A 46,674-nucleotide genomic window follows, 5' to 3' on the forward strand; every position below is an offset into this window, starting at 1 on the left:
GGCTGTCATGCAGTCGCTGCTCAACATCCGCTCGGAACGCCGCTGGATCCGTTATCTGGGCAAGAACCTGCGTCCGTTGTTCCCGGTCCAGCTCTGCCAATCGGGCTACAACAAGCGGCTACGTGCAGCACTGCCGCTGATCAAGCACTTCATCCGCGCGCTGGCCTTCGACACCGACTTCTGGTTCGACAACCACTGGATCCTGGACTCCACCCCGGTCGAGTGCGGCCGGTCCCGCCCGACCGTGCAACGCTCCGACGCCGCCGGCTGGGCCACCTACGGCTACTGCGCGTCACACTCCCGATTCTTCTGGGGACTACGGCTCTACCTGATCTGCACCCCGACCGGCATGCCGATCCTCTGGGCCCTGGCCGACGCGAAGATCGGCGAACGTGAGGTCGTCGAGGCCATGCTCGACCGTGAACCCGGCATGCTGGCCCAGCGTCCCGGCCTGCTCCTGATCGCTGATAAGGGCTTCGCCGCGAAACGCTTCGAGCGTGACCTCGCCGACCGCGGCGTCACCCTGCTCCGGCCGAACCGCAAGAACGAGAAACAGCGACCGGGCCAGAGCCTACTGAAGGCCGTCCGCCAGCTGATCGAATCGGTCAACGACACCCTGAAAGGCCAGCTCGACCTCGAACTACACGGCGCACGCACCTTCCAGGGCATCGCCGCCCGCGTCGCTCAACGCATCCTCGCGATGACCGCCGCGATTTGGCACAACCACAAAACCGGCCAACCGGTCACCCGCAGCCTGATCGCCTACGACCACTGAACGAGCAGCTAACACCCGTCATCACTCGTCTAGCGCGCTCGCCGGAAAGACGCGATGTCGTCCATCACGTCGGCGGCGTCCCCGGAACCGTTCCGCCCGGTCCCGTGAGGCGGCCGCGTGATGTTGGCACAGTGTGGGGTATCCGCGGAGTGCTCGCGTGCGTAATACTCGTCGGCGAGTATCCGGCGACGGGGCGGGCGATCGAGACGGGCGATCGAGACGGGAGGGTGGCGTGGCGAAGCGGCGGAAGGTCAACAACCTGCTCGGGCTGCACATCCTCGCGACGCTGACCATTCGGCCGCTGCATCCGTACGAGATGGCCGCGCAGCTGAAGGCGTTCGGCAAGGACGAGGACATCAAGATCCAGTGGGGTTCGCTCTACACGGTCGTGCAGAACCTGGAGAAGCACGGGTTCATCGAGGAGGCGGAGACGGTCCGGGAAGGCCGTCGGCCCGAGCGCACCGTGTACCGGATCACCGAGGCCGGGCGGCAGGAGGCGGCCGACTGGATACGGGACCTGATCGCGTACCCGGAGCGGGAGTACCCGCGGCTTCAGGCCGCGCTCTCCGTCCTCGGCGTGCTCCCGCCGGACGAGGTGGTCGACCTGCTCCAGCAGCGGCTCGACATCCTGCGGCTGGAGATCGACTCCAGACGGCAGATGATGCGGGCGACCGTGCACGAGGTTCCGCGGCTCTTCCTGGTCGAACAGGAGTACTCCCTGGCGATCCGGGAGGCCGAGGCGACCTGGATCGCCGGGCTGATCAAGGAATTCCGGGACGGCAGCATGCCGGGCCTCGAGGCCTGGCGGCGGATGCACCGCACCGGTGAGCTCCCCGAGGACCTTTCCGAGTTCATGGGGGAGGAGTAGGGAACGGCAGAAAGAAGTCCTGGCCGGTGCGGGAACACCGGCCAGGACGGCCCCGACAAACCGGCCGCGGGAACGGCCCGGCACATCCGAGGCGTGTAGCAGCACCAGGATAGCCGGGACACGGACCGTGGCGATTCGCGAAGGATCACCATGAGCGATGCCGTGACGGCAGAAGACCTGCACAAGAGCTACCCGGGTGGGGTGCGGGCCCTCGACGGGCTCTCCCTCACCGTCCGCGCCGGGGAGGTGTTCGGCCTGCTCGGGCCGAACGGCGCCGGCAAGTCCACCACTGTCAAGATCCTCACCACGCTGGCCCGGCCCGGCTCCGGGCGGGCCACCGTGGCCGGCCACGACGTGCTCCGGCACCCGGACCAGGTGCGGCGGGAGATCGGCGTGGTCGCCCAGCGCTCCGCGCTGGATCCGACGGCGAGCGGCCGTGACAACCTCACCCTTCAGGCCCGGCTCTTCGGGGTACGGGGTCCGGCCCTCCGCCGCCGCGTGACCGGCCTGCTCGACCGCTTCGACCTCGCGCCGGCCGCCGAACGGGCGGTGCGCGGCTGGTCGGGCGGCATGCAGCGGCGTCTCGACGTGGCGCTGGCCCTGGTCCACCGGCCCGGCGTGCTCTTCCTCGACGAACCGACCACCGGGCTGGACCCGGAGGGCCGGGCGGCGATGTGGCGCGAGATCGACCGGCTCGCCGCCGACGAGTCGATCGCCATCCTGCTCACCACGCACTATCTGGACGAGGCGGACCGGCTCGCCGCCCGGCTCGCCATCGTGGACGCGGGGCGGGTCGTCGCGCAGGGCACACCCGAGCACCTCAAGGGGGAGCTGCGCGGGGATGCCGTACATCTGGAACTGGAGGAACCACCGGAGGAGCCGCGGGCGCGGCAGGCGATGGAGAGGGTCGACGGCCTGCGTGACGTCGCCCTGGAGGGGCGGCGGCTGAGCGCACGATCCGACGACGGAGCCGCGGCCGTCCCGGCGGCGCTGGCGGCCCTGGACGCGGCCGGGATCGGCGTGACGACCGTGACCGTGGCGCGGCCGTCACTGGACGACGTCTACCTGCGGCACGTCGGACGGAGGTTCGCGGCATGACGACCCTGGCGGCACACACCTGGTGGATGACCACGCGGCGGCTGAAGGTGCTGGTCAAACAGCCCGCGTTCGTGGTCATCCTGCTCATCCAGCCGGCCGTCTGGCTGTTCCTGTTCGGGAACCTGTTCCGCCGCGTGGTGGAGCTGCCCGGCTTCGGCGGCGTCTCCTACCTCGACTACATCGTCCCCGGGGTGGTGGTGATGACCGCGATCTCGTCGAACATGTGGGCCGGGATGGGCGTGCTCGAGGAGATCGAGCGCGGCACGATGAACCGGCTGCTCACCACGCCGGTGGCGCGCGGCGCGATCCTCAACGCGGTGGTCCTGGAACAGGCGCTGAGCACCGCCGTCCAGGTCGCGGCGATCATCCTGCTCGGCCTGGCCGCCGGGGCCGCCTACCCGGGCGGCGCCGCGGGGCTGGCCGTGCTGATGGTCGCGGCCCTGCTGCTCGGGACGATCTTCAGCGCCCTCTCCAACACGGTCGGCATGCTGGCCCGGCAGCGCGAGACGATCATCGGCATCAACACGCTGCTGCTCCTGCCGCTGACCTTCCTCTCCTCCGCGTTCATGGCGGCGTCGCTGATGCCGTCCTGGATGCGCCGGATCGCCGACGGCAACCCGGTGAACTGGGCACTCGACGCGGCCCGCGCCGCGATGTCCGACACCCCGGCGTGGGGGACCGTGCTGACCCGGGGCGGCTGGCTGCTGCTGGCGGCGGCGCTGATGCTGGTGCTCTCGACCCGCACGTTCAGGGCGTACCAGAAATCGGTCTGACGGGACTCCTCAAGGGGGCGCGGCGCCACCCGATGTGCATCGCGCCCCCGGCCCGGAAGGAAGCACCATGACCACGCCCGCACAGCCCGCCGGATGGTACGCCGACCCGAGCGGCCTGCCCGCGACCCGCTGGTGGGACGGCCGCGCCTGGACCGATCACGTGCAGCCGGGCGGCGCGGTCCGTCCCCCGGCCGGCGGCCTCTACGGCTATTACCCGACGGCCGCGCCGAGCGGCCCGGCCACGCCGGGACCGCATACGGTTCCGGTCACCGACCCTGAGTCGGCGGAGATCTTCGCCGCGCGGGCGTCGGGGGCGCGCTCCCCGGGGGTGGTCAGCCGGGGCGGTGCGCTGCCGGCGCCGCCGGAGGAGCATTTCACGTACGCCATGCCACCGGTCGACGCCGTCGCGCCGGTTGTCGCGGACTCGGCGGTCACGGAGCAGCCGCCGCCGGCACGGGGCCTGCTGCGGAGTCCGTTGCTGCTGAGCTCGGTGGCGGTGATCGTTCTCGCTGTGATCGCCGCCGTCATGCTGCTGCGCTGAGCGACTGATTCCGCCGGAGCGGCGCATCCGCCCTGACATCCCGTGTGCGTCATGCCCCGCATGTCGTCTTCGGCCATGTCGTTTGCCGGTCCCGCCCCGATCCGGCTGGCAGCCGGGGTGCCTCAACCTCCGGGGAAGCCCTCGGCGAGCCAGCCGAGCTGTTCCGGCTGGCTTTCCGGGGTGTGTCGCGGCACCTCAGACACCCCTGAAGGCCGGCCGGGATGATCCACTCTTCGTTGTTGCGCCGGGTCGACACTTCGTCCGCATCGCGCGAATGTCGATCGCTCGAACGGGCGTCGCCGTCACCTGGAAACGCTCGATGTCGCGACGTCGCGTCCCGATGCATCCACCCCGATACTTCTGTTCTGATGCATCACAGTTGATGCATCTAACATGATGCATCTAACATGATGCATCGTGAGTGATGCATCACGGTCGATGCATCGGAAGTGACCATCGAGCGGCATCGCGGCGGCGATCGGAGGGGGCATCTCTTCGCACACGAACGGCGCGGGCGGGCGCCGCGCGAATACGAGTGCCGGGACGCGGGCGGCCCGCGCACACGGTCTGCGGAATGTGGGCGGCCCGCGCACCCGGACGGCTCGGGGTGGGCGGCCCATGCACGCGATCAGCCCGGAACCGGGGCGGTGGGTGTACGCGTTGTGCGATCGTGTGCGGGGGAAGCCCTCATAGCGTCGCCAGAAGCACTCAGTCAGCGATCGTGGCTTCCCGCCGCCCCGCCAAACCATGATCGTGAACCCGGACCGTCCCCGCGGCGAGACCGTCCCCGCGGCGAGACCGCCCCCGCGATCAGACCGCCCCCGCGGCGAGGCCGCCCCGCCGCCCGGCCGGCCTGATCGCGATCAGAGGCGAGCAGGCAACCTGATCAGGACTGGCCGATCGTCCACACCGCGTAGGCGATCGCGTCGGTGTTGCGGTCCAAGGCGGTGGCGTCGATGTTCGCCGTGGTGTCGCACGATGCGTGGTAGCAGGGGTCGAACGTGGTCGCCGTGCCGCCCCAGAGTGCCACCTGTGCACTCGTCTTGCGTTCCTCGGCGCCGGTGAAGATGCCGCCGGCCGGGATGTCCGCGTCGATGAACGGCCCGTAGTCGCTGCGCCCGTCGAAGTCGGTGCCCTGGACCGGTACCCCGATCCCCGTGTAGAAGTCCTCCAGCACCTGTTCGATCTCGGCGGACCCGTCCGGCCCCGGCCCCGAGCCCGTGTCGTCGGAGTCGTCGCCGTCGTACAGGAAATAGCCGGGGTTGGGGGAGGCGACCATGTCGAAGTTCAGGTACCCGCTGATCTGGGCGAGCTGCGCGCTGGTCAGCGAGTCCACGTAGTGGGTGGAGCCGATCAGCCCGCGCTCCTCCGCGCCCCACCAGGCGAAACGCAGGTGCTTGGTGGGTGTGAAGCCGGAGCGGGCGACGGCCAGGGCGACCTCGAGGTTCGCGGCCGAGCCGGAGCCGTTGTCGTTGATGCCGGGGCCGGCCACCACGCTGTCCAGGTGGCCGCCGATCACCAGGGTGTCGCTGGTGTCGCCGCCGGGCCAGTCCGCGATCAGGTTGTAGCCGGTGCGCAGCCCGTACGTGAAGCTCTGCTGGGTGGTGGTGAAACCGGCCGCGTCCAGCAGCCCCTTCACATAGGTGATCGAGGCGAGGAAGCCGGGGCGTCCGTGCGCCCGGTTGCCGCCGTTCGCGGTCGCGATGGCCTGGAGCTGGGTGAGGTGGGCCGAGACGTTCGCCACCGGGATGTCCGGAGCGGCGACGGCGGCGGCCTGCGCGGGACCAACGGCGAGGCCGGCGGCCTGCGCGGGACCAGCGGCAAGGCCGGCGGCCTGCGCGGGACCAGCGGCAAGGCCGGCGGCCTGCGCGGGACCAGCGGCGAGGTCGGCGGCTTGGGCGGGACTCGCGGCGAGGCCGGCGATCAGCACGGCCGCGCTGAGCAGGGGGATTGCTCGCACAGGGATCTCCCTTCGTCGATGAATCATCGACGAGCCTGCCAGAGCCGGCCGGTCACCCCCTCATATCAATCGATACCTATCGTTGTCCCGGGCCTTCGTGGGAGGCCCGGGACAACGACGGATCAGCGTGCCGCGGCCGCCTTCTTGGCGAGCTGGATCTGCTCGTAGACGCGGGTCCGCAGCTCCACGAACCGCGGGTCGGCCCGGGTGTGCAGCTGGTCCCGCTCGGCGGGCAGGTCCACGGTCAGCTCGTCCTGCACCACGGTCGGCGAGGAGGAGAGCATGACCACGCGCCGGCCCAGGTAGACCGCCTCGTCGATGTCGTGCGTGACGAAGAGGACGGTCACCTTGAGGCGCTGCCAGAGCGAGCGGACCAGGTCCTCCAGGTCCGCCCGGGTCTGGGCGTCGACGGCCGCGAACGGCTCGTCCATCAGCAGCGTCTGCGGCTCGTACGCCACCGCGCGGGCGATCGCCACCCGCTGCTGCATGCCGCCGGAGAGCTGCCACGGGTACGCCGACGCGGTGCCGGTCAGGCCGACCGCGTCGAGAGCGCCCTCGACCAGCTCCTTGCGGCGGGCCCGGGGCACCCGCTTCTGCTTGAGCGGGAGCTCCACGTTCTCCCGCACGCTCGCCCAGGGGAACAGGCTGCGCCCGTACTCCTGGAAGACCACCGCCATGCCGGGCGGCGGACCGGTGACCTGCTTGCCGTCGACACTGACCTCACCGGAGGTCGGGCCGAGCAGGCCGGAGATGCACCGGAGCAGTGTGGTCTTGCCGCAGCCGGACGGGCCGACCAGGCAGACCAGGTCACCGTTGTCCACGGTGAAGGTGAGGTCGCGCAGCGCCTCCACCTCACGGCTGCCGGAACTGTAGACCTTCCGCAGGCCCTTCACTTCGAGCATGGTCGACCTCCTAGCCGGCCTGGCGCCGCGCCGCGCGCAGCCCCTCGTACCACCGCAGGGCCCGCCGCTCGGCGAGCCGGAAGAGCAGCGAGAGCGCGAAGCCGAGCAGGCCGAGCAGGATGATCCCGCTCCACATCTCGGGGATCGCGAAGCTGCGCTGGAACTGGACGATCGTGAAGCCGAGGCCGTTGGTGGCCGCGAACATCTCGCTGATCACCATGAGGATGATCGCGATCGAGAGCGCCTGGCGCAGCCCGGCCGCGATCTGGGGTGACGCGGACGGGAGCACCACCTTGGTGATCCGGGCGGGTCCGGTGAACCCGTACGAGCGGGCGGTGTCCAGCACCACGCTGTCCACCGCGCGCACCCCCTCCACCGTGTTCAGCAGGATCGGCCAGATGCAGCCGAAGACGATCACGGTGACCTTCATGCCGTCGTCGATGCCGGCGAACAGCATGATCACCGGCACCAGCACCGGCGGCGGGATGGCCCGGAAGAACTCCAGCACCGGTTCGAGGACCGCGCGTAGCGTCCGGTTGAGGCCGATCGCCACGCCCAGGGCCACGCCGATCACCGCGGCGATCAGGTACCCGGTGATCAGCCGCAGCAGGCTGGGCGCCACGTCGGCGCGCAACTGCTCGACCGTCCAGGTGTTCTTGAACGCGATCAGGGTGGTCCGCAGCGGCGGCGAGTAGAAGTTCTCGCTCCCCTCGGTCATGAAGAACCAGGTCGCGAAGAGCACGACCGGAAGAGCGACGGCATAGAAGATCTTCTTGAGTACGCCCATCAGACGATCACCTCGCCCCGGATGGACTGGTGCCAGGCGAGCAGGCGGCGCTCGCCGGTACGAGCCAGCAGGTTGATGATGACGCCGAGCAGGCCGGTGACCACGATCAGCGCGTACATGATCGCCTCGGCGCCCGGGGACGCCTGGGCCACGCCGATCTCCTTGCCCAGTCCGGGCGCGCCGATCACCAGTTCGGCGGTGATCGCCAGGACCAGGGCGACCGAGGCGGCGAGCCGGATCCCGGTGAAGACGTAGGGCAGTGCGGTCGGCCAGAGCACGTGCCGGACCCGGCCCCAGGTGGAGAAGCGGTAGCTGCGGGCGGTCTCCTCGGCGACCGGGTCCACGTCGGTGACGCCGTAGAGGACCTGGACCAGGATCTGCCAGAACGCCGCGTAGCAGATGAGCAGCAGGCTGGACCCGATCTCGGTGCCGTAGAGCAGCACCGCGAGCGGGATCAGCGCGACCGACGGGATCGGCCGCAGGAACTCCACCGTGGACGCGGTCAGCTCGCGCAGCACCGGCACCGAGCCGATCACCAGACCGGCCACCACCCCGGCGACCACCGCGATGGTGAGCCCGGTGATCCAGGCGGTCAGCGTGTCGCCGAGCGCCTGCCAGAACGTGGCCGTCTTGGCCTCGTCGACCAGCGCCACCGCGATCTTGCTGGTGGGTGGCAGGTAGGCCGGGTTGACGAGCCCCAGTCGCGGGAGAAGTTCGATAACGACGAGCAACCCGGCCAGCCCGGCGAAGCCGAGCATGACCGGGTTGCCACCACGACGTGAGGTCGTCACGGCAGGAGCTTGTCCAGGTCCGGCGTACCGGAGAAGATGCCGTCGCCCTCGCCGAGCTTGACCAGGGTCTCGACCGAGGTCCGGTTGATCTCGGTGGGCCACTTCGGCAGCACGACCGCGGCACGGCCGGCCTCGTCGATCTTGGTGTACTCGGCCAGGATCGCCCGGACGTCGTCCGGGTGGCTGTCGGCGTACGTCAGCGACTCGTTGATCGCCTCGGTGAAGCGCTTGACCAGGTCCGCGTTGTCGGCGATCAGCTTCTGCGAGGTGAAGTACGCCGCGATGGTCAGGTTCGGCGCCGCGTCCACGAAGGTCGAGGCGACCTCGCGGCCACCGGCGGCCTTGATCTGGGAGAGCTGCGGCTCGACGACCCACGCCGCGTCGATCTGCCCGGCCTCCAGGGCGGCCGGCATGGTCGGGAAGGTCATCTCGACGAACTGGATGCCGGACGGGTCGCCGCCGTCCTTGCGCACCGACTGCCGGGTCACGGTGTCACCGATGTTCTTCAGGGTGTTCACCGAGATCTTCTTGCCGGCCAGGTCCTTGGCGCTCTTGATCGGGCTGTCCGCCTTGACCACCACGGCGCCGAAGTCCTTGCCCTGCACGCCGGTCGACGAGACGCCGGCCGCGATCGCCTTGATCGGCACGCTCTTGGTCTGCGCGATCATCAGCGAGGTCAGGTTGCTGAAGCCGAACTGGAACTGGTCGCTGACCACGCCGGGGACGATCGCCGCGCCACCCTGGCCGGCCTCGAGGGTGAGCTCGATGTTCCGGCTCTTGAAGAAGCCCTGCTTGTTGCCGAGGTAGATCGGCGCCACGTCGATGATCGGGATGACACCGACCTTGACCTTGTCGACGCCACCGGCCGAGTCGCTGCTGGTGCTCTTGTCGTCGTCTGAAGTACACGCAGCGGTGAGGGCACTGGCAGCCACTGCCAGCACCATCCCACCGAACATACGCCGCCGCATATTCAAATCCTCCGGTTAAATGTGTGCGCATCACGAACAAGAGTTCTCAATGAGAACGCTATGATGTGCCCCGTGTCACGTCAACGATTCGTGTCGATCATCTGATGGCGCGGGAACCTTACTACGTTCAGTCGCTGGAGCGGGGGCTGGCGGTGATCCGTGCATTTGATGCCGAACGCCGCGAACTCACATTGAGCGAAGTGGCCCGTATATGCGGTTTGACCCGGGCCGCAGCGCGCCGATTCCTGCTTACTTTGACCGATTTGGGATATGTGCGGACCGACGGGCGGCTCTTCTCCCTGACCCCTCGGGTATTGGAGCTCGGGTACGCGTTCCTCGGCGGCCTCTCGTTACCCGAGGTGGCCGAGCCGCACATGGAAAGACTGGTCGCCGAGGTCCGCGAGACCTGCTCGATGTCGGTGCTCGACGGCGACGACATCGTCTACGTGGCACGGGTCCCGACCAGCCGGATCATGCGCGTGGCGATCAACGTGGGCACCCGCTTCCCGGCGTACGCCACCTCGATGGGCCGGGTCCTGCTGGCCGCGCTGCCGGAGCGGGACCTGGACGCGTACCTGACCCGCGCCAAGCTGGAGCCGCTCACCGACCGGACCATCTGCACGCCCGGCGCGCTCCGGGCCGAGCTGGACCGGGTGCGCGAGGCCGGTCACTCCATGGTCGACCAGGAGCTGGAGGAGGGGCTGCGGGCGATCGCCACCCCGATCCGGGACCGCTCCGGGGCGGCCGCCGGCGCGGTGAACATCTCGGTGCACGCCGCCCGGGCGACGGTCGACGCGATCCGGGAGGCCATCCTGCCGCCGCTGCTGGTGGCGACCGCCGCGATCGAGGCCGACCTGCGGATCGGCGCGCCCTCGCGGAGCGTCAGCTAAGGAAGTTCACGGCCGTTCCAAAGACTGTCCTAATGAGATTCACAGGTGTGCTTTGAGTCACCCGGGTTCAGTCCGTGGGAGCCGGCGGCCAGCCTCCGGTGGCGACCTGGTTCCGGCCGTCCCGCTTCGCGTGGTACAGCGCGTCGTCGGCGATCCGGATCAGGTCGCCGGGCGTGGCGTCCGGCTCCGGTGCCGTCGCGGCCACCCCGACGCTGACCGTGACCACGCCCGAGTCGGCGAACTCGTGCGGCTCACGCAGGCGCGACACCGCCCGGCAGGCCCGCTCGGCCACCACCCGGGCCCCGGCCGCCGTGGTGTCCGGCATGATCACGCAGAACTCCTCGCCGCCGTACCGGGCGACCACGTCGGTCACCCGGACGCTGTCCCGTAGCGCGCTCGCCACCAGCGCCAGGCAGCGGTCGCCGGCCTGATGGCCGTAGTGGTCGTTGTACCTCTTGAAATGATCGACGTCGATCATCGCGAGCCCGATCGGCTCACCGGAGCGCAGCCCGCGCAGCCACTCCGCCTCCAGCACGCCGGTCAGCCGGCGCCGGTTCGCCAGCCCGGTCAGCGGGTCGGTCAGGGTGAGCAGCTCCAGCTGCCGGTTCGCGGCGGCGAGTTCCTCGGTACGCTCGGCGACCTTCCGCTCCAGCGAGGCGTAGAGCAGCGCGTTGTCCAGCGAGACGGTCAGCTGGCCGGCGATCAGCTGGACCGCGTCCAGCCGGGTCGCCGAGAACGCCCGCCGGGCCAGCCGGTTCTCCAGCACCAGCATCGCCCGCGGCGCACCCTGGCTCAGCACCGGCACGACCAGCAGCGAACAGTGGTCCAGCCCGGCGAAGTACGCGTCCCGGGCCACCCTGTCGTCCCGCGCCGCGTCGTCGATCAGCATCGGCTCGCGGGTGCGCTCGGCGTACCGGAGCGCGGTCAGCGGCAGCAGTCCCTGCCCGGCGGCCTCGGCGAGGGTCAGCGGCGGGCGGCCCACGGCGAGGTCGGCGGGGAGGAGCCACCCGCCGGTGTCGTCGGCGAGCACCAGGCGTACCGAGGTCGCCCCGGTCATCGCGCTCAGCACCTCCTCGACCCGGGCGCGCAGCCGCTCCAGATCGGTGTCCGCGCTCAGCGCGCGGGCGGCGGCCAGCACCGCGAGCAGGTCGATCGACTCGGTGGAGAGGTTCAGGCTGTGCGTGGTCGTGGTGGCGGGCGCCGCGGGTGCGGTGCCGGCGTGCAGGTCCAGCCACCGGGCCTTGGCGGTGGCGCCCCAGGCGGCGTACCCACGGACCGCCTCGGCGAGCGCGTGCCGGGCCGCGTGCTCCATGCCGCTCGCCATCAGGAACCACCCGGTCCGCTCGGCGATCAGCGCGGCCTGCCACGGCCGCCCCGCCCCGGCGGCGCACCGGGCGGCCTCGTCGAAGGCGAGCGCGGCGGCCGGGAAGTCGCCGTTGATCCGGGCCGACTCCGCCGCGGCGAGCAGCACCAGGTGCCGGTACCCGGCGGGGCGGTCGGCGGCGCGCGCGACGAAGAAGGCCCAGCAGCGGTCGATCTCCGGCTGCGCGTTCTCCGGGCGGGCGCCGGGATGGACCGCGTCGAGGAGGCGTACCAGATGGATCAGGGTCTCGCCGTTGGTGCCGGCCAGCCGGTACGCGACCGGCTCCAGCAGCCGGACGTGCCGTTCGAGGTCGGCGTACGCCCCGAAGAGCGCCGCGGCGAGCGCCCGGAACGCGTGGTAGTTGGCCCGCATGCCCAGGTCGCGGGTGTTCAGTTCGGCCTCGAACGCGCTCTCGTCGAAGTCCGCGTCGCCGAACGAGCCCGGCCCGTCGGTCTCGCCCCGCATCGCCCGGACGTACTGCCGGTAGATCATCAGCCCGGAGGCGGTACGGGCGAACCCGGTCCGCGCGGCGAGCGCCATCCCCGCCTCGGCCTCGATGGCGCACGCGTCGACGCCGAGGCACTCCAGCCGCAGCGGCACCGAGAGCAGGTAGCTGGCCGCCGCCATCTGCAGTTCACCGCCGCGCAGCAGGCCGTCCCGGGCCCGGCGGGCCAGGATCAGCCCGCTCTCGATCGGCTCGAACCAGATCTGCCCGGCGACCGCGAGCTGGAGCTTGGCGTGCGACGCGGCGGGCTCGTAGCCGCGGTCGTCGGCGACGGTGAGGACGCGGCGCAGGACGTCGTACCCGAGCCGGTAGTCGCCCTCGGTGGCGACCGCGACGAAGGAGAGGTGGCTGATCGGCGCGACCAGGGGAGCGGCGGTGCCCTGCCCGGCCCACATCCGGCAGGCGGTCACGGTCAGCCAGCCCAGCACGTCCCGGTCGGCGAAGAACGCCGACGGCATCAGCCGGTTGATCACCTGGGCCGCCGCGATCAGCGCCGGGTCGCGCAGCTCCGGCCAGTCCGGGCGCTCCGGCCAGGAGCGCAACTCGGCCAGTCCGGCGATCACGCTCGCGGTCATCTCGGCCCGGTCCGGTACGCCCACGCCCAGCCGCCCGAGCATCCCGAGGCCGAGCTCCAGCGCCTCGGCGAGCCGGGCCCGGCTGGTCAGGCCGACCAGCTGCTGGCAGACGGCGGCACCGCTGACCTCGGTGAGCGCCGCGAAGACCGCGTCCGCCTCGTCGAACCGGGCCAGGTCGCAGAGCGCCCGGTGCCACTCGGTCCGCAGCTCGGGATCGTCCGAGGCGTCCAGCCGGACCGCCGCGGCGAGGAAGGTCTCGGCCGCCGCGTGGTTGGCCACCAGCCGGGCACCGGCGGCGGCCGACCGCAGCAGCCGGAGGACCGTCCGGCGTTCGCCCTCCTCGGTGATCCGGCCGGCCACCGGCAGGTACTGCTCCGCCGCGATCGCCGCGTGTTCGGGGTGCCCGGCGAGCCGCCTGGCGAGTTCCAGATGCGGAAAGAGATCAATGCTCTGGTGTACGGCCTGGCGTACGCGATCGTGCCGGAACCGCGCCACGTCGGCCTCGACGACGACCAGCCCGTCCTCCACCGCCGGTTGCAGCGACAGGCCGGGCGCCGCGATCTGGAGCAGCGGCAGGGACGCGTCGCCGCCGAGGCACGCCATCACCTCCAGCGCGGACCGCGTCTCCGGGGGCAGCGCGGCGACCCGGGCGCCGAGCAGGTCGACCACGTCGCCGCGCCCGACGAAGCGCCGCAGCTCGGTCGCGTCCCAGCGCCACCCGGCGCCCTCGGGGACCAGCGCACCCTCCCGGCGCAGCGCGTTCACCAGCTCGACCGTGTCGAACGGGTTGCCCGCCGTCCGCGCCGTCAGCACCTCGGCCAGCGGCGCCGCCTCCGCCGCGGGCAGCCGCAGCATCTCGCCGAGCAGCGTGCCCACGTCCTCCTGCGGCAGGTTCTCCAGCTGGACCACCCCGGACCCGCCCAGCCGGTGCAGCAGCCCGGTCAGCGGATGCGCCGCGTCCACGTCCCGTTCCCGGTACGCCCCGAGCACCAGCACGCCGGGCAGGTCCGACTCGTCCAGCACCGCGTCGAGGAAGCCGAACACCACCGGACCGGCCCACTGCAGGTCGTCCAGGAAGAAGACGACCGGGCGCGCGCCGGACGCCACGGACCGCAGCACCGCCATCCCGACCCGGCGGATCCGGATCCCGGCCGTGGGATCGCCCTCGCCCGGCTCCGGGGCCACCCCGAGCAGGGTCGCGAACGGCGGGATCACCGCCGCGGCCAGTCCGGCGTCCGGACCGAGCTCCTCCGTGAGACGTACCCGAAGAAGGGCCATCTCCTGATCGCTCTCGGCCAGAAGCTGGGCGCCCAGCGCGCCGAAGGCCTGCCCGACCGCGTTCGCGCCCATGTCCCGCCGGTACGGGTCGCTCCTGCCGGTGAGGAAGTAGCCGCCGGCGGCCGCCACGGTCGGGCGCAGCCGGTCCACCAGCGAGGTCTTGCCCACCCCGGGCGGGCCGGTGACCAGCACGACGCTGCGGTTCCCGGTGACCGCGCCGGTGAAGAGGCCGCGCAGGGTGGCGAGCGCCCCGTCCCGCCCGACCAGCCGGTCCGGCGGCGCCAGCCGCATCGGGAAGTCCCGCTCGCCGAGCACGGCGGGCTCGCCGTCGCCGACCAGGGACAGGTCGTACGCCAGCCCCTCGGCGCTCTGGTAGCGCAGCTCCGGCTCCTTGGCCAGCAGCCGCATGACGATCGCGGCGAGCGGGCCCGACCCGGGCGGCTCCGGCACCCGGGCCAGGTGGTCGTGGACCAGGCGCAGCGGGTCGCCGTCCCGGCCGAACGGCGGCTCTCCGGTGATCAGCTCGTAGAGCACGGCGCCGAGCGCGTAGAGGTCGGCGCGGTGGTCCACCGGCCGCCCGGTCCGCCCGGTCTGCTCCGGCGCCAGGTAGGGGAGTGACCCGGCCAGCCCGGAGTCCTCCAGGTCGGTGGCCGCGGCCAGCTCGAAGTCGATCAGAACCGGTCCCGGTATCAGGATGTTCCCCGGGCTGACGTCGCGGTGCACCACGCCGTGGCGGTGGATCGCGGCGAGGACGGCCGCGAGCGACCGGGCGAGCTCCACCAGCGGCCCGGTCTCCCACGGACCGGGCGTCTCGCTGAGCGGCCGTCCCCGGTCGTCGAGGAAGCAGAGCGTCTCCTCGTCGCTCTCCACGGTCAGCCTCGGGATCCCCCGGATCCCGGCGAGACGCGCCAGGACCTCCCGCTCCCCGCGTACCCGTTCGGCCGCGCGGGGCCCGCGCGGCGTCTTGCGGACGACGGCCGGCCCGTCCGCGGGGGTCACCCGTTCCACCAGGGTGCGCTCGCTGTCGTGGAGCAGAGACCTCACATGTCACCCATCGACCGCTACACCCGGTATCTGAGCGTCTGCGGTTATCCGATCGACGCTTGCGCAGTTGATCGAATTCGTTCGATGATGTGCGCGGGAGGTGGCTCATGTCACTTTTGTCCGTCCTTGACCGTCGGCACACCATCGCCCCACCGGGCTTCAACCGCTGGCTCATCCCGCCCGCCGCCCTGGCCGTGCACCTCTGCATCGGCCAGGTCTACGCCACCAGCGTCTACAAGAACTCCTTCATCGCCCACTTCGGCACCGGTCAGACCGCGATCGGTGTCATCTTCAGCATCGCGATCGTGATGCTCGGCCTCTCCGCCGCCGTCGGCGGCACCTGGGTCGAGAAGAACGGCCCGCGCAAGGCCATGTTCGTCTCCGCGAGCTTCTGGGCCACCGGCTTCGGAGTCGGCGCGCTCGGCATCGCCACCACGCAGCTGTGGCTCGTCTACCTCGGGTACGGCGTGCTCGGCGGCATCGGGCTCGGCATCGGCTACATCTCGCCGGTCTCCACGCTCATCAAATGGTTCCCGGACCGCCCCGGCCTCGCCACCGGCCTGGCCATCATGGGCTTCGGCGGCGGCGCGCTGATCGCCAGCCCGGCGTCCCGGCAGCTGCTCTCCTTCTACGACTCCGGGTACGACCCCAGCGTCTCCACGTCGGTCGCCGACGGCCACGCCCTGGTACTGCTCTTCCTCACCCTCGGCGTCGTCTACTTCCTGATCATGATGTTCGGCGTCGCCAACATCCGGGTACCCGCCGACGACTGGCGCCCGGACGGCTGGGATCCCGCCGCCGTCGCCACCAGGCCGCTGGTCACCACGGCACACGTGTCGGCCGCCAACGCCATCAAGACCCGCTCGTTCTGGCTGCTCTGGGTCGTGCTCTTCTGCAACGTGACCGCGGGCATCGGCATCCTGGAGCAGGCCAGCCCGATGATCCAGGACTTCTTCCGCGGGGCCGACGGCAAGTCCGCGGTCAGCGTGGTCACCGCCGCCGGTTTCGTCGGCGTCCTCTCCCTCTTCAACATGGCCGGCCGTTTCGCCTGGTCCTCCACGTCGGACCTGATCGGCCGCCGCCCCATCTACATGGTGTACCTGGGCGCCGGCATGCTGATGTACCTGCTCCTGGCGACGGTCGGCGACACCACGATCCCGCTCTTCGTCCTGCTGGCCGGCATCATCCTCTCCTTCTACGGCGGCGGCTTCGCCACGGTCCCGGCCTACCTGCGCGACCTCTTCGGCACCTTCCAGGTCGGCGCCATCCACGGCCGCCTGCTGACCGCCTGGTCGGCCGCCGGCATCGCGGGCCCGCTGATCATCAACGGCTTCCTGGACGCCGAGGGCAAGCCCGGCACCCTGACGTCGTCGGCGTACCAGCCCGCCCTCTTCACCATGGTCGGCATCCTCGCCGTCGGCTTCCTGGCCAACCTGCTGATCCGCCCGGTCCCGGTCCACCACCACGAGCCCTCCGTGTCGGAGACGAAGGAGCCCGTCGCATGAACACCCGCCTGGCCGTCTCCTGGCTCCTGGTCGCCGTCCTCCTGGGTTACGGCATCATCCAGACCCTGATCACCGCCGCCAAGCTCTTCCAGTAGCCCACGACGCGGGCACCCGGTTTCCGGGTGCCCGCCCGCTACTCTCTGCGTGTGCCTGGCTATTCATCAATGCCGATGTATCCGGGAGTCGGTCTCTTCGCTCACCTCGCCCAGCAGGAGTGGCAGCGCCTCTGCGACGCCGGCATTCCCGTGCACTTCCCGCCCCGCGCCGTGCTCCTCCGGCAGGGTGACCCCACCGAGCACGTACACCTGATCGTCGCCGGCTGCGTGAAGGCGACCCGGTGCGAGCCCGACGGGAGCCAGGCGCTCCTGACGATCCGGTCCGCCGGTGACGTGGTCGGCGACATGGCGGCCGTCGACCGGCGGCCGCGGTCGGCGACGGTCTCGGCGCTCACCGACGTCGTCACCCACCTGCTGAGCGGTGAGCAGTTCCGCCGTTTCCTGGCGATCCCGCCGGTGGCCACCGGCTTCGCCACCTACACGGTGGGCCGGCTCCGCGAGGCCGATCTGCAGCGGGCCGAGATGGCCGTGCTTCCGGTACGCCGGCGGCTCGCACGAACCCTCCTGCGCCTCGACCGGGAGGCCCGTCATCTGCCCGGCCGGCCACCGGTCAGGCTGCCGCAGTGGGAGCTCGCCGAACTCATCGGCGCCTCCCGGAACGCGGTCGTCGCCGAGCTCACCGTGCTCCGCGATCAGGGCGTCGTGGTGACCCGGCGCCGGGAGATCGCCATCGCGGACGAGCGGCGCCTCGCGGCGATCGCCGCCGATCTGGGAACGGATTGACGGCCGTCACATCGGGAGAGCCCAGAAATGTGCGGAGGCGGATCGTCGTGTTCCGGAGGCTGACGGGTGTCCCACCATCGCGAGAGGAAATGCCATGGACCCGTCGTCCCCGTACCGCCGTACCGTCGATCTGCCTCCCTACCGGGCGATCCTGGCCGTCGACGCCAAGGATTTCACCGCCCAGCCCAGCATCGTCCACCAGCCGATGAGCGGCCTGATCCTGGACCTTGTCGGCGACGCCTTCACCACGGCGGGCCTGGCCGCCGCGTGGCAGCGGCCCGCGTTCCTCGGCCCGACCGGGGACGGGTTCGCCGTCGGGCTGTCGCCGCAGATCCTGCCGCACCTGGTGCACCCGTTCGGCCGGGTGCTCCAGGAGCGGCTGGCCGCGTACAACCGGGACGCCCGTACCGACCAGGCCCGGATCCGCCTGCGGGTCAGCCTCAACGTGGGCCCGTTGCCGGTCGACCCCGCCGATCCGCACTGGACCGGCAACGGCACGGCCCGCAACGACACCCACCGCCTGCTCGACTCGAAGCCGGTCAAGGCCGTCCTCGCCGGTACTAGCGATCGCGTGACCCACGTGGCCTGCATCTTCTCCGACCGCGTCTTTCAGGACGTGGTGGTCGCCGGCTACACGGAGATGCACCCCGACCGCTGCATCGAGGTCCCGGCGACCGTCGACGGCAAGGCCTTCGCCCAGAGGGCCTGGCTTTACGTCCCGGAGAGCACCGGTTTCCTCCCGGCGCTCACCACGCCGGCCCCGTCACCGGACTCCGACCCGGTACCGCCGACGAAGGCCCCGGTGGCGCCGGCCGTCTCCGGCCCCCGGGTCCGCAAGAACTGGGGCCAGGTGGCGACCAGCCCCGGTTCGATGACCCAGCACACCGGCGGTGCGCAGTGACCACCGCGGCCGACGAGTTCGGTTCGCTGGACGACTCCACCACCGACGATCTGCCGGACCTGGTCGAAGGCCCGATGATAACCGCGAACCACGGGCAGGCCGCGACCAACGTCGGCACCATGACGCAGTACATCACCAACTGGCTCGGTCGTTACCGGGCGGCCCGGGAGCTGAGCCCGGAGTTCGTCGCGTCCACCATGGATACGTTCGTGGAGCGGGAGTATCTCCATGCCGGCCTCTCCACGGGGCCTATGAGGAGCGGCGAGGCCGCAAGTCTGCTGCGTGAGTACCACTGCGTGCTGCTGGTCGGCTCGGCGGAATCTGGTCGCCGGACCGCTGCCGTGGCGTTGCTCAGCCACACCGGCCTGCCGATGCACGAACTGCCGGTCGACGACGACGTCCAGCGGCTCCTCCGTCCGGGGGACGTTGCCTGGGACGAGTCCGGCCGCGTCGCCTACCTGGTGGTGGTGCCCCGACAGGCGGAGCGCTCGGGCCGGCTCGTGGAGCAGCTTGCGGGCTATCGCGCGGAAGTCGAGCGCCGGGACGCCCGCCTAGTGGTGCTTCTGGACCGGGAGGCCTGGCTGATGGTCGAGGGCCTCCCCGGCTTCGGGGCGCTGATGGTCGGACCGCCCGACCCCGGCCGGGTGCTGGAACGGCTGTTGCGGGACCAGCGGCAGGTGTGGGAGGTCGACCGTCTCCTGCACGAGCAGGCGGTCGCCCAGGTGCTCCGGGGCGCGGGTCCCGGGCAGGTGCTGCGCCTGTACCGGCGGATCATGAGCGCGGCCGGCGAGGTCCTTCGGCGCGGTGTCGCCGACCCGGTGCCGGTGATCGCGGAGGAAGCGGTCAAGGCATACCAGAACTGGGACGAGCAACTGGTCCAATGGTTCGAGCAGTACAGCGATCCGCGTGCCCGGTTGTTCCTGATCGCCCTCGCCTTCCTGGAGGGTGAACCGGCCGGGGACGTCCTCGACCGGTCCGAGAAGCTCGGCAAAGTGCTCGACGAGTCCGCCGATCTGCGCGGCGGTGTCGGCGGCATGGGCATCCGTCGGCTCGCCCGGTGCGTGGGCGCCGAGGTCGACGGTGAGTGGCGGATCCGTTTCACTCGCGCGGCCTATGCGTCCTCGGTCCTGAGCTTCGTGCACGGTGACCAGTCGAAGGAGTTCCGGCGCAAGCTCTGGGAGTGGGCGGCGGTCCTGCCGATGCGGGGTGGCCCACCGCACCAGCGGATCGCGGTCCAGGTGGCCGACGCCATGCTGATGATGAACCTCTCGATGCCCAGCCCGAACATCCCCGAGGTGCGTTTCCTGGTGTACTCCTGGTGGCGGCATCCGGCTCTTCGCCCCCTGGTGACGAACCTGATCACCGTGCTGGCCCTGAGTCCGGAGGCCGGATCGGTCATGCGCCGCCGGTTGCTCCAATGGGCGACGGAGTTCCGCGACCCGGGGCTGCTCGCGGCGGTCGCCGCGGTCTGCGCGGGCCCGTTCGCGGACACCTACCCGCAAGCCGCGTTCACCCGGCTCCGTCGTCTGGCGGCGCGGGAGAGCGTCGACGACGACGTGGTCGCGGCGATCGTGGCGCTCTGGCCGAGGCCGGCTCACCGCCGGGCCGTGCTCCAGCAGGTCGTCGGCTTGGTTGCTGAGGAGGGTCCGCAGCGTTCCGTCGGTCTGCGGGCGTTCGCCGCGATCTCCGTCGTGCCGTCCGACGTCCGTGACGTCTTCCACGCCCTGGCCGCCGACGACGCGTTGCGGGGCTCTCTCATCGGCGCTCTCATGGACCTGTTCACGCCGCCCGGACCGCAGGGCGAGTTCCGGCAGGCCCTCGAGGTCTGGCTGGAGGTCGCCGTGGACGAGCCCGCCTACCAGGAGCTGATCGCCGGCCTGTTCGTTCTCGCCGGGCGGAAAGGCTCGTCGGACGACGGCGTCAGCGCCCGCTACGCGATGATGAACAAGCTCCTCGACGAGTGGCAACCGGTCGTCGAGGACGGTGCGTACCCGGGAGCCCGTGACTTCCGGGACTGGCTCTGCGAACGGTTGCACCGTGCCGATCCGCTCTCCGGGTGGCGCTCCGAGTCCCTGGTGGCTCTCCGATGACCGCGTCGGCTGGTGACGGGTTCCGGCGGTTCGTCGCCGCGGCGTGGGCCGAGGCCCGCGGTGGGCGGCCGGAGCCGGTCGAAGTCGTCCCCCAGACCCGGCACTCCCCGTTCACCTTGGACCTGCCCAGTACCGATCGGGATCTGTCGTTCTCGGCCGTGTTCGGCGTTTATTGGCAGGGTGAGCCCGGCCGTTACTGGCCGGCCCGGAACGAGGTGGACAAGCGGGTGGTGGAGCTGGCCGGCCGCTATACCGTGGCGCAGGTGGGCTTTCTGGAGAGCGAGCTCAACAACCGGCTCGGCCAGTGGTTCCATCTCGCCGGCATTCGGCTGGTCGCCGGTGGGGCGACCCTGAGCGTCGCACCGGAGGTGCTGGCGGCTCATGCGGAGATGCAGGCGATTCGGCGGAACGCGGCGGTGGGGCGGCTTCGCTGGGAGACCGAGCTCGATGAGCTCGGATACCTTCGGGAGAAGGTCTTCTCTCGGCCCGAGGTTGCCCGCAGCTACTGGCTCAACCGTCATCTGGACACGCCCGGGGACGTGGCACGGATCGACTTCGAGGCGATCGCCGCGATGTTCGCCGGGCCGGGCGAGAGCACCACGACCGTGATCGCCGGGCTTCTCCATGAGTTTCTCAGCGGGCTCGACGACGGGCAGCGCCGCTACCTCGTGCAACAGCTGGGTGCGGTGTTCACGGCGCATGCCCGGGCGGATCTCGCCGGGCTGCTCGGGAGCGTTCCGGGGGAGCAGGCAGGGCCGCAATGAGGGAGGGGCCGTGCCGGAGCGATACGGGCACGGCCCTGCTCCTGATCAGAATCGGTCCTTGCGGATTTACACGTACGTAGCAGAAGAGATGCGGTGGGAAACGCGGGCGGATGTCAGCCTCCTCCTCAACCACGTGGAGCTGGAGGGTGTGCATGACGACCGAGGGACTCACCGCGGAGACGGTGGCGGAAGCGCCGAGATCCGCCAATACCCTCAAGGCTGGAGCGGTCGGGCTGGCCGGGGTGCTCTTCATGGCGGTGGCGAACGCCGCGCCGATCACCGCGATGACCGGGAACGTGCCGATCGCGGTCGGCTACGGCAACGGGACCGGGGCGCCGGCGGGCTTCCTCGTCGCCACCGTCGTGCTGACGCTCTTCACCGTCGGGTACGTCGCGATGGCGCGGCACATCACCACGGCCGGGGCGTTCTACGGGTTCGTCACGCACGGGCTCGGGCAGATGTGGGGCATGGCGACCGGCATGCTCGCCACGATGGCGTACGTCGTCTTCGAGGGGTCGCTGATCGGGATCTTCTCGTACTTCGGGAACTACGCGCTGAACGACTGGTTCGGCTGGGACGTCAACTGGCTGGTCATCGCGGTGGTCGGGATCGCGCTGATCGCGGTGCTCGGCTACTTCGACATCTCGATCGCGGCGGCCTTCCTCGGGTTCCTGCTGATCTGTGAGGTGGTGCTGCTGGCGGCGCTGGCCTTCTCGGTCCTGTTCAAGGGCGGCGGGCCGGACGGCCTGATGGCCTCGTCGGTCAACCCGGTCGAGGCGTTCTCCAACCTGACCGAGGGCGGCGGGCTCGGCGCGATGACCTCCGCGGGCACGCTGGTCGCGGCGGGCAGTGGCGCGCTCGGCCTGTTCTTCGCGTTCTGGTCGTGGGTCGGGTACGAGACTACCGCGGTCTACGGCGAGGAGTCCCGCAACCCCCGGCGGATCATCCCGCGCGCCACCCTGATGGCCGTGGTCGGTCTCGGGCTCTTCTACACGTTCGTCTCGTGGATGGTGATCGCCGGCAACGGCGCGAAGCAGTCGGTCGAGCTGGCGAACAACGACGCGATCGGCATGTTCACCCACCTGGCCGCGGCGAACCTGGGCGGGCAGTGGGTCACGTACGTCTACATGTTCCTGATGGTCTCCGGCTCGTTCGCCTGTGCGCTGGCGTTCCACAACGCCGCGTCGCGCTACCTGTTCGCGATCGGCCGGGAGATCCCGGCGACCATGAGGACGCTCGGCGCCACGCACGCCACGCACAAGTCCCCGCACATCGCCTCGGCCGTGCAGTCGGCGGTCACGCTGGTGCTGACGGTCGGCTTCTACTTCCTGACGGTGGGCGGCAGCGACCCGAGCCGGGGCGGCTACATCTACCTGTACGGCCTGCTCGCGCTCCTCGGCACGATGGCGATCCTGCTGGTGCAGACGATCACGTCGGTCGCGGTGATCTGGTACTTCCACGTCAAGAAGACCCACCCGGGCGACGGGATCACCACCGGCGTCATCCCGGCGCTCGGCGGTGTCGGCATGCTCTACGTGGTCTACCTGCTCTTCTCGAACATCGACTTCGCGGGCGGCGGCGCGGCGGGTTCGCCGTTCTTCAAGGCCATCCCGTGGATCGTGGTGGCGACGTTCGCGGCCGGGCTCGGCTACGCCCTGTTCCTGCGGGCGCGCAGCCCGCAGACCTACGCGGCGATCGGCCGTACCGTGATGGAGGAGACGCACGAACGGTGAGGGAGAGGCCCCGGCGGAAGCCCGCCGGGGCCTGACCGGAGCGGACTAGCGCCGGGTCTTGGGCAGGTCGTACTCGTCGGCGGCCTTGCAGTCGCGATGGTTGCCGACGGCGGCCGGCCCGGCCTTCTTCAGCGCCTCCCGGGCCTGTTCCCGGCCCAGGTTCCAGGCGTACCAGGGGTCGGGTTCCGACAGGTCGTCGGCGATCCAGCTGAGCGTGCAGCGCCGCAGCGGGTCGGGCAGCCCGGTCAGCGCGGGCGTGGCGTCGGCGGAGAGGGCCCGCAGGTACCACGCGTCGATCTTGCCGGTCTTCTCGTAGCGGACGATGTTGCGGCTGGCGGCGTAGTCCTCCGGGTCGAGGACGGCGAGGCCGAGCAGCATCAGCACGGCGAGGCCGACCGTGGCCCGCGGGATCCACCGGCCCCGCCAGCGGACGCCGGCCGCCGCGATCATCACGAAGACCGTGCCGAGCAGGATCTCGAAGGACATCACGAAGATGCGCTCGCCGGTGAAGCTGTAGACCTTCTGGTACGTCCACATCCGGGAGAGCGCCGACGCCACGATCACGATGCTCAGCGCGCAGAGCAGGCCGAGGACGGTACGCAGCAGGACCCGTTCCGCCGCGGTGTCCCGGCGGGCCCAGCGTGCCACGGCGCCGAGGACCGCCAGGGTCAGCAGCGTGACCAGGACGAGCTGCCAGAAGCCGCTGCGGGCGTACTCGGCGTAGCTGAGCCCGGAGGTCTTCAGCACGTGCTGATCGCCGCCGAAGAGCACGGTGAACTGGACCGCCACGAAGCCGGCGAAGAGCAGGACCAGGCCGAAGCCGGCCGGCGCCCACTCGACCAGGCCGAGCCGCCGGTCACCGTCGGTGTCCATACTGGTCGTCGTCGGGGGCGCCGAGAGCGTGTACGTCCCGGCGACCGCGACCAGGGCGCCGAGCACGGCCAGGAAGATCCAGCGGAAGATCGAGCCGATGTCGACATCGGGCACGGCGTCGTTGAGCAGCGTCGAGAACGCCACGTCCGCGGAGGAGAGCAGCCCGCCGAAGACGAGGAGCACGACGAGCGTGATCCCGATCGAGAAGACGACCCGGCGGACCATGCCCGCGTTCCGGCTCGCCTCGATGTGGCCGCGTACCCAGGGGATTCCCTTGAGGGCCGCGTACGGCACGGCGATCAGGCTGAACAGGATCGACCGGATCTGGCGTCCGCCGGCGATCGCCAGCGCGGTGCAGCAGAGCGCGCCGAGCACGCTGAACGTGGCCAGCCACCAGGCGTTCCGGACGGCCGGGACGGCGAGCAGCGCGAGCGCGGCGAGGGCCCAGGCCGCGCGGATCCAGCGTTCGGTCCGGGGCAGGGTGGCGGTGCCGCGGCGGACGACGAACCCGACACTCAGCGTGAGTACCAGCCAGGCCAGGAACCAGCCGATCCCGACGCGGTCCAGCGGCAGGAGGGTGGCGATGCCGATCGCGCTCACCAGCACGGCGGCGGGCACCGCGCGTCCCTTGACCCTCGCCGGCCCGGGCCAGTGCCTGTCGCGGAACCTCTCCCACGCGGTCGGCGGCGGCTGATACCGGGCGCCGCCCGCGCCGTAGACCCATCCGGGCGGCGGCGGAGCCGTGGTCCGTCTCGCCGTCGGCTTCGCTTCCTCCTCAACCTTCTCCGGTACGACCTCAGCGGGCTCGACGACCGCGGGCGTGGCGACCACGGGCTCCTCGGCCATCGGAGGCTCGGTCTCGGGCTGCTCGACCGCCGGAGTCTCGGCCGCCGGATCCTCGGCGACGAGAGCTTCGGCGGCGGGTTCCTCGACGGCGATGGGAGCCGCGACGGCGGCGGTCTCTGCGACGGGAGCCGCGACGGCGGCGGGGGCGGCCTGCTCGGTGGTGGGACCGACCGGCACCATCGGCAGGAAGACCGCATACCCGCGCGTACCGGAGGGAATGCGAATGGGGATCGCCCAGGCCGGCTCGCCCTCCGCGCCGGGCCAGACGATCGAGGGAACGGCCGCCGTCGGCGGCATGACCAGCAGCTGGGGCGCGTCGTGCTCGGGGCCCTCGGGGGCCGGATCCGTCGGATGTCGTTGCGGCGGTGGCTCGGCCACAGCACCCTCCTAGCTTGATCGGTCCGCACACTGTAGGGCTCCTGTGAGCCCTTGTCGACGACGGAACGAGACCGTTGCGCCGCTACGAAGGTGTATGGCACGAAACCGGGAGGGGCAAAGCAGTCTTAAGTGGTGCGATCCGGGGAGCGGACGATGCTTCCGTCGCCCGCTCCCCGGTCCGGTCAGCTCTCGTCGACCGCGATCGTCAGGCTCGCCGTGTAGCCCTCGGTGGCGCTGCCCGTCACCGTGGCCATCTGCTGGTCGTACCCGTCGCTGAACACGTTGTCGGTCGCGAGGGTGATCTGCGCGAGGTTGCTGACGCTGCTGGAGTAGCCGTCGGTCGCGTACGCCTCGTCGCAGACGTCCTCCGGGAAGCCGAGCTGCGAGGTCTTCACGATCGCGCCGGCGCCGCTGGTCGCGTCGTCCAGGGAGGCGTACACCTCGAAGTGGATGTGCGGCCAGCGGCCGAGGTAGCAACCCGGGAAGATCGTGGTGAAGCTGACCGTGCCGGAGGCGTCCGCCTCCTGGATGCCGCGCAGGTAGTTCTCGTCCGCGATCGCCGTGGAGTACAGCGAGTAGTTGCCGTCCCGGTCGCAGTGCCAGATGTAGACGGCCACGCCGGAGAGCGGGGTGCACTCCAGGTCCTCGACCGTGATGTTCACGGTCAGCGGGATGCCCTCGGCCACGCCGCTCGCGTCGCCGAACGAGGTGGTGATGTCGCTGCGGACCACGCCCTCCGCGGTGCGGATGTCGATCCCGTTGGTGCCGTCCGCCGGGTACGGTCCGTTCGTCTCGTCCGGCACCTCGGTGAGGTCGCAGGTGGTGTCGGCGTACGAGGTGGAGCGGTCGAAGAACATCCCGCCACCGACGGCGACCGCGGCGACCCCACCGGTGAAGCCGGCCAGCATCTTCCGGCGGCTCATCGTGCGCAGGTCGAACGCGAGCCCTTTGTCGTGGACCTCGCGGACGTACGCCTCGTTGTCATCTTTCTTCTGCATTATCTCTTTCCTCCGGTTGATCCCGGGACGACCGGCGTGCCCGATCGCCTCTGCCACAGCCGGGGATTGAAATAGTGAACTGTGTGAAAGTCATATGAATGACCTTTGTGTAGTCGAGGGGTGATGTCGACCGGATTGTCTACATCGATAGTTGACGATGTATCTCGTCCGCGTCGGGATGTCCCAGGTCACTGAGGATCGTCGCGGCCCGCTGCCAGGCCGCGCGGGCGTCCCGCGCGTCGCCGCCATCGAGCAGCACCGCGCCCAGCCGTCGCAGCGTGTCGGCCTCCTGGTAACGGTCGCCGCAGGCGGCGAACGCGGCGATCGCCGCCCGGAACTGCCGGACCGCCTCCGCCCGGTCGCCCCGCAGCCGGTACGCCACCCCGAGCGTGTCCCGGGTGAGCGCCGCCCCGAAGTCGTCGCCGAGCCGCTCCTGGATCCGCAGCGCCCGCCGCGCGTGATCGATCGCGGACTCGGCGTCGCCCAGGTGCGCGTGGTGCCAGCCGATCGCGTTGAGCACCACGGCCTCGCCCGGCGGATCGCCGAGTCCACCGAGGAGGGCGAGCGCCCGCTCGTCGTGGACCAGGGCCTCGGCGTGCCGGTGCTGGCGGGCGAACATCCGGGCGGTGGTCCGGTGCGTCGCGGCCAGCCCGGCCCGGTCGCCGGCCATCCCGAAGAGCCTCCGGGCGATCGCCAGCTCGTCGTCGGCCTCGGCGTACGCCCGCAGCCAGATCCGCGCGTTGGCCAGCCCCCGGCGCGCCTCGGCCTCCGCGCGGGCGTCGCCGAGACGGCCCGCGGCCCGGACGGCGATCTGCTGGAGGGCGAGCCGATCGTGCCAGCGCCCGCGCCGCTCCAGGTAGGTGATCATGCGGTCGACCAGGGTGAGTGCCAGGCGGTCCCCGGCCTGGGCGGCGCAGGCCAGCAGCACCTGGTGCTCCCGGTCGAACCAGGACAGATCGGCGGTACGCGCGGTCGCGGTGTAGTACTCCAGCATCCGGTCGCGGAACGGGGCCGGGTCGCCCGCGATCGCCGCCGCGTGCGCGCGGACCAGGTCGTGCATCCGGTAACGCCCCGGCTGGTACTCCTGCACGAGGTGCCCGTCGACCAGTTCGCGCAGCGCCGGGGCGAGCTCGGCACGGGGCCAGCCGGTCAGGTGCCGGAGCGCGTCGGCCCCGATCTCCGCGCCGGGCGCCACCCCCATCCGCCGGAACAGCTCGGCGGCACCGGGCCGGACCGCGGCGAGCGAGGTGGCGAGGACCGCGCCGAGTCCGACCGGCTCCTCGCGCAGCTCGGCGGCGAGCGCGGCGAGCGGCAGCTCCGGGGCGAGCAGCGCGCGCCCGGCCACGATGCCGAGGGCCAGGGAGAGCCCGGCGCAGTGCCGGACCAGCTCGGCGACGGCCGCCGGCTCCGCGTCCGGGCGTTCCGGGCCGAGGTGCCCGGCGAGCACCTGCTCGGCCTCCACGTCGTCGAGCGTGCCGAGCGGCACCGGCCGCGCGCTGTGCCCGGTGACCAGGCCGGCCAGCCCGGTCCGGCTGGTGATCAGGGTGGCGCAGCCCGCCGAACCGGGCAGCAGCGGGACGACCTGCTCGGGCGTCCGCGCGTCGTCCAGCACCACCAGCATCCGGCGCCCGGCGACCAGGCTGCGGTAGAGCCCGGTCTGGCTGTCCGGGTCCGGCGGCAGCCCGGCGGCGGTCACGCCGAGCCCGGCGAGGACGCCCCGGACGGCGGCCTCCGGCGCGAGCGGATCGCGGCCCGGGTCGAAGCCGCGCAGGTTGACGTAGAGCTGGCCGTCCGGGAACCGGTGGGCGTTGTCGTGTGCCCAGCGCAGTGCCAGCCAGGTCTTCCCGACCCCGCCCGGCCCGTGCACCAGCGCCACCCGCGCGCCGCCGCCGTCCCGGCCGGAGAGCACGCCGCCGAGCCGGGAGAGTACGGCGGACCGTCCCCGGAAGGCCGCCGGGAGTGGCGGCAGCTGCCGGGGCACCACGCCGGGAACGGCCGGACGGGAAGCGGCCGGTGCGGCGCCCACCTGCGGCCGGGGACCGGCCGGTGGAGCACCTTCCCGCAGCATCCGCTGGTGCAGCCGCTGCAGCGAGGGCCCGGGGTCGATGCCGAGCTCGCCGGCGAGCCGGTGCCGGACCCGCCGGTAGTGCTCCAGCGCGTCGGCCCGCCGCCCGCTCCGGTAGAGCGCCAGGATCAGCTGACCGGCCAGCCGTTCGTCGAGCGGGTCCTCGGCCGCCCGTGCGGTGAGCACGCCGACCGTCTCCGCGTGCCGTCCGTCCGCGAGCAGCAGGTCGATGTGATCACGTTCGGCCGCCTGCCGTTCCCGGGCCAGCTCCGCACGCACCTGGGCCGCCCACGGGCTGTCCAGACGGCCGAGCGGTTCACCGCGAAAGAGACCGAGCGCCTTCCGGTACGACGCCGGATCGCCCCCGGCGCGTGCCGCAGCCGCGAGACCCCGGAACCGGTGCAGGTCCACCGCGAGCGGATCGACGGTCAGCAGGTAACCCGCCGTCTGGCGGAGGATCGTCGCGCCGCACGGTTCGAGCGCCTGCCGGAGCCGGCACAGGTAGGCCCGCGTGGTCTCCCGGGCCCGGCGCGGCGGATCGGTGCCCCAGACCCGCTCGACCAGGCAGCCGGCCGGCACACAGCGTCCGGCGTCGACGGCGAGCGCCGCCAGCACGTAGGTCTGCTTCGGATGCCCGGCGTCGACCGTGGCGCCGTCGCCGAGCACCTCGATGTCGCCGAGCAACCGGATCTCCGCCGTCACCGCGCCTCCCGGGCACAGTCTCGGCGGGTCCGGGGCGTGCCGCAGTCACGTACCTGACCTGCGGTGCAACGTCCGTACAACGGCCGCCCAACGGGGCCGGTGGACGGTGGGAACCGACACCGGCGAACGACGCCGGCGACGAGGGGGAGGAACCATGAGGAACGACGCGCAGGACAGCACCGCCGCACTGAGCACGGCGAGCACCGCGAGCAAGACCGGGAAGAAGTACCGGGTCCAGCTGACCTCGCTGACCTGCCACCGCAAGCAGGACGCGATCGGCCACGACGAGCCGCAGGTCCTGGTCAACGGCGTCACCGTGTACGGCCCGGGCGACATCGGCAAGGGCGAGACCGTCGACCTGCGCCCGCGCTCGGCGGTGTTCACCTCGGTGGCGCACATGGCGCTGGTCGAGGCGGACCCCGGCGCGGACGACGAGTTCGGCCTGGTCACCGCGATCCGCGCGCAGTCCGGCAAGGGACCGCAGCGCGGCGAGTTCCACCTGCCGGGCGCCGACTACGAGATCACCTTCCAGGTGGTGCCCGCCTGATCAGGAGCGGACACGTGGCCCGGCACCGGTCGACGGTGCCGGGCCGCCGAACGTCTGACTTAACGCCGGTTCGCTCACCTTGCCGCGGCCGCTGCCGACCCTTCTGCTCGACCGGGCGGCCGAGAGTGCCGCTCGCCCATGGAGGGGAGCACGGTGTTCGGTTCCAGGAAGCAGACAGCGTCCAGCCGGTTGACCGCGGAGCTGACCGAGGCGCGCGAGGACGTCGAGGCGGTCACCGCGATCGTGCGGGCGATGGAGTCCTGCACGACGCCGGAGGATGCGATCGGCACCGCGCTCTCGCTGGTCCGCGAGCGGTTCCACTGGGCGTACGGCTCGTACTGGCAGCTGGACCCGGCCGCGAAGCTGCTGCGGTTCGCGCAGGAGAGCGGCACGGTCACCGACGAGTTCCGCAAGGTCACCCTGGAGGCCGCGTTCGCCGAGGGCACCGGGCTCTCCGGTCGCGCCTGGCGCGCCCGCGACCTGGTCTTCGTCAAGAATCTCGCCGATCTGACCGACTGTGTCCGCGCCCCCGCCGCGACCCGGGCCGGCGTCCGCAGCGGCATCTGCTTCCCGATCATCGAGGACGGCCAGGTCGTCGGGACGATGGACTTCTTCTCCACCGAGGAGCTGGACCTGTCGGCCAGCCGGCTCGCCGTGCTGCGCGCGGTCGGCGTGCTGGTCTCCGCCGCGCTGGTCCGCCTGCACGAGGTGGTGCAGCAGGAGAAGGCCGCGCAGGACGTCGAGGCGGTCTCCACGGTGATCCGGCAGATGACCGAGGCGCACACCCGGGACGACGCGCTGCGCTCCGCGCTGGAGACGATCCGCGCCGACTTCGACTGGCAGTACGGCTCCTTCTGGGCGCTGGACGAGGACGCGAACGTGCTGCGGTTCGCGCTGGAGTCGGGCGACGCGGGCGCCGAGTTCCGCCGGGTGACCATGTCCGCCTCGTTCGCCCGCGGCGTCGGCCTCTCCGGTCGTGCCTGGGCCCGTGGCGACCTGGTGTTCGTCGAGGACCTGGGCGAGCTGACCGACTGCGTACGCCGTCCGGCGGCCCAGGCCGCGGGCGTAAAGTCCGGCGTCTGCCTGCCGATCCGTGTCGGTGGCCAGATCGTCGGCACGATGGACTTCTTCGCCACCCGGACGCTGATCATGTATCCGGGGCGGGAGGCCGCGCTGCGCAACACGGCGTTCCTGGTCGGGCAGGCGCTCGAGCGCTTCAACTCGACCGAGCAACTGCGCACCGCCGGCCGTACGCTCCTCGACTCGATCGCCGAGGTGGAGCGGAACGTCGCCTCCGCGTCGACCGTCGCGGCCGGCGGTGAACGGCTCACCGTGGAGGCCAACGACCAGGTGGCCGCGCTGGGCCAGGCGAGCGCCGAGATCAACCAGGTGGTCCAGGCGATCCAGTCGATCGCCGCGCAGACCAACCTGCTCGCGCTCAACGCCACCATCGAGGCGGCCCGCGCCGGTGAGGCCGGCAAGGGCTTCGCCGTGGTGGCCGGCGAGGTCAAGGAACTCTCCGGCGAGACCGAGCGGGCCACCACCGAGGTCAGTGAGCGGGTCGGCACCATCCAGGCCCGGGTCGGCGCGGTGGTCGCCTCGCTGGCGCAGATCCAGACCGCGGTCGAGCAGATCAACGAGACACAGAGCCTCATCAACGGGGTCCTTCAGGAGCAGCGTGCCGTGACCGGCGCCCTCCTCAACTGATCGGAGTACGTATGGCGACAGACGAGCGTTACACCGAGCACACCACGTGGGCGCAGCTGCGGGAGGGCAACGCCCGGTACATGGCGGGCACGAGCGCGGCCGACATGCGCCGCGGCGCGAACCGTCGCGCCGAACTGGTCGGCTCCCAGGCGCCCTCGGCCCTGGTGTTCGGCTGCTCGGACTCCCGGGTTCCGGTCGAGATCCTCTTCGACCAGGGGCTGGGCGACCTGTTCGTGGTCCGGACCGCGGGGCACGTGATCGACGGCGCGGTGCTCGGCTCGATCGAGTACGCGGTGGAGATCCTCGGTGTGCCGCTGATCGTGGTGATGGGGCACGACGGGTGCGGCGCGGTGGCCGCCGCGATGGCCATGGTGGACGAGGGGAAGGTGCCGCCCGGGTCGATCCGCGACGTGGTCGAGCACATCGCCCCGGACATCGTGCGCGCCCGGTTCGCCGGCGACCGGACCTTCGAGGGCGCCGTCGAGCAGCACGCGCGCTACTCGGTGGAGCTGCTGCGGGAACGCTCGGCGCTGGTCGACGGCGCGGTCCGGGCCGGTCGCCTGACCGTGGTGCCGGCCTGGTACTCGCTGCGCACCGGTCAGGTCGCCGAGGCGCTGCCTCTTCCGGCGCTGCTCGCGGCGTGAGGTCGTACGCGGAAGGCGGGCGGGAAGCGGCCCGCCCGCCTCCGCCACCGTCAGTCGAAGTCGTCGGGTGACCGGAACGTCCACCGCTGGCTGTCGGTCTGCGTGTCCACGGAGTTGACCGTCACCGGGCTCCCGTTGGTGGTTCCGGGGGCGTCCAGAACCTTGTCGAACTTGACGTTCTTCAGGCGGTTGTTCCTCACCCGCCACTGCTGGGCCACTCTCCGGGACGAGTCGCAGTCGAAGATGACCACCCTGCCGCTGCTCCTCGCCTCCAGGCAGCGGTCGCTGTCGGAGCTGCGCAGCTCGAAGGTCGTCTTGGTGATCCAGTTGCGTTCCCACTGCTGATTGACCTGGTCGGGGGTGATGCAGGCCCAGACCTGCAGCCTGGTGCCGTTGCCGCCGCTGGTCTGGTTCGGGACGTCGAGGCAGAGCGTGGACTTCCTGTTGAACAGGTACCAGGGACCGTCGTCCTCCGGGTTGTCGGCGGCCGACGCCGCGGTGGCCGGGACGAGGACGGACGCGACGAGGGCGAGAGCGGTGCCGGTGCGGGCGATACCGATGAGCCAGGGGTTCATGACACTCCTTGGTCGAGCGGCTGGTGCGTGACCAGCGTCGCCACGAAGGGAGGGCCGGAACCACACCGGCGGGTCACTCAGTGACACGGGAGCCGGAACTTCCCTCTACTGGGCTTTATCGGACACGACAATGGCACTGTGGACGACGGAACGGTCTGCGGCCGGATGGTCGCGATCCTCGACGCCGTCGGTGCCCTCGGTACCGAGGCGACCCTGGCCGCTGTCACTCTCACCACCGGGATCCCGAAGCCGACCGTTCGCCGGATAGCCGCCGGCCTGGTCGCCCGGGAGCTTCTCGAACGGACCCGCGCCGGCTACCGGCTGGGCGGGCACACACTGGCGCTGGGGTTGCGCGCGGCCGAGCAGCACGGGCTGCGCGACGCCTCCACGCCGTACCTGCAGGACATCTTCGCGCGTACCCGGGAGGTGGCCTGGATCAGCACCGTCTCGGACACCGAGCTGGTCGTGGTGAACAGCGCCTTCGGCGGCAACCGGGCCGAGGAGGTGCGCCGCGCCCGATGGCCCGGCGTGGTCCGGGACGGCCGGTTCCTCTCCTCCGCGGCGGGCCGGCTGGTGCTGGCAGACCGCCCCGAACTGGCCGACCGGTTGCGTGACCGGCCGCTGCCCGCGCTCACCCGGTACACCCCGACCGCGTGGTCCCGGCTCCGCAGCCTGGTGGACGAGGTCCGCGACACCAACGTCGCGGTGGAGAGCGAGGAGTCCGCCCTCGGGTACGCCTGCGTGGCCGCCGGTCTCCGCGCGCCGGACGGCACCCTGATCGGGATGGTCGGTGTCACCGGGCGTACCGGGGGCTTCGACCCGGCCCGCTTCCGGGGCCACCTGCTCTCCGCCGCCACCGCGATCAGCGGCTCCCTCGACGCCGCCGACCCGCCGCCGGCCCGCATCGTGCCTGCTGGGCGCGGCGTATAGCGAACGTATGGCGTGCGGATGCCGCGGTGCCCGAGCATCAGAACCACGCCGTTCCCGCTGGGACGATCAAAAGGTAACGGGGCTCGAACGGCGACCGGTGGGTGGGAGACGCCGATGCGCCCGATCGCGCATCCCGCCCGCGGGTCCGCTCGCGCGGAACCGCCCGGTCTCGGTGGGGCACGGGGCTCTCCGAGGCGGAGGCGTGCGCGAGGGACGTGCTGTCCGGTGGCGGGCCGGGCGGCGCGTCCCGTTCGACCGAAATCTACATATGATCGACTTTTGCTGGCGTCGCCGATAACCTGGCCGCGATGCCATCCGACAGCGTGCACTACCGGATCCTGGGCAGTGTGGAGGTATGGCTCGGCGACGCGCGGGCGGCCGTGGCCCGGCCCCGGCACCGGGCCGTCCTGGGATACCTGCTGCTCAACGCCGGACGGGTGGTCACCGTCGAGGCCCTCGCCGAGGCGATGTGGGGTGGCGCCGAACCGGCCACCGCACGTTCTCAGCTGCAGGCCGACGTCTCCGCGATCCGCCGGGCCGGCGACGGCCGTCTCGCGCTGCTCAGCCACAGCGGCGGCTACCTGCTGCAGGCCGGTCCGGACCAGGTCGACCACCTGCGATTCGGCGCCCTCAAGGCCGGCGCGCGCGAGCTACCGCCCGCCGAGCGGGTGGCCCGCCTGCGGGAGGCGCTCGCACTCTGGCGTGGCCCCGCCTTCGCGGACGCGTCCGGGGCGTACGTCATCGGTGCCCGCCGCCGGCTGGACGAGGAGCGGCTGGCCGCCTGGGAGGACCTCTTCGACGCCGAGCTCGAGGTGGGCCGGCACCGGGAGATCGTGCCGGAGCTGGCCGGGATGGCCCGCGACGAGCCCACCCGCGAGCGGCTCTGGATCGCGCTGATGCTCGCGCTGCACCGCTGTGGACGGCAGGCCGACGCGCTGGCCGCGGGCCGGGAGCTGCGCCGCTTCCTCGCCGGCGAGCACGGCCTGGAGCCGGGCCAGGCGTTCGTCGCGGCCGAGCGGTCGATCCTGCAGTCGGACGGCGCCGCCGAGGGGGACCGGCCCGCCGAGGCCGTGCCGGTCGTCCCGGCGCAGCTGCCGCCGGACATCGCCGACTTCACCGGCCGGGAGCGCGAGGTCGCCCACCTCGCGGGCGCGCTCGCCCAGGACGGCACGACACGGCCGATCGTGACGATCACCGGGATGGGCGGGGTCGGCAAGAGCACGCTCGCGGTGCACGCCGCGCACCGGGCCGCCGGCGCGTACCCCGACGGCCAGCTCTACGCGCGGCTGCACGGCACCGAGGCGCACCCGGTCGAGCCGGGCGATGTGCTGGCCCGGTTCCTGCGGGCGCTCGGCGTGGACGAGCGTGCCATCCCGATCGACCTGACCGCCCGGGCCGACGCGTACCGGTCGCGTACCGCCGGGCGGCGGGTGCTGGTGGTGCTCGACGACGCCGCCGACGAGGCGCAGATCCGCCCGCTGCTCCCCGGCGGCACCTCGTGTACGGCCCTGGTGACCAGCCGCTCCGGCCTGGACGGTCTGGAGAGCGCGCAGCGCGTCCAACTCGGCGTCTTCTCCGACGACGAGGCGGTGGCGCTGCTCGGCCGGGTCGCCGGCGCACACCAGATCGACGGTGAGCCGGGGGAGAGCGCCGCGATCCTCGGCCTGGTCGGGCGCCTGCCGCTCGCCGTCCGCATCGTCGGCGCCCGGCTGCGGTCCCGCCCGGCCTGGCCGATGTCCCGGCTGACCAGCGCGCTGCGCGACGAGCGGCGCCGCCTCGACCACCTGGTCGCGGGCGATCTGGCGGTGCGTACCTCGATCGCGTCCAGCTACCACGCGATCGGCGAGCCGGGCCGCCGTCTCGCCCGGCGGCTCAGCCTGTTCGCGATGCCGGACTTCCCGTCCTGGCTGGCCGCAGCGGTCACCGGCACGCCGGTCGCGGAGGCCGAGGACCTGCTGGAACGGCTGGTCGACGCGCACCTGCTGCTCGACGCGGGCACCGACGCGACCGGCGGCGGCCGCTACCACTTCCACGACCTGGTCTGGCTCTACCTGCGGGAACGTGCCCGGGACGAGGAGCCGGACGGCGGCGACGGCGTGCTGCGGACCGGGCTCGGGGCGTACCTGTGGTTCGCCCGCAAGATGAGCGAGCTGATCCCGGGCCCCTGCTACGCCGCCGTGCACGGCCAGGCCGTCGAGACCGGCGTCGACGGGCTCGGCAGCACCCTCGACCCGCTCGACTGGTTCGCTGCCGAGCGCGTCTCGCTGCTCGCCGCGACCCGGCAGGCCTGCGACCTCGGCGCCATCGAGGTCGCCTTCGACCTGGCCGGCTGCCTGGAGAAGTACTTCGACATCCGGGGCGTCTACATCGACTGGCGCGCCACCAACGACCTCGTGCTCGCCGCCTGCCGCGACGCCGGGCACGTGCTCGGCGAGGCGGTCATGCTGCGCGGCCTGATCGAGCTCGCCACCTGGCACGAGGCGGACCACCCGGGCGCCGCGATGGAGCGCATGCTCCGCGACGCCGACCGGCTCTTCGCGCTCTTCACCGAGGCCGGGCACGGTCCGGGGATGGCCGACGCCGCGGTGGACCAGGCGTGGGCGCTGGCCGCGAAGGGCGACTACGAGCGGGCCGCCGAGCGCGCCGAGGCCGCGATCCGGCTCGCCGAGCAGCACGAGCACCTCGGTGGCCGGGCCCGGGCGCACGTCGCGCGGGCCGTCGTGTACGGCGAGTCGCTGGCGCTGCCCGAGGCCGAGCACCACCTCGGCGTGGCCCTGGAACTGGCCCGTAAGCTGGGCAATCAGCGGTACGTGGCGACCACGCTGCAGTTCATCGGCGTGCTGAACACCCGGGCCGGCCGCCGGGACCCGGCGATCACCGCGCTGAACGAGTCGCTGCAGATCCTGCGGCGCTACCAGGACCGGTACGCCGAGGTGCTGACCCTGCTCACGCTGGCCCGGGCGTACCTGCCGGCCGAGCCCGCGCGGGGTTTCGCGAGCCGGGCGCTGACCATCGCCCGCGAGTACAACCTGCCGCACCACACCGCGGACGCGCTGGGCGTGCTCGGCGAGATCGAGCTGGCCGAGGGCAATCACGCGGGCGCGGTCGGCCATCTGGAGTCGTCGGTCCGGCTGTGGCGCGAGCGGGGCTGGCCGGCCTTCCTCGCCGACGCGCTGCGTAAGCTGGGCGACGCCCAGATGCGGACCGATCCGGACGGCGCGCGGCGGGCTTTCGTCGAGGCCCGCGCCACCTACGAACGCCTGGGTCACACGTCGAGCGTGGCGGAGCTCGATGCCCTGATCAGCGACCTCGACCGCATCTCCCGCTGTTAGAGCACCTTTTCCGGTACGTCGGCCCGCGCGTTCCCGCCTACCTCGCCGCGCGTTCCCGCCTACCCTGCCGCGTGCTCCCGCCTACCTGCCGCGCGTTCGCGCGTACTGGAAAGCGGTTTTGATCATGATCCTGCGGGTGTGGCGAGACGGTCGAGACGATTCGCGATCATGTCGCAGCTGCGCAGGACGATCTCGGCCGCACGGCGCGGGGCGGGTGACAGTGTGTGACCGTGGGCGAGCGTGCGCCAGCGTTCCGAGGCCGCCAGCGCCGCGGTCCAGGAATCGTCCGCGGTGGCCTCCGGCGGCACGCCGAGACGCTCGCCGACGCTGATGCCCGCGCCGCCCAGCAGCCGGTGGGCGTCCACGGCATGCTCACGCGGCAGGGTGACCCGCCCGGAGCGCAGCGCGGCGAGCAGGCGCAGCTCGCGGACCTCGTGCGTCTCGGCGGCGAGCAGCTCGAGACCGGTCAGCAGCTGCCCGGCCGGCGGCACCCGGTGCGTCCGCAGCACCTGATCCAGAACGGTCAGCACGGACCGGGCACGCAGCACCGACCGGCGCGCGGTGAAGAACCCGGCGATCGAGGTCTGCAGCTCCTTGAGTCCGCTGTGCTCCTGCAGCCGCTCGGCGAGCACGGCCGGGCCGTCGCAGCCGGTCCGGACCAGCGTGACCGCCAGCCGGACGCCGCCGAGACCGTACCGTTGCAGCAGGCTCACCCGCCGCTGCGCGCCGACCGGGGGCAGCGCCGTGGCCGCGGTGAACCGGTCGGTGGAGAGCAGGTGCGGCTCGGACTCGCTCCGGGGCAGCGCGGCGAGGACGGCGAAGGCCTGGAACTCGTCCGGGGTCAGGGTGCGCGCGGCCGCCGCGACCAGCGGGGAGACGGCGACGACGTCCTGGCAGAGCGCCGCGGTCCGCGGTTCGCGCCGGGTGCGCCGGGCGGCCTGCCGGGCGGTCAGCATCGCGTCCACCCGGCCGCCGCCGGTGGCGTCGGCCCGGGAGAGGGCGACCATGACGTGCACGGGCTCGGTGGCCCAGGGCCCGCGGGGGCCGGTCGCACTCCGCAGTGCCCGGAGGTCCGCCTCGCCGAGCTGCGGGGTGACGTAGAGGACCGCGTCCGCGTCGTCCAGCGCCCGCCGCAGCGGAAGCCCGGTATCGATCAGCTCGGTCCGCCGCAGGACCCGGCTCGGCCAGGCGACGACAGCTCTCGCCCCGCTGTGCCCGGTTCCGCCGTGCCCGGTTCCGCCGTGCCCGGTTCCGCCGTGCCCGGTTCCGCCGTGCCCGGTTCCGCCGTGCCCGGTTCCGCCGTGCCCGGTTCTGCCACGGCCGGTTCCGTTGTGCGCCGCGCTGCCGTGGCCGGCCACTGTCCCGTCGGGCGCTTCTTCCCCGCGTGGGGTATCCGCATATCCGAAATGTCGGTTATCAGGAGTGAGGCGGAGGCCGTCGGCGGTCTGTGTCACCGGGGTCTCGGTGCCGTTCCACCAGGCCCGCGGTGCGGTCCCGTCCCGGTAGGTCACGCTCTCCGGCCGCTCGCCGCCCAGCTCGACCGGCGCCAGACCGTCCCCGACCAGCGCGTTCACCAGCGTCGACTTGCCGGCCCGTGCGGGCCCGGCCACCGCCAGCCGCAGTGGCCCGTCCATCCGCTCGAGCAGGGCGCGCACCAGCGCCGCGGCCTGTGGGACGCCCCGGTAGACGTGCGCCGCCTCGGCGAGCAGCCGGTGGGTGCGCTGTTCCACCTCCTCGTCGTCGATCACAGGGCCTGCGCCTGGGTGTGCAGCTCGGTGAGCGCCGCCAGCTCCTGCTGAACCCGGCGAAGCCGCTGCTCCCGGGCGGCGGCGTCCTGATCGGCCGCGGCCTTCGCGTTGCGCAGCGAGTCCATGATGCTCTCCTGCAGATCCTCGGTGACCGCGGTGAAGTGATCACGCAGCGCCCGCTGGGCCCGCCGCACGGTATCCCGCGCCTCCTTGTTCAGCCGCGCGAAGACATCGTCCACATGACGTCCCACCAGCACTTTCGCGTCGGCCTGCCGCTTTTTCAGCAGTGACCTGCTCTCGTCCCGGATGGTCTTGCCCCCGAAGATCGCCCCGCCGCTCACCGAGATCGGGTTGATCATGGACATCCCGGCGAGGCTGGTCATCAGACCGAAGACCACCACTCCGCCGTACGATCCCCGCAGCCCGATGAAGAGCTTCTGCCCCGGGCTGAACCTCGCGACCGGCGGGGCGCCCAGCCCCGGCACCGTGTCGTCCAGCGCGTCCTCGGCCGCGACCAGGGCCGGCGGCGGCAGCACCTCGCCCGCCTCCGCCGGGAACTGTCCCGCCACGCGCTGCGCCGTCCACGCGGTCCGCTCGGCGAGCCAGTTCGTGCTGGTCTCGGCGAGCTCCTGCAACGACTGCCGCAGCCAGGGCTCGAACTCGTCCCACGACTTGGCCGGATCCGCCGTGGCGAAGTACTCCTCGGCCCCGGCCAGCACCGCCCGGGTCCGCTCCCGCAGATCGTGCTCGATATCGGACATCAGATCCCCGATCTCGTCCGAGAGCGTGTTCTGCCACCGCACGGCGCACTTCCGCAGGTCATCGAGCCGCCGCTGGGTCGCGTGCAACCGCGCCACCGCCTCCGGCACCCCGGCGTCCCGCTGCTCGGTCAGCTCCTTCCGCAGCGGCACCGCCAGCTCCTGCAGCACGATCCCGCTGAGCCGCCCGACGGTCTTGCGCGCCAGCTCCCCGGACTTGGCCGCCACCATCCGCTGCAGGTACACGACGAGCTCGGGAAACCCGGACTCACCGTTGAGCGCGGCGTCCCCGCTCCGCAGCGCGTGCAGCCGCAGCGCCGAGGAGACCGCCGTGGTCGCCGCCGGAACCCCTTCGCGCGCGAGCCGGGCGCGCCCCTCCGCCAGATTCCGCCGCCAGTCCACGGCGTAGTCCGTCTTGCTGAACACGACGAGCAGCCCCGGATACACGCGGCTCAGCCCTCGCAGCAGCACCAGCTCGTCATCGCGGAGCCCACGCTCGCCCTCACAGACGTAGACGACGAGATCCGCCCCCGCGCAGGTGGCCAGATCGGTGAGCCCGGCGACCCCGCCCGCACTGCCCGCGCTGCCCGCGCCCGCCCCGCCCGTGTTGCCCGCGCCCACGCCGCCCGCACTGCCCGCGCCCACCCCGCCCGTGCTGCCCACGCCGCCCGCGCCCACGCCGCCCGTGCTGCCCGCGCCCACGCCGCCCACGCCGCCTGCACTGCCCGTGCCCGCATTGCCTGCGCTCGCACTGCCTGCGCCGCCCAGATTGCCCGGGCCGCCCACGCCGAGCGTCGGTATCACGGAGTTGATCGTGGTCGTTCCGTGTGTGAGCGGGCCGTGCACCGCCCGAGCGCCGGTGCCGGGCACGGGGGTGGGCGCGTGCTCGTCCGGGCCGGGCAGCGGCGGCGTGTCGATCAGCACCAGACCACCGGCGAGCAGCGCGCGGGGGACGGACACCTCGGCGTGCACGGGGGTACCGGCCGGAAGCCGGGCCGTGCTCTCCATGATCGAGGCGCCGAGGGTCTCCAGCCCGAGCGGGAGGCGATCCTGCCGCCCGACCTCGGCCGTCCAGTCGGCATCAGCCGCTCCGCGGCGGACCAGTTCGGCGCCGGGCGACTCGGCGTGCCGCACCACGGTCGGGACGGCGGTACCCCCGTTGTCCACACCGCACACCCCGGCATTGATCAGCGCGTTGATAAGCTGGCTCTTGCCCTGCTGGGCGCCGCCGACGACGAGTACTCGCAGCTGAGGGTGCAGCAACTGCGCCCGCCGCCGCGACAGCCACTCGGCCATCTCGGTGCGCCCGTGCGCCGCGCTCGTCCGAATCGTCGCGTCGAGCACGTCCAGCCAGAGCAGGCCCCCGGCGCCCCGCAGCGGGTCCGGCTCCGTCCGGGACGACGGCACCGGTAGCGGCGGGACGAGGGAGACCGGACCCGCATAGGCCGTGGGTCCGGTCTCCCAGTTCGTCATCCGTACGCGCTCCACTCTCTCGATCCCCACCCCGGCATCACCGGGCTCTACACCCGCGGAGGACACCCGCGGAGGACACCCGCGGAGGACACCCGCGGAGGCCGGCTCCGGGTATGGCTACCGAGCGCCCGGTCGCGGCCCGAGGCCGTCACCGATGCCCCCTGCGCACCAGGCGACCATCATGCCCGCCGGGTACCCCTGTGTACCGGGCGGCCATCCGGGTCCGCCGGGCCGGACCCTAGAGGTGCAGGTCGCCCAGGAGTCCGTGGGTGGCCTGCTGGCCGGCCTCGTCGATCGCCGATGCCGTGCCGGAGAGCGTGTCCCCGACGGTGCTGGTGACACCACTGACCGTGTCGTGCACGGTAGCGGCCGGATCCTGTGTCAACGCGTGCCCCAGGTCCGGTTTGATCACTGACTCGATCGAAGAGGTTGCCCCGCCGACCCCGGAGGCGTCAAGGCCCGGGATGTGATCGAGCCCGGCTGCCGACCCGGCACCGCCGATGGCGTGCAGCCCGTTGTCGAGCAGGCCCGCCGGGCTGGTACCGAGACCCGGAAGCGCGCCCCCGAGCAGCGAACCCGCGCCGGCCACGGCCTCGCCGATGGTGTGCTCGAGCGGCTGGTCGACACCGCCGATCCCACCGCCGCCGATTCCGCCGATCCCGCCGATGGAACCGGCGGAACCGGCGGAGCCCACCGCGCCGACGGAGCCGACCGCGCCGGCCATACCGGTGGCACCTGCCGCGTCGGCGGCGTGTTCGACCGTGCCGACGACGGTGCTGTCCAGGTGCTGAGCGGGGTCGTTACCCGCCGAGAGACCGGCGAGCCCGTGCAGGCCGAACGAGGTGCCGGAGACCACGGCGGCGCCGAAGTGGTCACCGGCCACACTGATCGCGGCGGCCGTGTTGAAGCTGACGCTGAGATCGCCGCTCAGGTGCGCCGGGGTCAGCGCGACCTGTGAGGTGATCGCCTGCAACTGGGACACGGCACCGGCCACGTCCAGGTTGGCCACCCCCGTGGTCAGGTCGTCGGTGCCGGCCAGAGGGGCGTGCAGGCCGGTCACCGGCGCCGAGTCGACGACCAGCGGGATCACCTGCTGGACGTCGGCGGCGGTGATGTCACCCAGGCCGGCCGCGTGCAGCGCCGACTCGGGGTCGAGCTCGAAGGCTGAGCGTGCGGTCGGGTCGTAGATCAGATTGAGTACGAATTCCTGCAACGTGGGAAACGAATCCATGAGGCTCCTTCAAGCTTCAGGTCGTGGCGCCGGATCGGCACTGCATCAGACCGTACGGCCGGAGGCGCCCCGCGGGCATCGGGCCGCAGCCCCCTCATCCCGATCCGGGATCGGTGACCGGAACCCCGGCCGGATTAGGGGATTGGGGGAATCCACAGGCGACTTTTTTGGGGGGACGTTCCTGCTCCGGCATCTGGTACGAACGTCTCGACTCACCCGGTCGCACAGTGGTGGAGGAGTGACGACGTGCCCTACGTCCTGGGGATCGACATCGGAGCCGGCAGCACCCGGGCTGCCGTCTGCCGCCGCGCCGACGGGCCGGCCCGTGGCTGGGGGCCGCCGCAGCCCGTCACGCTCGGCATGCGGGCGCGCTCGGTCTCCTCGACGCTGGTGATGACGCCGGCGGGCGACGTCCTGCCCGGCGACATGGCCCGCGAGCTCGCCGAGAGCGCGGTCGGCGGCTATCTGCGGCTGGTGGGCGACAACACGCCGCTGCTCTTCGGCGGCGACTACTACCCGGCGCACGGCATGGTCGCCGCGCTGGTCCGCTGGGTGGTCGACCGGGTCTGGCAGCAGTGCGACGAACCGCCCGAGCGCATCGCGTTGGCGTATCCGTCGGGCTGGGGCGCCGGGCGGCTGCACCTGGTGCACGCCGCGCTCGCCGAGGCCGAGCTTCCCCAGACGGCGCTGGTCACCCGGGCCCGGGCGGTGGTGGAGAGCCATCAGGCGGCCGGCCGGGTGCCGGCGGCGGGCGGCCTCCTCCTGGCGTACCGGATCGGGGGTTCGACCTGCGAGGTGACCGTGGCGGCGCCGCACGGCCCGGGCCGGCTCGAGCTGCTCGGCGGCGCCCAGGTCGACGACACCGGCGGCTTCGACGTCGAGGACGCCGCGCCGGCCGACGCCCGGGCGATCCTGCAACCCACGGTGGAGCTCGCCGAGCACGCGGTGCGGGGCTGCGGTGTCGCGCCCGGTGATCTTTCCGCGGTCTTGATCGCCGGAGGCTCCGCGCCCGTGTATTCCCCTGTGTCCGATCTGCTCGCCGCGGCCTTCCCGGTGCCGGTGCTGCGTGATCAGGACCCGTCGATGACCGTGGCCGCGGGCGCCGCGCTGGCCGTGCGACCGCAGGTCCGCCGTCCGGCCCCGCCACCGCGTGCCGATACGCCGGATGCCGCGAAGCCGCCGGAACCGGCGGTGATGGCGGCGGTGGCGGCCATGCCGACCGACGCGTGGCCGCAGATCACCCATGGCGGACAGGTCACCCACGGCGGGCAGATCACCGCTGGCGGGCAGGTCACCCACGGGCAGGTCACCCACGGCGGGCAGGTCACCCGTGGTGGGCAGGACGCGTCCGCCCGGCCGCCGCGTCCGCCGGTGACGATCTCCGCGGTTCGGGAGCGCGCCCGATGACCGCGCCGGTGGCTACCCTCACCCCGGCCGCCGAGCTGCTCGCCCGGGTGGCCGCGGACCCGCTCGCCCCGTTGCTGGCCGTGGTCGGTGCGCCGGGCGGCTACGGCAAGACCGGGCTGCTGCACGAGCTGACGGCGATCTGGGACCGCGCCGGGGTGACCGTGGTGACCCCGTGGCGGGCCGCCGAGACGACCGGCGAGCGGGTGATGCTGGCCGACGACGCACACCGGCTCGGTCCGGCGAGGCTGAACGACCTGCGGGCGTACGCGGAAGTGCCCGGCGCCCGCCTCGTGGTGGCGTATCGTCCCTGGCCGCGGCCGGACGGCCTGACCGAATTGGTGGAGTCGCTGCGCCGGGCCCGTCCGCCGGTGCGGCTGCCCGCGCTGAGTGCCGAGCGGGTCCGGGAGCGGCTGGCCGTGACCGTCGCCGACCCGTCGGCCGAGCTGGTCGCGACGGTGACCGAGCAGACCGGGGGAGTGCCGCGCTACGTCGCCCGGGTCGCCGCCACGCTCACCCCGGCCGATGCCGCGGCCTGCCGGGTGCCGGTGGCCGCGCTCGCCGGCTTCGCCGCCGATCTCGACGAGCTCGACGCCGGCGTACGCACCCTGCTGCTGGCCGCCGAGGCCGGGGCCGGACTCTCCTTCGACCTGGTGGCGGCGCTGCTCGGCCGGGACGCCGCGACCGTCGCCGAGCTGGTCGACGCCGGCCGGGCCACCGGTCTGCTCGCCGCCGACGGCACGCTGGTGCCGCTCGCCCGGCACGCGATCGCGGCGCTCGCCCCGATCGGGCAGCGCATCGACGTCCGCCAGAGGCTGGCCGCGCTGCAGCTGGCCCGGGGCGGACCGGTGCTGCCGCTGGTGCGCCCGCTGCTGCGCGACGGCGGCGGCCTGACGGCGAGCGCGGCCGACGGTGGACTGGTGGCCGGCGCCGCGGCCGGTGGGCTCGGCCGGGTCTACGAGGCGGCCGGCGAGGAGGCCCTCGGCGACGATCCGCGACTGGCCGCCGAGCTGTTCGCGGCCGCCGCCGGGGCCGGCCGGGGCACCGCCGCCCGGCGCGCCCTGGCCACCGCCCTCGCCGGCGACCTCGACGAGGCGTCCCGGCTCGCCGACCAGGCCATCGCCGCCGGCGCCCCGGACCAGCGGGCCGAGGCCGCCTACGTGGCCGCGGCCGTGCTCACCCAGCGCGGCCAGTCCGTGCACGCCGCCGCGCTGTACCAGTGGTCGCCGTCCCCGGTCACCGCCGCCTTCGCCGCGATCAACCTGATCGGTTCCGGTCAGCGCGCCCCTGTCATCGCGTCGGATCCGATGGCACCGACGACCCTCGGCGCGCCCGCTCCCGCTCCCGCGGCCCCGGCCGGGGTCGCCCCGCCGACGCTGCTCAGCTCGGCCGCCGCGCTGATGGCCCGCGGCATGAGCGAGTCCGTCGAGGGCACGCCCACCGCGGCGCTCTCCGCGCTCACCCAGGCCTCGATGATGATCGAACCGGCCGGTCCGACCGTGCTGTTGCCGGACACCCCGGCGGCGCTGGGCGCGACGATCGCCCTGCACTGTGCCGAGCTCGACACCGCCGACGCACTGCTGGCCCGGGCCGTGCGCGCGGGCACCGGCGGCGCGCTGCTGGCCGGGCGGCACCGGCTGCTGCAGGCGTGGGTGCTGATGCAGCGCGGTCACGTGGACCGGGCCGGGGCACTGCTGCCGGACTCCGGTCCGGGCCGTGACCGGCTGTTCGGCAGTGCGTTGCGCGCCGGGCTCACCCGCCGGGCCAGCGACCTGGTCGGGTTGCGCAGCTGCTGGCCGGACGCCTGCCACGCGCTGATGGGGCAGCCGGTCGACCTGCTCACCCTGCTGCCTCTGGGCGAGCTGGCCGTCGCCGCCGCCCGCCTCGGTGAGCAGCACCGCGTCGCCGGGCACCTGGCCGAGGCCGAACGGCTGCTGGGCGCTCTCGGTGACCCTCCGCTGTGGAGCGCGCCGCTGCACTGGAGCCGGCTGCACGCCGCGGTTCTCGCCGAGGACCACGATCTCGCCGTCCGGTACGCGCAGGCGCTGACCGGCGTGCGCGGCTTCAGCCCGTACACCGCCGCGGTCGCGGATGCCGCCGGCCAGTGGCTCGACGTGCTGGGCCGCCGGGCCGACCCGGACGCGGTGATCGCCGCGGCGCAGGGGCTGAGCGCGCTCGGGCTGATCGGCGACGGTGCCCGGCTGGTGGGACAGGCCGCCATCCGTACGCCCGACCGCAAGGCGATGACCCTGCTGCTCGACTGCGCGCGGGCGCTGCGCGAGCGGGTCGCCGGGCAGAGCGCGCCGCCCGCCGAGGGGGACTCGTCGCACCTGCTCAGCGAGCGGGAGCGGGAGGTCGCCGCGCTGGTCGTGGATGGGCTGACCTACAAGCAGGTGGCCGAGCGGCTCTACCTGTCCGCCAAGACCGTGGAACACCACATGGCCCGGATCCGGCAGCGTCTCGCGGTCACCAGCCGCCCCGAACTGCTGACCCGGTTGCGTACCCTTCTCGGCCCCGAGGACGAGCGATGAGCACCCGTACGAAGATCGTCTCCGGCCTGGCACTGCTCGTCGCCCTCTGGGTGGCGGCCGCCGCCCCCGCCTTCGCCGCCGCGATGCGGGTGATGTCCGCCCGGATCACCGCCGCGCACCTGGCCGGACCGGCCGGCACCCTGACCCTGTCGCTGGAGACCGAGCGACGGCTGGCGGCGGCCGGCGCCACGAGCGCGGAGACGGACGCCCAGCGGGCGGAGGCCACCGCGCAGCGGGCGGAGACCGAGCAGGCCCGGCAGCGGCTGCAGACCGCCCGGGACGGCTGGATCGGCTGGCTCGCCGACTCCGACGCCACCCGCCAGGCCGATGAACTGCTCGCGAACACCGCAGGGCTGCCCGGCCGGGTCACCGGGGTCGACGCGGTCGAGGCCTACACCCCGCTGGTCGGGACCTCGGTCGTCTACCCCGATCAGGCGGGCGACGCGGCACCCGCCCTGACGGCGCTGAGCCGCTCCCGGCAGCTCCTGGCCGAGGAGGACGCCTGGCTGGCCGCCGTGTCCGGAAAGGACCAGCTGACCGAGAAGGATCGGGTACGCCTCGCCGCCCTGGCCGGCGCGCGACGCGAGCTCCTCGACGAGGCCGGTACGGGCCTGCCCGCCTCGGTCGCCGCGCGCTACCGGGAACTGGCCGAGGACACGACCCTGACCACGGCCGAGAACGCGCTGATCAACGCCGGCTCCAGCGACTCCAGTGACTCCAGCGGATCGAGCGGCTCCAGCGGATCGAGCGGCTCGCGCGGGGCAGACGAGGCCGGTGAGCCGAACGATGCGAGCGAGTTGGACGACCAGGGCAGAGCGGCCTGGGCCACCACGTTCAACGGGGCCAATACCGCGCTCTGGGAGCTGCAGACCGACGGTTCCCAGGCGGCGGCGCACGACGGTGCCGCAGACGCGGTGCTCGCCGCCGTGCGGGCCGGACTGGTCGGCGGTGTCGGGCTGATCGCCGTCATCGCCGTCCTGGT

The 46,674-nt window shown here is 72.5% G+C and carries 31 protein-coding genes and 3 pseudogenes; 21 read left to right on the forward strand and 13 right to left on the reverse strand.

Annotated elements, in window-relative coordinates; all coding sequences use genetic code 11:
• Positions 1 to 7: 7 nt before the first annotated feature.
• The 5 genes from AB0M08_RS39635 to AB0M08_RS39655 all read left to right on the forward strand — a co-directional run bounded on the left by AB0M08_RS39635 (position 8) and on the right by AB0M08_RS39655 (position 4,055).
• Positions 8 to 775, forward strand: a complete 768-nt coding sequence (locus AB0M08_RS39635) for an IS982 family transposase (RefSeq protein ID WP_364505213.1) — start codon at positions 8 to 10, stop codon at positions 773 to 775.
• 232 nt (positions 776 to 1,007) lie between these two features.
• Positions 1,008 to 1,643, forward strand: coding sequence for a PadR family transcriptional regulator (locus AB0M08_RS39640; protein ID WP_364505215.1), 636 nt, complete (start codon positions 1,008 to 1,010; stop codon positions 1,641 to 1,643).
• A 150-nt stretch (positions 1,644 to 1,793) separates the two neighbouring features.
• Entirely contained in the window at positions 1,794 to 2,741 is a 948-nt protein-coding gene (locus tag AB0M08_RS39645) for an ATP-binding cassette domain-containing protein (protein ID WP_364505217.1), read from the forward strand.
• Complete coding sequence (locus AB0M08_RS39650) at positions 2,738 to 3,514, forward strand: ABC transporter permease (RefSeq protein WP_364505219.1); 777 nt, start codon at positions 2,738 to 2,740, stop codon at positions 3,512 to 3,514. The genes AB0M08_RS39645 and AB0M08_RS39650 overlap by 4 nt, the downstream gene beginning before the upstream one ends.
• A gap of 67 nt (positions 3,515 to 3,581) precedes the next feature.
• Positions 3,582 to 4,055, forward strand: a complete 474-nt coding sequence (locus tag AB0M08_RS39655; protein ID WP_364505221.1) for a DUF2510 domain-containing protein — start codon at positions 3,582 to 3,584, stop codon at positions 4,053 to 4,055.
• Positions 4,056 to 4,944: 889 nt separating this feature from the next.
• On the opposite strand, the pseudogene AB0M08_RS39660 reads toward AB0M08_RS39655, so the two are convergent.
• The 5 genes and pseudogenes from AB0M08_RS39660 to AB0M08_RS39680 all read right to left on the reverse strand — a co-directional run.
• Positions 4,945 to 5,844: pseudogene (locus AB0M08_RS39660) on the reverse strand (M28 family metallopeptidase); the annotation flags it as partial.
• Between the two features lie 293 nt (positions 5,845 to 6,137).
• Positions 6,138 to 6,917 carry an ABC transporter ATP-binding protein gene (locus AB0M08_RS39665; RefSeq protein WP_364505223.1) on the reverse strand — a complete coding sequence of 260 codons (780 nt, stop codon included), beginning with the start codon at positions 6,915 to 6,917 and terminating at the stop codon, positions 6,138 to 6,140.
• Positions 6,918 to 6,927: 10 nt separating this feature from the next.
• Complete coding sequence (locus AB0M08_RS39670; RefSeq protein ID WP_364505225.1) at positions 6,928 to 7,704, reverse strand: ABC transporter permease; 777 nt, start codon at positions 7,702 to 7,704, stop codon at positions 6,928 to 6,930.
• Positions 7,704 to 8,495 carry an ABC transporter permease subunit gene (locus tag AB0M08_RS39675; protein ID WP_364505227.1) on the reverse strand — a complete coding sequence of 264 codons (792 nt, stop codon included), beginning with the start codon at positions 8,493 to 8,495 and terminating at the stop codon, positions 7,704 to 7,706. The genes AB0M08_RS39670 and AB0M08_RS39675 overlap by 1 nt, the downstream gene beginning before the upstream one ends.
• Entirely contained in the window at positions 8,492 to 9,439 is a 948-nt protein-coding gene (locus tag AB0M08_RS39680) for an ABC transporter substrate-binding protein (protein ID WP_364505229.1), read from the reverse strand. The genes AB0M08_RS39675 and AB0M08_RS39680 overlap by 4 nt, the downstream gene beginning before the upstream one ends.
• 128 nt (positions 9,440 to 9,567) lie before the next feature.
• On the opposite strand from AB0M08_RS39680, the gene AB0M08_RS39685 reads away from it, so the two are divergent.
• On the forward strand, positions 9,568 to 10,353 hold the full coding sequence (locus AB0M08_RS39685; protein ID WP_364505231.1) for an IclR family transcriptional regulator C-terminal domain-containing protein: 786 nt from the start codon (positions 9,568 to 9,570) through the stop codon (positions 10,351 to 10,353).
• 67 nt (positions 10,354 to 10,420) lie between these two features.
• Here AB0M08_RS39685 and AB0M08_RS39690 read toward each other — a convergent pair whose 3' ends face one another.
• Positions 10,421 to 15,118, reverse strand: coding sequence for a diguanylate cyclase (locus tag AB0M08_RS39690; RefSeq protein ID WP_364505233.1), 4,698 nt, complete (start codon positions 15,116 to 15,118; stop codon positions 10,421 to 10,423).
• Between the two features lie 107 nt (positions 15,119 to 15,225).
• Between AB0M08_RS39690 and AB0M08_RS39695 the strand changes: the two genes are divergently transcribed.
• The 6 genes from AB0M08_RS39695 (at position 15,226) to AB0M08_RS39720 (ending at position 22,950) form a co-directional block, all read left to right on the forward strand.
• Positions 15,226 to 16,623 (forward strand): OFA family MFS transporter, encoded by a 1,398-nt coding sequence (locus AB0M08_RS39695; protein WP_364505235.1) that lies wholly within the window; start codon positions 15,226 to 15,228, stop codon positions 16,621 to 16,623.
• Between the two features lie 170 nt (positions 16,624 to 16,793).
• A complete protein-coding gene (locus AB0M08_RS39700; protein ID WP_364505236.1) occupies positions 16,794 to 17,462 on the forward strand; it encodes a Crp/Fnr family transcriptional regulator in 669 nt (222 codons plus the stop codon).
• 94 nt (positions 17,463 to 17,556) lie between these two features.
• Positions 17,557 to 18,363: a hypothetical protein gene (locus AB0M08_RS39705; RefSeq protein WP_364505238.1), complete on the forward strand. Its 807-nt coding sequence runs from the start codon at positions 17,557 to 17,559 to the stop codon at positions 18,361 to 18,363.
• Positions 18,360 to 20,453 carry a hypothetical protein gene (locus AB0M08_RS39710; RefSeq protein ID WP_364505240.1) on the forward strand — a complete coding sequence of 698 codons (2,094 nt, stop codon included), beginning with the start codon at positions 18,360 to 18,362 and terminating at the stop codon, positions 20,451 to 20,453. The genes AB0M08_RS39705 and AB0M08_RS39710 overlap by 4 nt, the downstream gene beginning before the upstream one ends.
• Before the next feature lie 116 nt (positions 20,454 to 20,569).
• On the forward strand, positions 20,570 to 21,217 hold the full coding sequence (locus tag AB0M08_RS39715; protein ID WP_364505242.1) for a hypothetical protein: 648 nt from the start codon (positions 20,570 to 20,572) through the stop codon (positions 21,215 to 21,217).
• Between the two features lie 152 nt (positions 21,218 to 21,369).
• Positions 21,370 to 22,950 carry an APC family permease gene (locus AB0M08_RS39720; protein WP_364505244.1) on the forward strand — a complete coding sequence of 527 codons (1,581 nt, stop codon included), beginning with the start codon at positions 21,370 to 21,372 and terminating at the stop codon, positions 22,948 to 22,950.
• A gap of 45 nt (positions 22,951 to 22,995) precedes the next feature.
• Here the strand turns inward: AB0M08_RS39720 and AB0M08_RS39725 are convergent, their stop codons facing one another.
• From AB0M08_RS39725 to AB0M08_RS39735, 3 genes are all read right to left on the reverse strand, one after another.
• A complete protein-coding gene (locus AB0M08_RS39725) occupies positions 22,996 to 25,047 on the reverse strand; it encodes a DUF4153 domain-containing protein (protein WP_364505246.1) in 2,052 nt (683 codons plus the stop codon).
• Between the two features lie 182 nt (positions 25,048 to 25,229).
• Positions 25,230 to 26,045 (reverse strand): intradiol ring-cleavage dioxygenase, encoded by an 816-nt coding sequence (locus AB0M08_RS39730; protein WP_364505248.1) that lies wholly within the window; start codon positions 26,043 to 26,045, stop codon positions 25,230 to 25,232.
• 139 nt (positions 26,046 to 26,184) lie between these two features.
• On the reverse strand, positions 26,185 to 28,812 hold the full coding sequence (locus AB0M08_RS39735; RefSeq protein WP_364505250.1) for a BTAD domain-containing putative transcriptional regulator: 2,628 nt from the start codon (positions 28,810 to 28,812) through the stop codon (positions 26,185 to 26,187).
• Between the two features lie 154 nt (positions 28,813 to 28,966).
• Between AB0M08_RS39735 and AB0M08_RS39740 the strand changes: the two genes are divergently transcribed.
• The 3 genes from AB0M08_RS39740 to AB0M08_RS39750 all read left to right on the forward strand — a co-directional run bounded on the left by AB0M08_RS39740 (position 28,967) and on the right by AB0M08_RS39750 (position 31,710).
• Positions 28,967 to 29,359, forward strand: coding sequence for a hypothetical protein (locus AB0M08_RS39740; protein ID WP_364505252.1), 393 nt, complete (start codon positions 28,967 to 28,969; stop codon positions 29,357 to 29,359).
• Between the two features lie 189 nt (positions 29,360 to 29,548).
• A complete protein-coding gene (locus AB0M08_RS39745; RefSeq protein ID WP_364505254.1) occupies positions 29,549 to 31,066 on the forward strand; it encodes a GAF domain-containing protein in 1,518 nt (505 codons plus the stop codon).
• Positions 31,067 to 31,077: 11 nt separating this feature from the next.
• Positions 31,078 to 31,710 (forward strand): carbonic anhydrase, encoded by a 633-nt coding sequence (locus AB0M08_RS39750; RefSeq protein ID WP_364505256.1) that lies wholly within the window; start codon positions 31,078 to 31,080, stop codon positions 31,708 to 31,710.
• Between the two features lie 50 nt (positions 31,711 to 31,760).
• Here AB0M08_RS39750 and AB0M08_RS39755 read toward each other — a convergent pair whose 3' ends face one another.
• Positions 31,761 to 32,285, reverse strand: coding sequence for a ricin-type beta-trefoil lectin domain protein (locus AB0M08_RS39755; protein WP_364505257.1), 525 nt, complete (start codon positions 32,283 to 32,285; stop codon positions 31,761 to 31,763).
• Between the two features lie 138 nt (positions 32,286 to 32,423).
• On the opposite strand from AB0M08_RS39755, the gene AB0M08_RS39760 reads away from it, so the two are divergent.
• From AB0M08_RS39760 to AB0M08_RS39770, 3 genes and pseudogenes are all read left to right on the forward strand, one after another.
• Positions 32,424 to 33,215, forward strand: coding sequence for an IclR family transcriptional regulator C-terminal domain-containing protein (locus AB0M08_RS39760; RefSeq protein WP_364505259.1), 792 nt, complete (start codon positions 32,424 to 32,426; stop codon positions 33,213 to 33,215).
• Positions 33,216 to 33,523: 308 nt separating this feature from the next.
• Entirely contained in the window at positions 33,524 to 36,547 is a 3,024-nt protein-coding gene (locus AB0M08_RS39765; RefSeq protein ID WP_364505261.1) for a BTAD domain-containing putative transcriptional regulator, read from the forward strand.
• A 1,258-nt stretch (positions 36,548 to 37,805) separates the two neighbouring features.
• Positions 37,806 to 37,973: pseudogene (locus AB0M08_RS39770) on the forward strand (hypothetical protein); the annotation flags it as partial.
• Positions 37,974 to 38,082: 109 nt separating this feature from the next.
• Here AB0M08_RS39770 and AB0M08_RS39775 read toward each other — a convergent pair.
• From AB0M08_RS39775 to AB0M08_RS39785, 3 genes and pseudogenes are all read right to left on the reverse strand, one after another.
• A pseudogene (locus AB0M08_RS39775) lies at positions 38,083 to 38,256 on the reverse strand (GTP-binding protein); the annotation flags it as partial.
• A gap of 35 nt (positions 38,257 to 38,291) precedes the next feature.
• The gene (locus tag AB0M08_RS39780; protein WP_364505263.1) at positions 38,292 to 40,526 is read right to left on the reverse strand and encodes a dynamin family protein; all 2,235 of its coding nucleotides are present in this window, start codon (positions 40,524 to 40,526) and stop codon (positions 38,292 to 38,294) included.
• A 238-nt stretch (positions 40,527 to 40,764) separates the two neighbouring features.
• Positions 40,765 to 41,757: an IniB N-terminal domain-containing protein gene (locus AB0M08_RS39785; protein ID WP_364505265.1), complete on the reverse strand. Its 993-nt coding sequence runs from the start codon at positions 41,755 to 41,757 to the stop codon at positions 40,765 to 40,767.
• A 246-nt stretch (positions 41,758 to 42,003) separates the two neighbouring features.
• Here AB0M08_RS39785 and AB0M08_RS39790 point away from each other — a divergent pair, with 246 nt between their 5' ends.
• From AB0M08_RS39790 to AB0M08_RS39800, 3 genes are all read left to right on the forward strand, one after another.
• Complete coding sequence (locus AB0M08_RS39790; RefSeq protein WP_364505267.1) at positions 42,004 to 43,164, forward strand: hypothetical protein; 1,161 nt, start codon at positions 42,004 to 42,006, stop codon at positions 43,162 to 43,164.
• A complete protein-coding gene (locus AB0M08_RS39795; RefSeq protein WP_364505269.1) occupies positions 43,161 to 45,692 on the forward strand; it encodes a LuxR C-terminal-related transcriptional regulator in 2,532 nt (843 codons plus the stop codon). The genes AB0M08_RS39790 and AB0M08_RS39795 overlap by 4 nt, the downstream gene beginning before the upstream one ends.
• A partial coding sequence (locus AB0M08_RS39800) for a nitrate- and nitrite sensing domain-containing protein (protein WP_364505271.1) occupies positions 45,689 to 46,674 on the forward strand: 986 nt, incomplete at its 3' end. The genes AB0M08_RS39795 and AB0M08_RS39800, both read left to right, overlap by 4 nt.

Source organism: Actinoplanes sp. NPDC051851 (genome assembly GCF_040681165.1).
GTDB lineage: Bacteria > Actinomycetota > Actinomycetes > Mycobacteriales > Micromonosporaceae > Actinoplanes.

Excerpts from the sequence above, each read along its gene's own strand:
- AB0M08_RS39730 (WP_364505248.1), bottom strand. The coding sequence starts at position 26,045 with ATGCAGAAGAAAGATGACAACGAGGCGTACGTCCGCGAGGTCCACGAC.
- AB0M08_RS39650 (WP_364505219.1), top strand. The coding sequence starts at position 2,738 with ATGACGACCCTGGCGGCACACACCTGGTGGATGACCACGCGGCGGCTG.
- AB0M08_RS39655 (WP_364505221.1), top strand. The coding sequence starts at position 3,582 with ATGACCACGCCCGCACAGCCCGCCGGATGGTACGCCGACCCGAGCGGC.
- AB0M08_RS39665 (WP_364505223.1), bottom strand. The coding sequence starts at position 6,917 with ATGCTCGAAGTGAAGGGCCTGCGGAAGGTCTACAGTTCCGGCAGCCGT.
- AB0M08_RS39720 (WP_364505244.1), top strand. The coding sequence starts at position 21,370 with ATGACGACCGAGGGACTCACCGCGGAGACGGTGGCGGAAGCGCCGAGA.
- AB0M08_RS39680 (WP_364505229.1), bottom strand. The coding sequence starts at position 9,439 with ATGGTGCTGGCAGTGGCTGCCAGTGCCCTCACCGCTGCGTGTACTTCA.
- AB0M08_RS39740 (WP_364505252.1), top strand. The coding sequence starts at position 28,967 with ATGAGGAACGACGCGCAGGACAGCACCGCCGCACTGAGCACGGCGAGC.
- AB0M08_RS39765 (WP_364505261.1), top strand. The coding sequence starts at position 33,524 with ATGCCATCCGACAGCGTGCACTACCGGATCCTGGGCAGTGTGGAGGTA.
- AB0M08_RS39685 (WP_364505231.1), top strand. The coding sequence starts at position 9,568 with ATGGCGCGGGAACCTTACTACGTTCAGTCGCTGGAGCGGGGGCTGGCG.
- AB0M08_RS39780 (WP_364505263.1), bottom strand. The coding sequence starts at position 40,526 with ATGACGAACTGGGAGACCGGACCCACGGCCTATGCGGGTCCGGTCTCC.
- AB0M08_RS39705 (WP_364505238.1), top strand. The coding sequence starts at position 17,557 with ATGGACCCGTCGTCCCCGTACCGCCGTACCGTCGATCTGCCTCCCTAC.
- AB0M08_RS39700 (WP_364505236.1), top strand. The coding sequence starts at position 16,794 with ATGTATCCGGGAGTCGGTCTCTTCGCTCACCTCGCCCAGCAGGAGTGG.
- AB0M08_RS39695 (WP_364505235.1), top strand. The coding sequence starts at position 15,226 with ATGTCACTTTTGTCCGTCCTTGACCGTCGGCACACCATCGCCCCACCG.
- AB0M08_RS39755 (WP_364505257.1), bottom strand. The coding sequence starts at position 32,285 with ATGAACCCCTGGCTCATCGGTATCGCCCGCACCGGCACCGCTCTCGCC.
- AB0M08_RS39795 (WP_364505269.1), top strand. The coding sequence starts at position 43,161 with ATGACCGCGCCGGTGGCTACCCTCACCCCGGCCGCCGAGCTGCTCGCC.
- AB0M08_RS39635 (WP_364505213.1), top strand. The coding sequence starts at position 8 with ATGCAGTCGCTGCTCAACATCCGCTCGGAACGCCGCTGGATCCGTTAT.
- AB0M08_RS39670 (WP_364505225.1), bottom strand. The coding sequence starts at position 7,704 with ATGGGCGTACTCAAGAAGATCTTCTATGCCGTCGCTCTTCCGGTCGTG.
- AB0M08_RS39645 (WP_364505217.1), top strand. The coding sequence starts at position 1,794 with ATGAGCGATGCCGTGACGGCAGAAGACCTGCACAAGAGCTACCCGGGT.
- AB0M08_RS39785 (WP_364505265.1), bottom strand. The coding sequence starts at position 41,757 with ATGGATTCGTTTCCCACGTTGCAGGAATTCGTACTCAATCTGATCTAC.
- AB0M08_RS39750 (WP_364505256.1), top strand. The coding sequence starts at position 31,078 with ATGGCGACAGACGAGCGTTACACCGAGCACACCACGTGGGCGCAGCTG.